Source organism: Planotetraspora mira (assembly GCF_016863275.1).
GTDB classification, from domain to species: domain Bacteria; phylum Actinomycetota; class Actinomycetes; order Streptosporangiales; family Streptosporangiaceae; genus Planotetraspora; species Planotetraspora mira.
Genome location: NZ_BOOO01000048.1, coordinates 1 through 55632, shown reverse-complemented (window position 1 = coordinate 55632; position 55632 = coordinate 1). Strand labels below are relative to the sequence as shown.

Genomic DNA, 55632 nt, shown 5'->3' with positions numbered 1-55632 from the left:
GCCTCACGCCAGGCAAGGACGCCGACATCATCCTGCTGCGCGCCGACGATCCCACCGTGTTCCCGGTCACCGACCCCGCCGGCACCGTCGTCGCCGCCGGCCATCCCGGCCTGGTCGACACGGTTCTGGTGGCCGGCCGCGTGGTCAAGCGCGACGGGCGGCTGGTGGGTGTGGACCTGCCGGCCTTGCAGAGCAGGTTGCTGGAATCGCGTAACCGGATCGCGGCCGCCGCCGGCATCCCACTCGACGGAACCTGGCGTCCCCGCGCGGAATCCGAGTAACCGCCCGTGCTGTGATTCGCGGCCGAAGACCCTCCTGGTTGCCGTGCCGGGCACCGGTGGTGGCGCGTCCTCGCCTCCCATGCCACACTCACTGTTATAGAACTCCTTATAGAGTTATAGAACGATGGGAGCATGGCATGCGAGACATGTCGCCGTGGCGTGAGCCGGTCCCGCCGGACGGGACGATGGGCGAGCCCCGAGCGCGGGGCCGATTCGGCGAGTACGGCGGACGGTACGCGCCGGAGTCCCTGGTGGAGGCATGCCGCGAGGTGGACGAGGCGTTCCGGGAGGCCTGGGCGGATCCGGGGTTCCGCGGCGCCCTGGCGCGGCTGCTCGCCGTGCACGCCGGGCGGCCGACCCCGCTCACACCGGCCCGCCGGCTGTCGGAGGCGCTGGGCGTGCAGCTGTACCTCAAGCGCGAGGATCTCACCCACACCGGATCCCACAAGATCAACAACGTGCTGGGCCAGGCCCTGCTGGCCACCCGGATGGGACGGCGCAGGCTGATCGCCGAGACGGGAGCGGGCCAGCACGGGGTGGCCACCGCGACCGCCGCCGCGCTGCTCGGGCTTGAGGCCACGGTGTTCATGGGCGAGCGCGACATCGAGCGGCAGGCGCTGAACGTCTTCCGGATGCGCATGCTGGGCGCCGAGGTGGTTCCGGTGACCACGGGCAGCCGTACCCTCAAGGACGCGACCAGCGAGGCGATGCGGCACTGGGTGGGCGCGACCGGCGACTCCCACTACTGCATCGGCTCGGTCGTCGGGCCGGATCCGTACCCATGGATGGTCAGGGAGTTCCAGCGGATCATCGGCGACGAGGCCCGCGCGCAGTGCGCCGCCGAGCTGCGGACCGGCGTCCCGGACTACGTGGTCGCGTGTGTCGGCGGCGGCTCCAACGCGGCCGGCACGTTCGCCGGATTCGCCGACACCCCGGCGCGCCTGGTCGGTGTCGAGGCGGAGGGCGGCGCCGGGGCGGCCCGCGGCCGGCTCGGCGTCCTGCACGGCTGCCGCTCGCTGTTCCTGCAGGACGACGACGGGCAGATCACCCAGGCCCACTCCATCGCCGCCGGGCTCGACTACCCGGGAGTCGGCCCGGAGCACGCCCACCTGCGCGACCTGGGCCGGGCCCGCTACGTCACGGTGACCGACGACGAGGCGGTCGGCGCGGCGGTACGGCTGGCGCGTACCGAAGGCATCGTCCCGGCGCTCGAATCGGCGCACGCCCTCGCCTGGGTGATCAGCGCGGCGGGCGGCGGCGACCTCCCCGCAGGATCGACGGTGCTGATGACGTTGTCCGGCAGGGGCGACAAGGACGTCTCAACCCTGAAGGAGCTGCTGTGACGAACCACACCCTGGCCGCGGGCACGGTCGAACGCCGTCTGCGTGCCCACCGGGACGCCGGCCGCGGCCTGCTCATGCCGTACATCACCGGGGGGATCACGTCCGGCTGGACGGACTACCTGCGGGCGTTCGCCGCCGCCGGGGCGGACGCGATCGAGGTCGGCCTGCCCTTCTCCGACCCCACGCTGGACGGCGTCACCATCCAGCAGGCCGGCGAAACGGCACTGGCCCGGGGGGCGAGCACCCGCCGGATCCTCACCGATCTGTCCGGCATGCCGGACCTGGGCGTGCCGCTGGTCATCAGCACCTACTACAACCTGGTGCTGCACGACGGCCCCGAGGAGTTCTGCGCCGCGCTGCGCCGGGCGGGCGTCGACGGCCTGATCGTGCCCGACCTGCCGGTGCACGAGGCGGACGAGCTGACGGACGTGGCAGCCGCCGCCGGGATCGAGCTGGTCCTGCTGGCGTCGCCGGCGACGCCGCAGCCGCGGCTGGCGGAGATCTCGTGCCGCAGCCGCGGATTCGTCTACGCGGTGTCGCTGATGGGCACCACCGGTGAGCGGGCCGCCCTCGCCGCTTCGGCGGCGGAGCTCACCGAGCGGATCAGGCGCGTCTCCGACCGGCCGGTCTTGCTAGGATTTGGCATTTCCACCCCGGAACAGGCACGCGAAGCCCGCCGGCACGCCGACGGCGTGGTGGTCGGCGCCGCGGTCATGCGGCGGGTGCTCGACGGGGATGGGCCGGACGACCTGCGGGCCTTCCTCGCGACCCTGCGGCAAGCCCTCGACCAGGAGTGTGACCGACCACGATGACCCCCGACGCCGGGCACGAGGCGAGATACCGCGCCATCGCCGCCGACCTCGCCGCGAAGATCCGGTCGGGACACTACGCCCCCGGTGAGGCCCTGCCGCCGCAACGGGAGCTGAGCGCCTCCTACGGGGTGACCCTCATGACGCTGCGCCAGGCGTTGCGGGAGCTCAGCGACGAGAAGCTGATCGTGCAGCAGCCCGGCAGGGGCACGTTCATCGCCCCGCCCCACCTGGCGTACCAGCTCGACTCGCTCCGCAGCCTGGTCGACGACCTGCTCAAGCAAGGCCACGACGTGCGCACCGCGGTGGCCGGGCGGGCGGTGCGCCGGGCCCCCGCCCGGATCGCCGCGGAGCTGCGACTGCGTCCCGGCGACACCGCCCTGCGGCTGGAGCGGGTCCGCGAGTTCGCGGGGCGTCCCGCCGTACACCAGGTGTCCTGGGTCCGCCGGCCGGTGGCCGACCAGATCCGCGACCGCGACTTCACCGCCGTCTCCCTCTACGCGGCGCTCGCCGACACGGGAGTGACGGTCGCCCGGGCGTCCGAGGTGGTCCGGCCCGGTCTGCTCGACCCCGCCGTCGCCCGCCACCTCCACGAGCCGCAAGGCAGCCCGGTGCTCGTCAGCACCCGGATCACCTACACGCTCGACGCCACGCCCGTGGTGTCCGACCATGCCACCATCCTCGGCAGCATGATGGAGATCCGCACCGAACGCGCCGCCACCGGCCTCTCTCTCACCTGGGGCGCCACCAGCTGAGAACCTGTGTGCGGTCCATCCCACCGCGACGACGAGCAGGTTCTCGCGGACCTTCGCCCCTCCGCTCGGTCAGCGCTGCGGTGAACACGGCCGTAACCACAGGAGAATCCGCGAGAGCGCCCGTGCCGGACTCGGTAAGCATGGCCCGAAACGTAGGCGTAATAATTTCCTTCGTCAAGTATTGATTCACGGGCGGACGAGTCCTACGCTCGGCGGCACTCACCGGCTTCCCTGCCAGACTTTGAGGACCCCGATGCCCCCCTGTCACCCTCCGTGCCGTTCCCTCCGGCCACCTCGCGCGATCACCAACTCCCCGGCCGGCGCGGCATCACGCATGAGCGCCGCGCTCTTCTCCCGGGTTTCCCGCCGGACGAAAGCGCCGGTGGCGGCGTGTTCCGCCTCCAGTTCCAACCGCGTGGCGACCAGGACGGTGCCCGCAGCCTGACCAGGCGAAATGATCAAAGTTGGCCGCATCGGGCCGGTGCAGGCATCCCCCTGCCCACCCTCGACCCGCAGCAGACGGTGCTCCTCGACATCACGAGGCTGCCGTCACTGATCGCTGCACCGGACGGCCCACCGCCGCTGGTCACGGGCGTCGTGCCCCCGGACCACACGAAGAGGAGATCGCATTGAAACGACACACGAGGGCGCGTCGAGCGCTCGCGGTGATGAGCGTGGCGGCGATGGCCGTCGGGCTCATGCTCGGCGAGGTCATGCCGGCGTCCGCGACACAATCCGACGCAGCCACCGCCGCCCTGACGGCGTCCACGACCCCCACTCCCTCGCCGACGCCGTCGTCCAACACGGTGCCGACACCGACGCCCAGGAAACCAGACGCATCCACCGCCGACCCGTGGGCCACGCGGCCGTACATGGGGTGGAGCAGCTACAGCATGCAGGTCTACTCCGGGAACTCGAAGTGGATCACCGGCGACCAACTCGTCAAACAGTCCGACGCGATGCACGCCAAGCTGCAGAAGTACGGCTACGACTACATCAACGTCGATGCGGGATGGAACGACGGGGTTGACGCCAACGGGCGGCCCAAGCCCAGCGCCACGCTCTATCCGCAAGGCCTGCAGAAGGTCATCGACCACGTCCACGCGAACGGCCAGAAGTTCGGGGTCTACATGATCCCGGGCATCTCCCCCGACATCTACAACGCGAGCCTGCCGATCGCCGGAGCCCCGGGGTGCACGACGCACGACGTCGTAGCGCAACCGCCCCGTCCCTCCGACTACTGGAAGATCGGTTACAGGATCGACTTCTCGAACCCGTGCTCGCAGAAGTACATCGACTCGATCGCCGACCTGCTTGCGCAGTGGGGTGTCGACTTCGTCAAGTTCGACAGCGTCACCCCCGGATCCGGGGTGAGCGACCTCTCGCTTGACGCCCGAGACGATGTCGCCGCTTGGTCGAAGGCGCTCAAGGCACACAAGATCTGGTTCGAGCTCTCGTGGGCGCTCGACCCGAACTACGCGGACTACTGGCGATCCATGGCCAACGGCTGGCGGATCCAGTGGGACGTCGAGTGCTACTGCCCCCATGACGCGCTCACGAACTGGGACAACATCGCCCGGCTTTTCCCGTCCGAGGCGACCTGGTGGCGCAACGGCGGAAACGGCGGTTGGAACGACCTCGACTCGATTGACATCGGCAACGGCAAGATGGACGGCCTGACCCGCGACGAACGACAGACGGCGATGACCCTGTGGGCGACCTCCGCCGCGCCGCTGTACACCGGCAACGACCTGACGGACCTCGACGCCTACGGGCTCAGCCTGCTCACCAACCCGGAGGTCATCGCCGTCGACCAGGAAGGAACGCCGGCGCGCCCGGTCTCGACCGCGACCCAGCAGCAGGTGTGGTACGCGCTCAACTCCGACGGCAGCTACACCGTCGCGCTGTTCAACCTCGGCCGGACCGACAAGGACATCACCGCGAACTGGACCGACATCGGTCTGACCGGCTCCGCCACCGTGCGCGACCTGTGGGCGCGCAAGAACCTGGGTCGTTTCCGCACCGGCTTCACCGCCTCGGACGTCCCCATCCACGGGGTACGGCTCCTCAAGGTGACGCCGCAGTCCGGCGCCGAAGTCAGCGTCAACGACGACGCGCTGCGCGTCGGCTATGCCGGTGAGTGGACCCGCAACGGCGGAAACGAGGTCGCCGCGACCTCACAACCACTCAACGTCAACGTCACCGACACCGGCACCGCGGCGCCGCCGTCGGCATCTGGCCCGACTCGGACCATCACGCTCAACGACACCGCCCCCGGCATCGTCTACACGGGGTCATGGTCGCAGAGCACTGGGCGGAGTCTGGGCGACTACGACGACGACGTCCACTACACCGAACACGACGGCGACTCGTTCCAATACTCCTTCGTGGGCACGGGCGTCTCCTACGTCACCGAAATGGACACCTCGCAGGGTGACGTCGATGTCTACATCGACGAGCAGTTCGTGAAGAGTGTGAACACCGGGCGTGATTCAGGACAGCCGCGCCTCGCGCAACAGAAGGTGTTCAGCGTGGACGACCTTCCCAACGGAAGCCACACGCTCAAAGTCGTCAAGAAGTCCGGATCCTTCATGCTGCTCGATCGCATCGACGTGATCCAGCCGAGTCTCATCGACCCGTCGGCTGTGTCGTTCGACAAGAAGGCTCCCGCGGACGTGCCGGTGAAGCTCCTGCGCGACGGCAGTGAGTTCGCCGGGGTTTCGCTCGACGGCACCGCACTCAAGGAAGGAACCGACTACACCCTGTCGGGATCGACGGTGACCCTGTCGGCCGGCTACCTCGCCACGCTGCAGGTCGGCCCGGCGAAACTGGACTTCGCGTTCCGCGGAGACTATCTCGACGACGTCCACGCCACGACCCACAACGGCGACTCGGTCTCGTACACGTTCGCGGGCACAGGAGTCGACTGGATCACCGCCACCACGCCTGATCAGGGTCTCGTCGACATCTACATCGACGGCAAACTCGTCAAGCGCGTCGACACGCACAGCGACGTACGTGCCACGCGGCAGAAGGTGTTCAGTGCCTCAGGGCTCACCAAGACAAATCACACCTTCATGGCGGTGAAGGCGTCGGGCGACGTGATGCGCACCGACGTCATCCGTTACACCACCCGATGACGCGGGGAGGGCCGGGGCGTCGGGGGCGCTCCGGCCTTCCTTCGCACAGCGACGGATACGAGGTGGGGCGGGCCGAACCCCGCGGAACTCGGCTGCCGCTCGCCATGATCTGGTGATGGCGACAGTCCGAGCGTCTCAGGCTTCGAGCTCGCGCCAGGCCTTCCGCCAGGTCTCGAACCAGTCGGCGAACCACGGCTCGCGCTGGGCGAGCGGAAGGATGAAGTCGACGGTCTCGCGGTGGTACCGGCGCTGGAAGTCCTCCGGCATGCGGTGCAACTCCTGCACGTTGCTGACCCGATCGGCCAACTTGACGAGCACGGCCTGGTCCGGTGCCGAGGCGAGAGAGCGGAGGTAGGCCCGCTTCACCTCGCGCTTGTCGCCTCCGGTCGGTGTCTGCGGCTTGGTCACCCAGCCGACCAGTTCGGCTACCCGCTCGCCGAACCGATCGGCGATCGAGGAGATCGGGCAGGGCGTGTCCTCCACGACGTCGTGCAGCGCGAGCGCGACCAGCACGTCGCGGTCCACGATCCCCGCCCCGGCCACCGCCGTCTCCAGTGCCTCCACCAGGTGGGCCACGTACGGATCGCCCGTCGGCCGAAGCTGATCGCCATGCTGCTCGGCGGCGAACGCCAGAGCCCCGCGGACCTCATGAAAGGTCTCCTGCGGCAGCAGATCGGCCAGGGCGGTTTCGGCGCCCTGCGCGGTCTTCCAACTGGTGAACGTCCTCATCCCGATCCCTCTCCCCATCGCCGCACGCGTCGATCAAACCATGTGATCTCACGGCATTCGACCGCGTTCCGTCCGCCGTATGCGTGTCTCGGGCTTCTTCGCGCTTTCGATGGCGAGCACGTGTTCCCGCCTGTGCCGCGGCTGGGTGAATCGCAGCATGTTGCCGGAGGGATCGCGGAAGGCGCAGTCGCGGACGCCGTCGGGCTGGTTGATCGGTTCTTGCATCACTTCAGCGCCCGCTGCCTCGATGTGCTGGAAGGTGGCGTCGCAGTCGTCGGTCTCGAAGACAAGATGGCCCAGCAGGCCGTCGGCCATCAACTCCTCCATCGCCTGCCGGTCGGCCGGCGAGGCACCCAGGTCTGCGCCGGGTGATTTGAGGATGATCCGCATGTTCGGCTGCGACGGCAGGCCGACGCTCATCCACCGCGTCTCCTCGCCCTCGACGTCATCGCGTACCTCGAAGCCGAGCACGTCACGGTAGAAGCCGAGCGCCTCGTCGAGGTCGTGGACGGCGAGAGTGCAAGACGAGACCTTGAGATTCATGCCGGTCACGCTGCGGGCCGGTCGGGGAGCATGGCTCATCACCGCTCCCCTTTGCCGGCGTGAAGAAAGACGATGTCAAGGTCGCGAAGCCGGTCGGCGTCGGTGTCGACGGCGATGTGGGTGATCTTCCCGGCACCGATGGTGAAGGTGAGGACGGCCTTCGGCTGGCCGCGGTGCGACCAGACGGCCGACGGAACGCCGTCGACCAGAGCCAGCCGGGCGGCCTGAGCTCGTCCGGCGAAGAAGGCCGCCACCGCGTGGGCGCCGCGGACCTCGACGGCCACGGCGTCCGGATCGAGCAGTTCGAGCAGGGCGGCGAAATCCCCGCTCCGGGAGGCGGCAAGGAACGCAGCGACGATTTCCCGCTTCGGGGATCGCGCGGCATCGGATGCCTCGGACGCTCCTTGCACCCGGCGCCGGGCCCGGCTGGCGAGTTGCCGTGCCGCCGCCGGGGAGCGGTCGATGACGGCGCCGATCTCGCCGAACGACACGGCGAAGACGTCGTGCAGGACGAACGCGAGCCGTTCGGCGGGAGTCAGGGTGTCCAGCACCACCATCAGCGCGACACCGACCGAATCCGCCAGCAGCGCCTCGCCCTCGGGGTCGGCCTGGCCGGTCGGGAGGGTGCTCGTGTGCGGTGCGGCCGGCTCGGGCGGCAGCGCCCCGGCCGACTCCTCACGCCGGTTGCGGCGTGCCTCCAGCATGTTCAGACAGACCCGGGCGACGACCGTGGTCAGCCACCCGGCCGGGTTCTCCACCTGGCCGGTGTCGGCGCGGCTGACCCGCAGCCACGCCTCCTGGACCGCGTCTTCGGCTTCGCCGGGTGAGCCGAGCATTCGGTAGGCCACCGCCTGCAAGCGGTCTTGGTGCTCTGCGAACCGCTCGTTCAGCCAGTCCTGCTCGATCATCGGTCACATTCCTCCGTCTCGGCCTGTCATACCAATTGACCGGCGAACCCACGCCGATGTGACCGCCGGGCCCGGCCCGGGTGTCACGCCTGCCGGTTCAGGCAGCGCATATACCGAAATCATCAGGAGACATGGCATGAAGGCGCACGTGAGCTCGATCCTCCTCGGCGTCCGGGACCTGGAGCGGTCCAAGCAGTTCTATACGGAGGGTCTCGGCTGGAAGGTCGACAGAGACTACGGCATCTCGGTGTTCTTCGAATCGGACGGCGCCTCGCCGGTCGGCTTCTACGGCCGCGAAGGCCTGGCCGGGCAGGTGGGCACGAGCCCGGAAGGCAGCGGCTTCACGGGTCTGGTCCTCACCTACGTCGTCCGCAGCGAGGCGCGAGTCGATGAGATCCTCGCGGAGGCCGAGAAGGCCGGCGCCACGGTCCTCAAGCCCGCCGGCGTCCTGCCGTGGGGCGGGTACGGCGGCTCCTTCGCGGACCTGGACGGCTACATCTGGAGTCTTGGCTACAGCGCACGGGGAACGGACCAGCCCTACGCGGAGTAGCGGTCGGGGAAAGCCCCTGTCGTGTGGGGGTGACGCGGCCACTGCCGGGCACACCGGCCGGATTCGTCTGGACGGACGGTCCGGCATGACCGGCGTGACCGGCACCGAGGCGTAGGTTCGGCGTCGACGCGGGATCCTGTCGACGCCGAACCACCGCGCGTCGTGAAACGCCGCGTGACACCGTCCGTGCTCTCTCAGCCGGTGTGAAGGATCCGAAAGCGACCGGGTTCCGCCGGATCTCGATCGACGACTTGGACCGGTGTCCAAGCCCATTGCCAAACGCTGATGCCCGGCGTGCGGGAGAACTGGATCTGCCCGCGGGTGCCTTCGACTGCGACGCGCGGCCAGGACTCGGCAGTGCGCGCCCGGTCCGCGCCGTGAGAACGCAGCACATCGGCGAGGACGGTGACCGTGTCGTAGCCCTCGAAGGATACGAAGGAGGGCGCTTCGGCCAGCCGCTCGCGGAGGGCCGTCTCGACTCGTGCACCGAGTGGGCTGAGACGCTCGGGCAGGTAACGCAAGAACGGGATCGCGGCGCTGTCGTCGCCCAGCAACGTCGCCCATTCGGCGAACTCCGGTTGCCCGGCCGGAGCACCAATCATGATCTCGGCGAGGCGCCGGTCGCGGCGGACAGACGTGACGATCGACACTGCCGGCTCCGGGTGGCCGACCAGAAGAAGGAGTGCTGTCGCGCGATTGTCGACGAGTTCGTCGCACACGGCCGCGGGTGCGAGCGCCCGCATGTCGAGTTCGATGACGGAGCCGCCGCGTGGAGCGAGGTAGTCCCGCAGAATGCGGGCCCCAGATGCCCAGTAGACACTCGGCTGGGCTGCTACGGCGATTCGGCTGTGGCCGGCGCTGAGGAGGAAGTCCGCGTAGATCCGCCAGCCGTGGGACTGCGCCGGGGCGAGGCGCGCGACCCATTCCGTCGGCTGTTCGGTGAGCGCGTCGAGAACCGCTGACGAGCAGAGGAACGGCAGGCCGAGGGCGTCGGCCCTGGCGGCGGCGGCGCGAGCGACGACGCTGTGATACTCCCCCGCCAAGGCGGCCACGCCCAGGTGAGCCAGTTCGTCTACGGCCGCCGCGGCCCTCTGCGGATCAGCCGCGGTGTCTCGGACCACCAGCTCGAGTGGTCTTCCGGCGATCCCGCCGGCCTCGTTGACTTCGCGAACGGCCAGTTCGAGTCCGGCGAGCAAGTGCCGGCCTGCCTCGACCCAGCCAGGCCGAGTCAGCGGAACGAGAGCGCCGATCTGGACGGATGATCCGTCAGTCCGCTCCGCTCCAGGTGTCGATGGGGGCGTATTCATGCGTTGGCGTCTCCTGTGTGACGATTCGGCTGCAGTATGCCCGGATCGCCGGGTGCCCCGCTCAAGCACCACCACCTCGACTTGCTCGGCCCCGCCGCCAGTGCCCCTGAGTGGCGACGTCTTGTACGACTTCTCCCGGCCCTGCGTGTGGATCGCAGGCCCCTCGGGGTGGACGGCCGGGCCTCGGCGACGACCGAAAGGATCTCGATCGCGGTGGGCCCGGCCGGATGGTCCTGGTTCTGCTCCTTCAGAGGCTGCGGGCGGTGATGTCGCCTTTGGAAGTGGTGGCGCGGATGTCGAGTCCGGCGGTGCCGTCGTTCTTGAGGGTGTTGCTGACGCGGCCGTAGGAGGTGCCGGCGTCCAGAGAGGCCGAGACGCCGCCGGCGGCGGCGACCGAAATGTCGCCGAACTGGGTGCGCAGCACGACCGCGCCGCCGGTGGCCTCGGTGATGCGGATGTCGCCTCGTGCGGTGCTGATGTTCGCGGGGCCGCCCAGCCGCCCGACCTCGACATCGCCGTCGATCGCCGTGAGGCGGACGGTCGCGGCCTCGTCGATCTTGATCTGGCGGTACGCGCCGTCGAAGGCGACGTCGCCGAGGCGGCCGACACCGCGGAGTTCGCAGCCGGCGGCCTTGGCCTCGATGCGGGAGCCGGCGGGCAGCTTGACCGTCACTTCGATGGATCCAGACGGGCCGAACAGCTGGTTGTTCGGCGTGGTCTCGATCCGCAGGACGCCGTCGGCGTAGGCGACGGTGGTCTGCTCGGCGGTCTTGGTGTCGCGGCTCTTGGCGGGGTTGGTGGGCAGGACCTCGACGGTGGTGTCGGTCCGGTCGGCGGCGATGAGCTGGACACGTCCGGCGGGGATGTTCAGGACGGTGGTGATCGGGGCGGGGGTGTCGAACTTCTGCATGATGTTCTCCTGTGCTCGTTCGTTGTTTCCGACATTGGAAACGCTACGTTGCTTTCAGGGAGACGGCAACAAAGTCGTTGCGCATACTCATCATCTATGCAGGTGAAAGCTAGAAAATCGTTGCGATGGCCTTGAAACGTAATGCAACACCGTCGGTTCTCGAGTTGCAATGAATTGAGAGTGAACGCTATGCCCGAGGCCTCCAGGAACGCGATGGAGATCGCGAAGCCGGGGGGCGGGCTCCCCCAGCACGAAAGCCGGCAGATCGTGCTGGGGCCGGCACACGCCTGTCAATCGAGGCTGACAACCTGCTTGAGGAAGACGACGCCGTCGATCATGTTGAGCTGGGCCGGGTCCAGCGGGAAATAGCGGAAGTCGTGCGAGACGCGCGGGGCGGGCTTCGTGATGGCCTCGACCAGGCGGCGGGCGTCGATGAGGGAGCGGTCCCACGGGAGCGTGGACAGGATGCCCTCGACGGTGTCCGTGGGCGGGGTGTCGTCGCCGACCGTGCCGAAGGCGGAGGCCAGGAAGGCGTACCGGTCGCCCAGGTGCGCTTCGGTGATCGCCCCTGCGCTCCACCACTCCACCGGCAGGTCGCCGAGCCGCATGAAGCTCTTGTCCCGCTGCAGGTGAAGGTTGTGGCAGAAGACCAGGGCGGGGCCTTGCCCGGCGATGGCGCGCAGGTTGGCGGCCATCATCGCGTCCCGCAGGGCCGACAGCCGCATTATCCGCGCCGGGGACGTGTCGGCCATCGAGGAGTGGTAGCGGAGCAGGCCGACGGCGGTGCGCCCGTACAGCGCCGCCCGCTCCCTGTCTTTCGCGCTCAGCCGCGGCATCTGAGTGTCGAGCAGTGTCACCAGGTCGTCGGCGAGCAGCCGCAGCCGCTGGGCGTCGGCGGACTGGCCGATCGACTGAGACGGGTCCATGACCGTGGCCTCGTTCGTCCACCGGTCGTCCGGGCCGAGCAGCGCGTCGAGGGTCTCCCTGGTGCAGGGCAACGGGCCGTCGAGGAGGGCGCAGAGAGCGGTGAGCGCCTCGCGCGGGCTCTCGGCCCAGTACTCCAGCGGGCCGTCGAAGCCGAAGAACCGGAGCTTTTCGTCATGCTCCTCGTTGTACGCGCGCATCCAGCGCACGAGTTCGCGGCTGGCCGGGGACGCGCCGAAGCCGTGGCTGAAGCCGCGCTCCATGACGTCGTCGAGCGTGCCCGCGCCCGTCGCGATGTAGTCGTCGACCACGAGACCCCTGAGGCAGTCGCTCTCGATGGCGAACGACCGGTAGCCCTCGTGCTCGACCAGGTGCCGGAAGATCTCGTTGCGCAACTCGCCCAGCTCTCCCACGAAGTGCCTGGCCTCGCCCAGGCCGAGCAGCAGGGGCTCAGCGGGAAGCGACCGGAGGAACGCCGAGACGCCCGCGCCGTCGAGCGGCCGGGCCGTGTCCTTGATGTCCATGCCTTCAACGGTATCGCTGAACATTCGATGTAAACTTTGCCGTGAGAATGCCCGCTTTCAGCACGAAAACCTTCAATCGGTGATGCATCCATGAGGCCAGTGGACCTGGCGCGCGAGCACGGCCTGTCCACCCAGGCGATCAGAAACTACGAGGACGCCGGCATCCTGCCCGCCGCCGAACGCACCGTCCACGGCTATCGCACCTATACACCGTTGCACGCGCAATCCCTGCGCGCTTTCCTCGCCCTCGCGCCCGGGCACGGGCACCAGACGGCCACGTCGATCATGCGGGCGGTCAACCGGGGCGCCACCGAGGACGCGCTGCGGCTCATCGACGAGAGTCACGGCCAACTGCTCGACGACCGCCGCACTCTCCAGGCCGTCGAAGCCGCGCTCCGCGATCTGGCGCCCATGCCGCAGGAGCGCGGCGACACGTTCATCGGCCCCCTGGCCAGGAGGCTCGGCATCCGCCCTGCCACCCTGCGCAAATGGGAGAACGCCGGGCTGGTCCGGCCGCGCCGCGATCCGCAGACGGGCTACCGGATCTACAGCGCGGCCGACGTACGGGACGTCCGGCTGGCCCACCAGCTCAGGCGGGGCGGCTACCTCCTGGAGCAGATCGCCCCGCTGATCGCTCAGGTCCGCTCCGCCGGAGGCGTCGCCCCGCTGGAGTCGACCCTGCGCGAGTGGCAGGCCCGCCTGTCCGCCCGGGGCCGAGCCATGCTCAAGGGCGCCGCCGACCTGGACGCATACCTCTGCGCCCGCGAACGCTGAGACCGCTGATCTGCGTCAGTCCAGGCAGAACTCGTTGCCCTCGGGGTCGGTCATCACGATGAAGCCGGCGCTCATCGGGGGCGCGGGCTCGTAGCGACGTACCCGCGTCGCTCCCAGCGCGACGAGCCGGTCGCATTCGACCTCCAAGGCCGCCATCCGCTCCTCTCCTTGCAGTCCGGGGGCCGCGCGGACGTCGAGGTGGACGCGGTTCTTGGCGATTTTGTCCTCCGGCACCTGCTGGAAGAACAGCCGTGGGCCGTGCCCGTCCGGGTCCTCGAGGGCCGACCTCGTGTTGCGCTGCTCCTCCGGTACGCCGACCCGCGCGAGGAAGTCGTCCCACGCGGCCAGCGGGTCGGCGTCCTCGGGCAGGTCGACTCCGGGCGGGCCGGGGTGGACGTAGCCCAGCACGTCGCGCCAGAAGGTCGACAGAGCCCGCGGGTCGTGGGCGTCGAAGGTGACCTGGATATGGCGGCTCATCGGGTTGCTCCGTTCGTAGCGGGCTTCGTGTGCAGGTCGAGGTCGCGCAGCGTCCGGTTCCAGTCGAGTACGTCTGCATCCATGGGGCCACCCTGACACTCCTAGCGGACAGAATCGGTCCGCTATCTCTGGCAGGGTGGGCGGCATGGACGGGGCGAGCAGTGACGAGCGGGGCACGACGGAGCGCGTGCTCACCCTGCTAGGGCTGCTGCAGCAGCGCCAGGTTTGGACCGGGCCCGAGCTCGCCGACCGGCTCGGGGTCACGCCGCGCACGGTACGGCGTGATGTCGAGCGGCTGCGCACGCTCGGCTATCGGGTGCATGCCGGCCAGGGTGTCGGCGGCGGCTACCGGCTCGGCCCGGGCCAGGACCTGCCGCCACTGCTTCTCGACGACGAGGAGGCGATCGCCACTGCGGTTTCGCTGCTCGCAGGCGCGGGCGGCGCGGTCGCCGGTACCGGCGACGCCGCGCTCCGCGCACTGTCCAAGCTCGACCAGGTGCTGCCCGCCCGGCTGCGACACGAGGTGCGCGCGCTCATCGGCTCGGTGGAGTCCTTCGGCGGAGGCCGCACGCCGGTCGACCCCAAGGTGCTCATGACGCTGGCCAGAGCCTGCCGCGACCAGGTCGAGGCCGCCTTCGGCTACCCCTCCGGGAGCGAGGTGCGACGGCGGCGGGTCGAACCCTACCGCCTGGTCGCCTCCGACCGGCGGTGGTACCTCCTCGCCTACGACCTCGACCGCGCCGACTGGCGCAGCTTCCGCGTCGACCGGATGACCGATGTGTCCGCACGGACCAGGCGCTTCCGCCCGCGCGCCGCGCCCGACGCGGCGACGTACGTGCAGGAGGGTGTGGCGAGCCGCGTCTACCCGCACCAGGCGCGCTTCCTCGTGCACGCGTCGGCCGACACGGTGCGCGCGCAGATTCCGGCGTCGGCGGCCGTCGTACGTCGGCGAGGGAACGAGCTCTGTGAGGTGGAAAGTGGCGCCGCCAGCCTCGACTTCGTGCTCATGCACGTGCTCCTGCTGGGGCACGACTTCGAGGTGCTCGACCCTCCGGAGCTCGGGAGGCGCTGTCGCGCGCTGGCGGAGAGACTGCTGTCGGCCGGGGCAGCGATCTCACCGGAGCCGGACCCGCAGACCGTCACCGACCACTCATGAAACGCCGGTCTGCGACTTCCTTCGCCGCTCGCGGACGCCGGCGGGGTGTGGCGGGGTGAGCGCGCGCAGGACGTGGGCGACGAGGGAGTCGAGGTGGCCGGGGTCGGGCATGCCGAGATGAAGGGCCATGCGGTGATAGAGCGGGCCGTACAGCAGGTCGAGCGCGACGTCGAGGTCGGCGTCGGCGGAGAGCTGGCCGGCGTCCTGGGCCCGGCGAAGCCGTTGCTTGAACGCGGCGATGCGCGGTTCGATGAGGTGTTCCCTAAGGTCGTGGGCGAGGTCGGGGTCCTGCAGCGCCTCGGCGATCAGCCCGGTGGCGGGCGAGGTGTGCACCGGTGTGAGGATGCCGATGACCTCGGTCAGCAGGGTGCGCAGGTCGGCGGCCAGATCGCCGGTGTCGGGGGGAGCGGAGGCGAGGGTCGCGGCCTGGTCGAGGAGTTCCAGGACGACCGCGCCCTTGGATGGCCACCACCGGTAGATGGTCGTCTTGCCCACTCCTGCGCGGGCGGCGATGGCCTCGATGGTCAGCCGTCCGTAGCCGTTCTCGCGGCAGAGGTCTTCGGTGGCGGCGAGGATCGCCTGCCGGCTGCTCTCGTTGCGGCGTGCCGCGTTCGGCCCCTTGGACATGCCCTCATCGTAGGCGAAACGAAACGTCGCGTATTGACTCTGGACACGCTCCCCGGCATGCTCTGACGAGACGATACGTATCGTCCCAATCTGTTGCCGGGACAGATTCCCAGAGTTGACGGGGGTTCGATCATGACCATGCCGCTGGGATACGTGGCGTCGACGGCGCTTTTGGCCTGGTGCACCTTCTTCGCCGTTGTCGCGCCGCGCCGGCCCCGACCACTGGCGAGCATGAGCTTCTGGTTCGGCCTGACCCTCAACGAGGTGCCGTTCCTGGGCATTTTGGCACTGCTGGCCTCCACGGCACTGGCTGAGGCCCAGGGCGATCTCGAGTCACCGGGCGCCAAGGCGACGGCCGCGGTGGCCCTCGCCACCATCCCCGGGATGGCCGTGTCCGCCTGGCGGGGCCTGCGGACGGACCAGGTGGTCGGGCGCGCCCTTGAGCAGGGGCTGGGGACCGCTTGGCGAGATCATGTGCACAAACCGCTGCGCCGCCACCGGCCCTGGGCCCGCATCCTGCTGCTGCCGGGCTTGATGCGGCAGCGCAACGTGGAGCGGATCCCCAACATCCGCTACGGGGACGCCGGCCGCCGGAATCTGCTCGACATCTACCGCCGCCGCGGCGCGCCGCAGAACGCGCCGGTCCTGGTCTACTTCCACGGCGGCGGATTCACCCGCGGAGCGAAGAACCGCGAGGCGCGGCCCTTGCTGTACCGCCTCGCCGGCCAGGGGTGGGTGTGCATCAGCGCCAACTACCGGCTGCGGCCCCAGACCTCTTTTCCCGGCCACCAGATCGACGCCAAGAAGGTCATCGCCTGGGTCCGCGAGCACGCCCCCGCCTACGGCGCCGATCCGTCGAGGCTGTTCGTCGCGGGCAGCTCCGCCGGCTCCAACCTGGCGGCCCTGTGCGCGCTCACGCCGAACGACCCGGTGTTCCAGCCCGGATTCGAGTCGGCCGACACCTCGGTCACCGGGGCGATCTGCCTCTATGGCTACTACGGCCACTTCTTCGGTGGGGAGCCCGACGAAACGCCGTCCCCGAACCAACCGTATGCGTACCTCAACCCCGGTGCGCCGCCGTTCCTCATCGCCCACGGCACCAAGGACGCGCTGGCGACCGTCGAGGGCGCCCGGAACTTCGTCGCCCAACTGCGCCGCGTCTCGGACAGCACCGTGGTCTACGCCGAACTGCCCGGCGGGCAGCACGCTTTCGACCTGTTCCACTCCGCGCGCTTCGAGGCGGTCGTGGACGGCGTCGAAGCCTTCGCCGCCTGGGTCCTGGCTGCTCCGCAGCGCACTCCCGACTCAGCCCGCTGAACGGGTGCACCATCCGCCGGGACGCGGGGACGGTGCACGGCCGCCCGCAGGTCCAGGCGCCGGCACCTGCTGCTGCAGCGGGTGCCGGCGTGCACGAGCGCGGCCACGTGACGTGGGTCGGTTGATCACGCGGTGGGAACGCTTTGCCCTCGCTTGGATGACGCGCCCAGCGTCGCCGTACGGCACTGCGTCTTAAAGGGGGTGAACCCGAATGGAGGCACTCCATGAAACCGCGTGTTCTCTCCGCCGTCGTCGCGCTGGTCCTGCTGGGCTCCGCGTGCGCCGGCCAGGCCACCTCGTCGAATTCCGCCGGGACCCCGGGTGACGCCCCCACGGTGGCCGCGCCCGCGGATGCCGTCGAGCGGGACGTGACCGACCAGCAGTTGTCCACATTCGCCCTCGACGTCGACACCGCGTCGTACGGCTACGCGCGCCGGGCCATCCAGGAGGGCCGGTGGCCCGAGCCCGATCAGGTGCGGACCGAGGAGTTCGTCAACGCGTTCCGCCAGGACTACGCGGAGCCCGACGACGACGGCTTCGCCGTACATGTCGACGGAGCCCGGTCGAACGGCGCCGCGATCGTGCGCGTCGGCCTGCAGACACGCCGAACGGAGTCCGCGGCACGCAAGCCGGCCAACCTGACCTTCGTGGTGGACGTGTCCGGCTCGATGGCGGAGGCCGGCCGCCTGGACCTGGTCCGCGGGGCCCTGCACACGCTCGTCGACCAGCTCATGCCGGGCGACCAGGTGTCGATCGTGTCCTTCAGCGGCTCGGCGCGGCTGCTCACGTCGATGACCCCGGTGTCGGAGCGCTCGCACCTCCACTCCGCGATCGAGGAACTCGTCCCCGACGGCTCGACCAACCTTGAAGAGGGACTGGTCACCGGCTACGTGGAGGCGTCGCGCGCGTTCCGGTCGATGGCGACCAACCGGGTGATCCTGCTGTCGGACGGGCTGGCCAACACCGGGGAGACCGAATGGCAGGGCATCTTGGGCCGGGTCCGCGACTACGCGGGGAAACAGGTCACCCTGCTGTGCGTGGGGGTCGGGCGCGAGTACGGCGACCACCTGATGGAGCAACTCGCTGACAACGGCGACGGGGCGGCGGTCTACGTCAGCTCCCTGGACGAGGCGCGCACGGTGTTCGTCGACCGGTTGCCCGCCACTCTCGACGTCCGGGCGCGCGACGCCAAGGCGCAGGTCGCGTTCAACCCGGGCGTCGTCGACTCGTACGCGCTGATCGGGTACGAGAACCGGGAGCTCTCGCCCGAGGAGTTCCGTGACGACTCCCGCGACGGCGGAGAGGTCGGCCCGGGCCACGCCGTCACGGCGCTCTACTGGGTGCGGCTGCGGCCGGGGGCCGTGGGGCAACTCGCCACGGCGACCGTCCGATGGCTCGACCCGGAAACCCGCCGTCCCTCGGAGCTGACCGGCTCGGTGGACACGGCAGGTCTGTCGCCGGACCTGTGGGGCACCACTGGGCCTCGGTTCCAGGTGGACGTGGTCGCCGCGGCCTTCGCCGAGCGGCTGCGCATGCGCTGGGGCGCCGGCGGCGAGCGTTTCGGACTCGGGCTGGAGGACCTGTCGGCCCACGCCGCGCGACTGGCCGAGGTCACCGAGGATCCGGACGTGATCGATCTCGCGGATCTCATCGCCCGCGCCCGATCTCTCGGCTGATCACATGCGCCCCCGTCCGTGAACTGGATCGGGCGCGGGCTCAGGGGCACCCGCCGGCGGACTACGACGTCGCGCGGTTCTACTTCCGGCGTCGTAGTCCGGCCAGTCGTTGATCCCGGTGCGGTAGCGGAAGATGACTCCGCTTGTGGGACGCCTCTGAACAGCGGCTGGACCACGATTGCGGTCATGAGAACGCCAGTAGGTGGACGATCAGCGGGCGGAAGCGTGGTCGTCGATTCGGGTGCCCGGCCGGGGCTCATTCTCGCCGCGGTGGCCGTCGTGCAGTTCATGGTGTCGCTGGATCTGTCGGTCGTGAACGTCGGACTCCCGCAGATCGCTGTCGGCCTCGGTTTCAGCGCGGTGGGTCTGACCTGGGTGATCCACGCTTACGCGCTCACCTTCGGCGGGCTGCTCCTCCTGGGTGGCAAGGCCGCCGACCGGTACGGTCGTAAGCGGATGCTGCTGCTCGGGCTCAGCCTGTTCGGCCTCGCCTCACTCGTCGGCGGGTTCGCCCAGGAACCCGGCCATCTTGTCGCCGCTCGTGCCGTACAGGGCATCGGGGCCGCCGCGCTGGCGCCGGCCGCGCTGGCGCTGCTGACCGCGACGTTTCCCACGGGCAAGGCTCGCATCCGGGCTTTCGGCGTATGGGCCGCGGTGAACGCCGCCGGGGGCGCCCTCGGCGTCCTGATCGGCGGCCTGCTCACCCAGTACGCCAGCTGGCGATGGGTGATGTTCGTCAGCGTCCCGATGGCCGCCGGCGCGCTGGCCCTGGTCTGGCGGGCCGTCGCCGCCGACCCGTCCTCGGTTCGCGACGGCCGCCCGGACGTGCTGGGTGCCGTCCTGGCCACGGCGGGCATGGCCCTGCTGGTGTTCGGCGTCGTCCGCACCGACCGGTATGCGTGGACCTCCCCGGTCACCCTGACGACTCTGGCGGTCGCCGCCGCGCTGCTGGCCGCCTTCATCTACGTCGAGCGGACCACCACGCGCGAACCGCTGATCCGGCTCGGCCTGTTCGCCAACCGCTCGGTCGCCGGCGCGAACGCCTACAACCTCCTCGTCGGTGCGGCGATGTCGTCGGCGTTCTATTTCATGTCGCTGTACCTGCAACGAGTGCTCGGGATCGGGCCGGCCCTGACCGGGATCGAGTTCCTGCCGTTCGCCCTCGGCGTGGTCGCCGGCTCGGTACTCGCCGTCAAACTCGGTTACCGTTTCGCGCCGCGGACCCTTCTGGTCAGCGGCGGACTGCTGACTGCCGCCGGATTCGCCTGGTTCGGCCTGATCAGCGCCGACGGCGCCTTCATCACCGACGTGCTGGGGCCGTCGATCGTCGCCAGCGTCGGATTCGGGCTCTGCCTCGGCCAGGTCGTCTCCATCGGCACGACGGGTGTCGCGCTCAACGAGACCGGCACCGCGTCGGGCCTGCTCAACAGTTCACGCCAGATCGGTGCCTCGCTCGGGCTGGCCGTCCTCGGCACCGTCGCGCACGACCGCACCGGCCAGGCCGTCACGCCGGAGGCCCTCAACGACGGGTACGCGCTCGGCCTGACGCTCGGCGCCGTGCTCCTGGTCGCCGCCGTCCTCGTCGCCCTCAGCGTCCTGCGCCGGACCAGCCTGCCATCACGGGCCGAGCAGATCGATGACCGCGAATCTCTCCTCGCCCGGGATTGACCGGCGATCCACCCGGGCCGCAACCCCACCGGATGAAAGATCACTGCAGGAAGGCCGTCTCGGCATGACTGTCACCCCGATCGATCTCTTCGCGTCCTCCATCCACTTCACCCAAGGCGGCGAGATCCGCGCCGAGAAAAGACCGAGGGTCTCCGACGAGGACGGCTGGCAGTTGATGGCCTTCCACGCGAAGACCTCGGCCGACGTCCACGCCGACCACTGGGAAGTCCATCCCGAGGCCGAGGAGATCGTGTCCTGCCTCATCGGAAAGATAAGCCTCTACCTCCGTCCGGAGCGGCCGGGACAACAGGAGGAAGAGATCAGGCTGTGGGCCGGAACCGCGGCCATCGTCCCGCGCGGGCGATGGCATCGCATCGTGCTGGACATCCCCAGCAACATCATGGCGGTCACTCTGCCGCGTGGCAGCCGGCTGGAGAAGCGAACCGACGCCTAGGACTGCTTCTCGAACCTGTTCTCATTCACTGGCCAGGGGCGATGACCGACGGCGGTTCGTCGGCGACAGGGTGCTTGTATTCGGCGCTATTTCTCTCGCCGTCCGCGGTGTAATGTAATCGCGAGTCTAGAACTTGTTCTATTTGGGTTTCCGCGGAATTCACATTCGCTACCCGGAGGGAGTTCGATGGACCGCCGACCGGCAGAGAAGAAGATGCGGCGCTCAGGCCGCGATCCCCAGGCTTTTTCCGCCCATCTCGCCCAGTGGCTGGCGACCGTCCTCCCCGCCGGCGCCGCGGACCCCGACGTCGTGGTGCACGAAGGAGTCGAGGCCAACGGCCTGTCGTCGGAGACGGTGTTCGTCGACGCCACCTGGACCGAGAACGGCCGGCAGCAGGCCGGCCGTTTCGTCGCGCGCGTCGCGCCGGCGGCGGAAGACGTTCCCGTGTTTCCCGAATACGCCCTTCAGGACCAGTACGACGCCATGCGGTTGGTCGCCGAACTGACCGATGTGCCGGTACCGCGGGTGCGGTGGATGGAGCCCACGGGTGAGGTGATCGGCAGCCCGTTCTTCCTGATGGACCGGGTCGAGGGCGTCGTCCCACCCGACGTGCTGCCCTACAACTTCGGCGGCAACTGGTTGTTCGACGCCTCGCCCGACGAGCAACGCCGCCTGCAGGACGTCACGGTCGAGACGATCGCCAAGCTGCACGCCATCCCCGACGCGTCCTCGACATTCGGGTTCCTCACCCCGCGCGAGGGAGCGGAGGGCGACAGCCTGCTCGCGCGGAATCTGGCGCGCACGCGGGCGTGGTACGACTTCGCGACGACCGACCTGGGCCGTTCTCCGCTCGTCGAACGCGGCCTGGCCTGGCTCACGGCGAACCTGCCGGAGACCCATGAGACGGTCCTCAGCTGGGGCGACTCCCGGATCGGCAACATCCTCTACCGCGACTTCGCGCCGGTCGCCGTGCTCGACTGGGAGATGGCCGCGATCGGCCCACGCGAGCTCGACATCTCCTGGATGATCTCCGCCCACCAGGTCTTCGAGTCGATCACCACGGTGATGGCCATGCCGGGCATGCCGCACTTCCTCCGTGAAGAAGACGCGAAGGCGACGTACGAGAAGGTCACCGGTATAGCCCTCGGCGATCTCCAGTGGTACCACGTATACAACGGCGTGCGATGGTGCATCGTGTTCATGCGTACCGGCGCGCGCCAGATTCACTTCGGTGAGGTCGAGCGGCCCGGCGACATCGAGACGTTGATGCATTCCCGGCCGCTGCTCGAAAGGCTTCTCGACGAGGTAGGTGCGTAGACGTGGTCGGTCCGCTCGACGAGTACCCCATCCATCAGGCGCCGCTGCCGGTCACCTGGGCGGCGACCAGTGACCGCAACTTCTATGACCGCTGCTACTTGAACGCCCATGACCGCACGGGCGACATCTTCGTGATCACCGGGATGGGCTGGTACCCGAACCTCGGCACCAAGGACGCCTTCGTCCTGGTCCGCCGGGGCGGCACGCAGACGGCCGTCCACCTCGGCGACGCGATCGACGACGACCGGCTGAACCAGAGGGTGGGCGGCTACCGCATCGAGGTCGTGGAGCCGCTCCAGAAGTTGCGCGTCGTCATGGACGAGACCGAGGGCATCGCACTCGACATGACGTGGGAGGGCTCGTTCCCCGTCGTTCAGGAGCAGCCGCACATCATGCGGGCCGGCAGCCGCGTCACCCTCGACGCGCAGCGTTTCGCCCAGGTCGGCACGTGGTCCGGTTCCATCGTCATCGACGGCGAGGAGATCGCGGTGACGCCCGACCGCTGGGTCGGCACCCGCGACCGCTCGTGGGGCATCCGCCCGGTCGGCGAACCCGTGCCGGCCGGTCGGCCGGCGGACCCGCCGTTCGAGGGCATGTGGTGGCTCTACATGCCGTTGCGGTTCGACGACTACGCCGTCGTGCTGATCCTCCAGGAGAACCCGGACGGCTTCCGCACCCTCAACGACTGCACCCGCGTGTGGCGCGACGGCCGGGTGGAGCAACTCGGCTGGCCCCAGGTGGCCATCTCCTACGCGTCCGGCACGCGGATCCCCACCGGCGCGGTGATCCGCTGCACCGGCTCGGAGGGCAAGCCCGTGGTGCTGGAGATCGAGTCGCTGCTGCCGGTGGCGCTGCACATCGGTGCCGGTTACAGCAGCGACCCCGACTGGTCCCATGGCGTGTGGAAGGGCCCAGGTTTCACCGAACGCGTCACGTACGACCTGGAGTCACCGGAGGTCGCGGGCCGGATGATGTTCGGCATCGTCGACCACGTCGCCCGCGTCACCTGTGAGGGCGCCTTGGGCTACGGCCTCTTCGAGCACGGCGCCATGGGCCGCCACGACCCGAGCGGCTTCACCGACTGGTTCACCCTCGCCCCCTGACTGGCCGGCCGCCCACGAACCTCGGTTGAGCCGGTGGGCGGCCTGGTCCTTCTTCTCCGGGATCGTGCTCGAGTGATCCACTGCTCGCAAGAGGCCCTAACGTTGGCCCCATGTCCGAAATGTCATCACGGGTCGAACTGCGCCCGCTCACCCTCTCCGACCAGGACGAGTTCTGCTCGCTCGTGCAGGCCAGCACCGAACTGCACCACCCATGGATGCAGCTGCCCGCGACCGCGGAGGAGTTCCAGGTCTGGATGCGCCGCATCGACGACGGCACCAACCTGGGCTTTCTGATCCGAGTTCGGGAGACCGGCGCGGCAGCCGGCATGGTCAACATCAACTCGATCATCCGGGGCCGCTACCAGGGTGCGTCCCTCGGCTATGCGGCCTTCGCCCCGTCCGCAGGGCAGGGTTACATGACCGACGGGCTCACCGTCACCCTGCAGCACGCCTTCACCGACCTGCGGCTCCACCGGCTGGAGGCCAACATTCAGCCGGCGAACAAGGCGTCCCTGGCCCTGGCCCAGCGCCTGGGCTTCCGCTACGAAGGGCTGTCGCCCGCCTACCTCTACATCGACGGGGCCTGGCGCGACCATGAACGCTGGTCCATCACCGCGCCGAACCCCTGGAAACCCGATCCCTCCCTTCCAGAGGTCTGAGCCACACGGCGCCGCTTATGGGAACACGTCCTAGTGCCAGTTGCTGATCTTGACGTCGTGTGGCGCGGGCTCGCCCGTGCCGGTTTCGACCAGCTTCTTGAGGCTCATCAGGAAGGTGGCCCACTTGGTGCTGCAGTGGTACATGAACTCCACCGGCTCCTTCCAGCCTTCGTGCCGGAACAACACGATCGTGAAGCCGTCCTCCTGCTTGAGCTCGAAGCGGACCCGTGTGCCCATCCACTCATCGGGACCGTCGACGACCTCCCAGAGAACGAGCTCGGCGGGCTGAGCGTCCAGGACCTTCATGTCGAAGCCGCCGGGCTCGAAGCGGAACCGGAGCACTCCCCCGGCGTTACCGTCGCCGTCCGTTTCCTCTGTCCACCAGCCCGCCAGCCCGTCGACAGTGGTCAAGGCCGTGTAGACGTCGCCGGGGGACGACGTGACTCCGATCCTGTGCAGGATGTCCACCATCTCGATACCTCTTTCTCTTGTGTGCGCCCGCATGCGGGCAGCGTTCATCGGCGCCGCCACGGACATGGCGACGTTCGTCCGTGAGGGGGGTCAGCTCTCCTGGTTGCGCTGGATCGCCTCGGCGATCCGCTTGATGCGACGCAGCCGGGCGTCCCAGGTGGCGCCGACCGACGACAGCTGCGCGATCGCGCGGGCGAGTTGCGCCTCGTCCACCGCGTAGAGGCGCTCGCGTCCGGACGGTGTGACGTGGACCAGCCCGACCCGGTCCAATACGGCGAGGTGTTTGGCGACCGCCTGCCGCGTGACCGGCAGTCGCGCGCTCAACGTGGTCGAAGTGCCGCCGCCGTCGGTCAGCAGCAGGTCGAGCATCCGCCGCCGGATGGGGTCCCCCACCGCCGACCAGAGCTCGTCGTCGATGGTGAAGCTCATGGCGTCGACACCAGCCGATCGACGTACGTGACGAGACGGGGCAGGTAGTGGTCCCAGCCGCTGGTGTGGTCGCGGTACTGCTCCTCGAGCACGGCCGCCTCCCAGCCCTTCTCCCGGAACCCCGTCTCGGTGAAGCGCAGCAGCGTGCCCGCACCAGACGGGACCAGGTCGAAGGTCACCAGAAGCGAGTTGGCCGGCGTCGCGGCCGCATCCTCGTCGTACACCCACCGGAAGGAGAACCGCCGGGGCGGGTCGGCCTCCACCACCGTGAGTGGTACGACGTGCGCCTCCGGCGTGGACGTGTCGCCGAACGAGATGACCCCGGTGGCGCCGGGCACCGGTTCGAACTCCGCCTCGTCCGGCCACCACTCCCGCAGGTGCTCGGGCGTGCTGATGACCTCGTAGACCACCTCAGGCGTGGCTTCGACGTGGATCTCCCGCTCGATGCTGCCGTACTCCATCCCGACCCTCAATCCTCTCGCAACGTTTTATTGCACATGACTGTAGAGGAGGTGCTCCATCATGCGCAACCATTGGTTGCTCCAATTGGCCTGACCACCCGCCGGAACCCGCTGACGAACAGTGCATGTCCTCGACGGCGCAGTCGTACTGTGGCCGAATCGGCGTGCCACGATGGGGTGGCATCGGTTGCGGGAAGGGGTCGAGTTGTCGGAGCGATCAGGAACCCTTGCTGAAGACCCGTTCGGTGGTCGGCGCCCGACCAGTCACGAACGGATGACGGGGCTGGCCTGGGACGCGTCGTACCATGACGGCCCCGCGCCTTGGGATATCGACCGGCCGCAGCCGGCGATTGTGCGTTTGGCATCCGAAGGCGGATTCGCCGGAGCGGTGCTCGATGTGGGCTGCGGGACCGGGGACAACGCTCTTCACGTCGCCTCGCTGGGATTTCCGGTTCTGGGCGTCGACGTGGCCGAGACGGCACTGGCGATCGCCCGGGAGAAGGCCGCCGACCGTGGGATCGCGGCTGAGTTCGCTGTGGCTGACGCGTTCCGGTTGGAGCGTCTGGGGCGCAGGTTCGAGACCGTGCTGGACTGCGGAATGTTCCACACCTGCGACGGCGACGAACGACCCCGGTACGTGGCGAGTCTCGCGTCGGTGACCGAGCACGGTGGAACCCTCTACGTGTTGTGCTTCAGCGACGAGGGACCCGATACCGGCCCGCACCCCGTCAGCCGGGAGGAGCTGAGAGCGGCGTTCGACCCGGGCAACGGATGGAACGTCGCCGCCGTCGAACCGGACCGGGTCCAGACGAGATACCACGGCGACGACGGCGCACCCGCCTGGTTCGCGACGATCAAACGGATCTAGACCAAGGGACACCACGGTTCGCCGCGAGGGCCCCTTCTCGTGTGGCCCGCCGGACTGTTGCGTGCCCGGCCTGTGGAAGATCCCGCTGCGCGTGCGCGGTAGGCCGCTGAGATACTTCCGCCATGGACACGAGTGCGAGGGTGGACGGGATACGCCCAGGTCAGGCGACGCCCGCGATCGAGCCGGGCCATCCCATGGACTGGGCTCTGCGTTCCGCGAGGCCCTCGGATGTCGAGGTGATCGCGGAGTTGCGGGCGACGGTGATGCGCCCGGACCTGGAGCGGTTGGGACGGTTCGATGAGCACCGGGTCCGGCAGCGGCTGCGGGATTCCTTCTCCCCTCAGCACACGTCGGTCATCGTGGCGGACGGCGCCTTCGCGGGCTGCGTCACTGTGCGCCCGGCGGAGGACGGGCGGTGGCTGGAGCACTTCTATCTCGTTCCGGGCCTCCAGGGCCGGGGGCTCGGATCGGCTGTGCTGCGAACACTGCTGAAACGGTCGGATGCCGACGGCATGCCGGTTCGCCTGAATGTCCTGCAGGGCAGCGCCGCCCGGCGACTCTACGAGCGCCACGGGTTCACCGTCGAGGTTCAGGACCCGATCGACGTCTACATGGTGCGACGGCCGGGCGGTGGCGCCGCCGGAACGTGAAGAGAAGTGAGGTGTGTCCGTATCGGCCCGCGCGTCCTCACAACCTCGTCAGTCACGGGGAAAGCCGTACCGTCCGTACAGCCGAACGAACCTGGCCGGCGTGAGGACCTGCCGGCGCTGCAGTCCGGTATCCGTACGCTGGAACACCACGACTTCCTCCTGCCCGCCCGGTCCGATGGGCTGCACCAGGCGCCCGCCGACCCGAAGCTGTTCGATCAGCGGCGGAGGCACCTCGGGAAACGCGGCGGACACGATGACGGCGTCGTACGGGGCGCGGTCCGGTACGCCGCAACTGCCGTCCCCGACGAGCAACTCGACGTTGTCGATGTCGTGCCCGGCGAGATTCGACCGCGCCCACTGCACGATGTCGGGCCACATGTCGATGCTCACGACGTCGGCGGCCAGGCGGGCCAGCAGCGCGGTCTGGAAACCGAGTCCGGTGCCCACCTCGAGCACGTGCTCGTCGCCCGCGAGGCCGAGGCCTTCGATCATCCTGGCTGACAGCGAAGGCTGGGTGGTGACCTGCCCGTGAGGGATCGGGATGGGTATGTCGTCGTCGGCGACCGCGGCATCGCCGGCCGGAACGAAGTCCGCTCGTGGCGTGACGCGGAGCGCCTCGAGCATCCGCTCGTCGCGGACGCCCGCCGCCCGGACGGCCCGGACGAGATCTGTGGGACAGGCGTCTCCGGTCATGTCCCCGCCTTTATGCCCTCCGGCCTCCCACCGACTCCTGCCCGTTCGGGCGAGATCGGCGTACGTGAAGTTTCTGTCAAGAAAGCGTTGACCATCCAGTCGGATGTAAGTAACTTCCAGGCAACGCGGTGACCTTGCATGACATTTACCCGCATGCGAGTGGTTGGAGGACCAGATGCGTTACCGACGGTTACTGACTCTGGCGACGGTGGCGGTTCTCGGAGTCGGGACGGCGCCCGCCGCGCATGCTCACGGCGGGAAGGACCGCTGGATCCTCGGCAAGATCGCGAGCATGAGTCTCGAGGAGAAGGTCGGGCAACTCTTCGTGGCGGACGTCTACGGGGAGAGCGGGGACGCGCCCAGTGCGGCCGACGTCGCCGCGAACCAGGCGATGTACGGCCCGGACGTCAAGAACGGCGACGACCTCATCGCCAAGTACAAGCTCGGCGCGCTCCTCTACTTCCGGTGGGCGAACAACCTGAACGACCCCGTCAAGACGGCGGGGCTCTCCAACGACCTGCAGCGGGCGGCGCTGGCGCAGCCGGCGAAGATCCCGCTGCTGATCGCCACCGACCAGGAGCACGGCGCCGTCTACCGGCTGGACGAGCCGTTCACCGCGTTCCCCGGCCAGATGGCGCTCGGGGCGACCCGCAGCACGGGTGACGCGCTCACCACGGGGAAGGTCACCGGTCAGGAGTTGGCCGCGCTCGGCATCAATCAGGACTACGCGCCAGTCGCCGACGTCAACATCAACCCGGGCAATCCGGTGATCGGCGTCCGCTCGTTCGGGGAGAGCGCCACACTCGTGTCGGACCTGACGCGGGCTTCCGTCCGCGGTCTGCAGCAGGGAGGCGTTTCGGCGAGCCTGAAGCACTTCCCCGGCCACGGCGACACGGTCACCGACAGCCACACCGGCGTGCCGTGGATCTTCCACACGAAGGAGCAGTGGGAGCAGATCGACGCTCCGCCGTTCCGGGCCGGCATCGCCGCGGGCGCCGACATGATCATGACGGCGCACGTCGTCATGCCCTACCTGCAGAGTAGTTGCGACGTGGTGACCCAGCAGGGCTGCGACCCCGCGACGCTCGCCCCGGAGATCATGACCGGACTGCTCCGCGACGAGCTCGGTTACGACGGCGTCGTGGTCACCGACTCGCTGTCCATGCAGGGCGTCCGCGACAAGTACGGCGACGACCGCGTCCCGGTGCTCGCCCTCAAGGCCGGGGTCGACATGCTCATGATCGTCGACGACCCGGCCAGCACGCTCTCCCTCGACGTCGCCTACAACGCCGTGCTGAACGCCGTCCGCTCGGGCGAGCTCACAGAAAAGCGCATCGACGAGTCTGTCTACCGGGTCCTGCGACTCAAGAAGCAGCGTGGATTCTTCCATGGCGACCAGCAGGTCAACGAGCGCAAGGTGCTCGACCGCGTCGGCACCCCGGCGCACCGGGCGCTCGCGCGCACGGTCGCCGGTCACAGTGTGACGCTCGTGCGGAACGACGCCGGCGTGCTGCCGTTGAAGGGAACCGGTCAGCGGGTGCTGGTGACCGGGTACCGCAACGTCACGCCGCCGTCCGTCAAGATCCCGCCGACCGAGCGGCTCGCCGAGGCGATCGGCGATCTCGGCGTCACCACCGAGTTGTTCGAGACGGGGACGGGCCCCACCCAGGCGACCGTCGACGCCGCGGTGGCCAAGGCCGGCGCCAGCGACCTCATCGTGGTCACCACGATGAACTCCCAGAGCTCGGCCTCCCAGCGCACCCTGGTCAACGCGCTGCTCGCCACCGGCAAGCCCGTCGTCATCGTCGCCACGCGAAACCCGTACGACATCGCGGACTTCCCCGGCGCTCCGACGTTCCTCGCGACGTACTCGTGGGAGAAGCCGGCGATGGAGGCCACCGCACGGGTGCTGTTCGGCCGGACCGACCCCACGGGCAAGTTGCCGGTGACGATCCCTGCCGCCGACGGCTCGGTCCTCTACCCCTACGGACACGGCCTGAGCTACTGACCCCTCCGCAGAACGGAGCACGACCTGATGGGCCAGCTCTTTTCCCGGCGGGCCCTGCTGTCCACCGCGGCCGTCGCCATGGCCGGGACAGGCATGGGCATCCCCCGACTCCACGACCATCCACTCCCCCGGGGCTTCCAGACCGGCGTCCAGGTCCTGATGGCGGGCGACTACGCGCTCGTGCGGGGCCAGAAGGTCGGCATCGTGACCAACCCGACCGGCATCCTGCCGGACCTCGGCCACGAGGTCGACGTGATGGCCGCCGGCGACGAGATCGACCTCGTCGCGGTGTTCGGCCCCGAGCACGGGTTCCGCGGCACCGCCCAGGCCGGCGGCTCCGAGGGCTTCTACGTCGACGAGCAGACCGGACTGCCGGTCTACGACACCTACCTGAAGAGCGGCCAGGCGCTGGCCGACGTCTTCACCAGGTCGGGCGTGGACACGATCATGTTCGACATCCAGGACGCGGGCGCCCGCTTCTACACCTACATCTGGACGATGTTCGACTCCATGCAGGCCGCGGCTTCGGCCGGCAAGCGGTTCGTCGTCCTCGACCGGCCCAACCCGATCACCGGCCGCCGGGCCTACGGGCCTGTCATGACGCCACAGTTCTCCACGTTCATCGGCCGGGAGGCGATCCCCCAGGCCCACGGCATGACCGTCGGCGAGCTGGCGAAGCTGTTCAACGCCGAGTTCCTGGAACAGCCGGTGGATCTCACGGTCGTCAGGATGCGCGGCTGGAGTCGGGACCTGACATACGAGGACACCGGCCTGCCGTGGGTTCTGCCGTCTCCGAACATGCCGACGGTGGACACCGCGTTCGTCTACTCGGGCACCGGCATGTTCGAAGGCACCAACCTGTCGGAGGGGCGCGGCACGACCCGGCCCTTCGAGCTCATCGGCGCCCCGTACGCCGACCACCGGTGGGCGGAGACGCTCGACGCGCTGGGCCTGCCCGGCGCCGGGTTCCGGCCGGCCTACTTCACGCCCACGTTCTCCAAGCACGCGAACGCGCTGTGCGGCGGGGTGCAGTTGTACGTCACGGACCGGAAGGCGTTCGACCCGCTCAAGACGGGCGTCGCGATGATCGTCACGGCGAAGCGGCTCTACCCGAACGACTTCGCGTGGCGATACGACACCTCCGATCCGGCCCGGCCGTACTGGATCGACAAGATGACCGGCTCGACCCAGGTCCGGACCGGCGTCGACGCGGGGAAGGGCCCTGACGAGGTCGAGGCCGGCTGGGCCGACGAGCTCAGGGCGTTCGCCGAGATGCGCAAGAAGTACCTGATCTACCAGGGAGGGCACTAGGTCGTGTCTGACCCTCCCTGGTGCGGTGAGCGGGCGGCTCCGATCCACGTGGTGACGCCCGGGCAGAGCGAAGTCCATGTCCACCACGTTCTTCATAAGGCGGAAGGTTCCGTGACGGATAGTGAGCTTGAGGCGATCAAGGTGGCGGCCCCCACCGAACGTGCCAACCCGCGGACGTTCGACATCGACCTCCGTTCGACCCTTGACATGCTGAAGCTCATCAACGACGAGGACCGTCTGATCGCCCCGGCGGTCCGCGCCGTCCTTCCTGAGCTGGCCAAGGCCGTCGACCTCGGGGTGGGCGCGCTGCTGGCGGGCCGGTCGATCCACTACTTCGGCGCGGGCAGCTCCGGCCGCATCGCGGTTCTCGACGCGGCCGAGCTCGTGCCGACGTACACGATCGACCCGCAGCAGGTCGTCGCGCACCACGCGGGCGGCGTCGCCGCCTTCGAGCAGGCGATGGAGAACGTGGAGGACGACGAGGCGACGGGCGCAGCCGAGGCGCTCGGCCTGGGCGAGGGCGACCTGGCGATCGGGCTGTCGGCCAGCGGCCGCACACCGTACGTCGCGGGGGCGCTGCGCGCGGCGAACGCGGGAGGGGCCGCGACCGTCCTGGTGTCGTCGAACCCGCTGGCCCCGCTCGGCGAGCGGGTCGACGTCCACGTCGCGGTCGACACCGGCCCCGAAGCCATCGCGGGATCGACGCGGATGAAGGCCGGAACCGCGCAGAAGATCGTGCTGAACACGTTCTCCACCGCGGTCATGATCCGGCTCGGCCGGACGTACTCCAACCTCATGATCGACATGACCGCCACCAACGCCAAACTCCGCGGCCGCCTGCTCACGATCCTCGAGGAGGCCACCGGCCGCACACAGGCGCAGTGCGCGGAAACACTCACCGCGGCGGAGGGTGACCTGAAGGTCGCCCTGGTCTGCCTCCTCGCCGATGCCTCCGCGGGACAGGCGCGAATCGCACTGCAGTCCGCCGGCGGCAGGGTCCGCGCAGCGCTCGCCGAACTGTCTACGAGCAGAAAGGAAGCCTCATGAACAGAAGGTGGATCGCGGGGGCGATCGGGGTGCTCGCGGTGGCGCTGGCGGCGTGCGCGCCCGGCGGCGGCGCGTCCGACCAGGGCGAGGAGGCGGGCACCGACAAGGTCACGCTGAGCCTGTGGTCGTGGCGGGTGGAGGACGTCAAGGCGTACGAGAAGATCCTCGCCAAGTTCGAGGAGTCGCACCCGAAGATCCACGTCGAGTTCAAGCCGTTCCAGGCCACCGAATACAACAACATCCTGGCCACCGGCCTGTCCGGAACCGCCGGCCCCGACGTCGCACAACTGCGGGCGTACGGCGGGCTCCAGCCGCTGATCGAGGCGGGCCAACTCGTCCCACTGGACGGCAAGGTGGAGGCGCTGTCCGGCTTCGACGCCAAACTGCTCGAAGGCGCCAAGGGCCACACGGACGGCAAGATCTACGGCGTGCCGTTCGCGTACCAGACGCTCCAGGTGCTCTACAACAAGAAGCTGTTCGGCGACAACGGCATCCAGCCCCCCGCCACCTGGGACGACATGATCGCGGCGGCCGCGAAGCTGAAGGCGGCCGGGATCACGCCGTTCGCCGTCGCGGCCGGGCCCGACGCCACCTGGACGCTGCCGATCGTCCATGAGATCTTCGGCAACGCCCGCTACGGCAGCACCGCGTTCCGGGACGCGCTGGCCGGCGGGCAGAAGAAGTTCACCGACCCCGACTTCACGGCGTCGATCAAGCTGATCAAGGACCTGGAGCCGTACTTCCCCAAGGACGTGGTGGCCGTCAAGATCCCCGACGTCCAGGCGCTGTTCGCGACGGGCAAGGCCGCGATGTACCCGACCGGCGCCTTCGATCTCGCCCCCGTGCTCAAGGCCAACCCGAGCCTGGAGGTCGGCGTCTTCCAGGTGCCGCCGCCGCCGGGCTCGCCGGTTACCACGCCCGTCACGCCGGGCTGGGCCGACGGCTCGTTCGGCGTCAACGCCAGGTCGGCCCATCAGGCGGAGGCGCTCGAACTGGTCAAGTGGATGGCGACTCCCGAGTTCGGGCAGCTCTACTCGACCGAGTTGAAGCAGTTGTCCGCGGTCCCCGGGGTCACGCCGTCGGACCCGCTGCTGGCCGAGATGGCCAAGAACTACGCGACCAACGGCGCGCCGTACATGTTGCTCGTCGACTTCCGGTACGGCCAGCCGAACGGTGACGCGGTCTTCCGGGACGAGGTGCAGAAGATGCTCGCGGGCCAGACCGACCCCGAGGCGGTCTCCGAGAGCGTGCAGAAGGGCGTCGAGCAGTGGTTCAAGCCAGGAAACTGAGCGCTCCCCGGCGTCGCGCGGGACGTACCGGCGCCGGCCGCCGGTACGTCCCGCGGTGGCGGGTGCTCGCCGTCTTCCTGCTGCCCGCGCTCCTGCTCTACTCGGTCTTCATCGTCTATCCGCTGGTCAGTGCGCTCGACTACAGCTTCTTCGAGTGGCGCGGGATCCGGCAGACGGGGTTCGCCGGGCTCGGCAACTACCGGGACCTGCTCAGCATCTACCCGTACGACCAGCAGGTGTGGCGGGCGTTCGCGCACAACGCGCTGTTCTTCGGCGGGACCATGCTGATCCAGAACACGGTCGGGCTGCTGTTCGCCCTCCTGCTGTTCCGGTACGGCCGCGGCAAGCGGTTCCTGCAGGCCGCGTTCACCACCCCGTACCTCGTGGACCCGCTGGTCATCGGCTACCTGTGGAGCCTGCTGCTCAACCCGACGTTCGGCCCGGTCAACGCGCTGCTCGAGGGGCTCGGGTTGGACTCGTGGGCGTTGCCCTGGCTGGGCGACACGCGTACCGCGCTGCCGGTCGTCATCCTGGTCAACGCGTGGCAGTGGGTGGGCTTCCCCATGCTGCTGTTCTCCGCCGCGCTCGCCGGAATCCCGGCCGAGTACCACGAGGCGGCCCGGGTCGACGGGGCCACGGCCTGGCAGGCCTTCCGGCGGGTGACGCTGCCGCTGCTCACCCCGGCGATCGGCGTGGTGAGCGTGCTGACGTTCATCGGCAACTTCAATGCCTTCGGGTTGGTCTACGCGATGGCCGGGTCGACGGGGTCCCCGGCGGGGTCGACCGACGTGCTCGGTCTGCTGTTCTACCGGGTCGCGTTCCTGGAGGGCGGCGTGGAGGCGATCGGGCGGTCATCGGCGCTCGCCGTGCTGATGTTCGTGTTCATCTTCGGGGTGTCGCTGCTGGCGACCTCGTACTTCCGCCGCCGCGAAAGGAAGCTGGTGTGACGGCCGGACGCCGGGCGCCGGGGCGGGCCGCCGTCCACCTGCTGCTGTGGGGATACGCGGTCGTCGCGTTGCTGCCTCTGGTCATCATGCTGTTCAACTCGCTGCGGCCGACGAGCGAGATCTTCACCGCGCCGCTCAGCCTGCCGACGTCCCCCACGCTGCGCAGTTACGGCCAGGTGTGGACGGAGGCGTCGTTCAGCACGTACCTGCTGAACTCGCTGACCGTCACCTGCGGCGCGGTGCTGCTCGGCACGGCGGTCTCCGCACTGGCGGCCTACCCGCTGGCCCGCCACGACTTCTTCGGCAACCGGGTGCTCGGGGCGTACTTCCTTGCCGGGCTGATGTTGCCGATCCGGCTGGGCCTGGTGCCGATCTTCTACCTCATGGACTCCATGGGGTTGATCGACTCGCTGCTCGGGCTCACGCTGCTGTACGCCGCGTCGGGGGTGCCGTTCTGCGTCTTCGTTCTGTCGGCGTTCTACCGCTCCCTGCCCGGCGAGTTGGACGAGGCGGCCCGGCTCGACGGGGCCGGCGAGTTCCGGATCTTCGGGCAGATCATGCTGCCGCTGGTGCGGCCCGCGCTGGCGTCGGTGATGCTGTTCCAGTTCGTGCCGGTGTGGCATGAGTTCCTCTACCCGCTCGTGTTGCTGCGCTCCGACGAGAAGTTCACGATCCCGCGCGGGTTGGCGCAGTTCTTCGGCGAGTACACGACCGACTGGTCGGCGCTGTTCGCCGGGCTGGTCCTCGCCACGGCGCCGCTCTTCGTGTTGTTCGTCCTGGCGACCAAGCAGATCATCGCCGGGCTGACCGCCGGTATGAGCAAGTAGGCACGGACCTGCACGATTTACCCTGTACATGGCAGAGACTTGCACGGAGGCGGCGTGAACCCCGGCGGCGACTACTCGAGCGGCATCCTGGTGCGGCTGCGCGGCACGATCCCGTCCCTGCGGCCCGCGGAGCAACGGGTCGCGCACGCGGTGCTGGCCGACCCCCAGGGGGTCGCCGACCGGCCGATCGGCGTGCTGGCCCGCGAGTGCGGCACCTCGGAGACCACGGTGCTGCGGTTCTGCCGGGCCATCGGGTTGCGCGGCTACCCCGAACTGCGGCTCGCGCTCGCCCGCGAGGCGACGCGGGAGGCTTCGCTCGGCAGCGGCGCCCGCCCGCTCGACGGCGACATCAGCGCCGACGACCCCCTGGAGGAGATCGTCGCCAAGATCGGCTACAGCGACTCGCGCGCGGTGGCCGAGACCGCCGAGCACCTCGACGTCGCCGCCCTGGAGCGCGCGGTCGACGCGATCGTCGAGGCTCGCCGGGTGGATCTCTACGGCGCCGGGGCGAGCGGCTTCGTCGCGGCCGACCTGCACCAGAAGCTGCACCGGATCGGCCTGATGGCCTTCGCCTGGCAGGACTTCCACAGCGCGCTCACCTCGGCTGCGCTGCTGCGCAAGGGCGACGTCGCGATCGGCGTCTCGCACACCGGCACCACCGTCGACGTCCTGGAGGCGCTGCGGCTAGCCGCCGACCACGGAGCGACCACGATCGCGATCACGAACTTCCACCCCTCGCCGATCACCGAGTTGGCCGACATCGTGCTGACGACCGCCGCCCGCGAGACGCCGTTCCGATCCGGCGCGATGGGCAGCAGGATCGCCCAGCTCACCGTCATCGACTGTCTCTTCGTCGGGGTGGCCGCCCGGCGCACGTACGACGAGACCCTCACCGCCCTGGAGGACACCTACCGCGCGATCAGCAGTCGCCGGCGCAAGTGAGCACGCGGATCGGCACAACGCATCCAGCCACGCTCAAACGGCACCGACTGACCAATTGTCAGAAGTTGCTGTGATTTAGGCGGTTTGGTCGCTAACGTTGCGGCGAACCGAAAAGGGCCCTGCCTCAGAGGGTCCTCTCACAAGGAGGTGGTTGGTCATGCGGCACTTTTTCGGCTTCCTCGCCGGCGTGGTCGTCGCGGCGGGTCTACTGGCCGGAGGTGGCTGGGCCGCCCAGGAGATGGGCCGGGGCGTCTCCGAGAACCTCGACCCGGTCTCAGACCCGCGGATGCTGATCGCTCTTGGTGTGACGGTCCTGCTGGGCGTGCTCGTCGGCCTCCCGCTGGCCATGCGGACATCCCCGCTGGCGACGTTCGTCCCGGCCGTGGCGCTGCTGGCCTGGACCGTGGTCTACGTCCTCGACGTCTCGACCGCCACCGGCATCGTTCCCACCGGCGCCGCCGTACATCCGGAACTCGCCCTGGCAGGCAAGGGCATGATCACGCTGCTGTCCACCGGCGTCTACGGCCTGCTCGGCACGGCCATGTTCATCCCCGTGCTCATGCCGTCACGCTGGGCGGCTTCTCCACGAGACGAGGAAGACGAGCAGGAGGAGGAGAACAAGAAGGAGGAAGAGACGTTCGGCTTCTGGGACAAGCCCGAGACCCCGTTGGCGACCGCCCGGAAATGACGCGGGCTCTCGGGGTCCGCACCGGTGAGCGGATCACCTCGGGCGGTCGGGGCCCAGCGCCCCCGCTCACCGGGCGGAGGTCTCATCGCTCCTGATCGGGTGCGAAGTGTGCCGATACTCCAATCGCACATGCCTGGTCAGGGGCGGGCGGCCCACGGCTTTTGGTCGTTTCCCACAATTGGAGCCGCATAGCCTGCACTGTCTGCGACATGGCGCTGCCAGCCGGTACTCAGCAAGGTGGAACACTGCCGGGGACCGCCGTGTCGCGGCGCGTACATTTGTTGGTCTGCAGGAGGGCTCGGTCGGGTGTTCAGTCGTGTCGCCATCGTCAACCGTGGTGAGGCCGCTATGCGGCTCATCCATGCCGTACGGGAACTCGCCGCGGAGACCGGGACACGGATCGAGACCGTCGCCCTGCACACCGACGTCGACCGTACGGCCACCTTCGTCCGCGAAGCGGACCTGTCCTACGATCTCGGTCCCGCGTCCGCGCGCCCGTACCTTGATCTGAAGGCGCTGGAGCGCGCGCTGGTGGAGACCGGGGCCGACGCCGCGTGGGTCGGCTGGGGCTTCGTCGCGGAGGACCCGGCGTTCGCAGAGCTGTGCGAAAAGGTCGGAGTCACCTTCGTCGGACCGAGCGCGGATGCCATGCGCAGGCTCGGCGACAAGATCGGCGCGAAGCTGCTCGCCGAGGAGGTCGGCGTACCGGTCGCGCCGTGGAGCCGCGGCGCGGTCGAGACCCTGGACGCCGCGCTGGCGGCGGCCTCCGAGATCGGCTACCCGCTGATGCTGAAGGCGACCGCCGGCGGCGGCGGACGCGGCATCCGCGTGATCACGAACGAGGCCGAACTCGCCGACGCCTACGAGCGCACCAGCCAGGAGGCCGCGCGGGCGTTCGGCAGCGGCATCGTGTTCCTGGAGCGCCTGGTCACCGGTGCCCGGCACGTCGAGGTCCAGGTGATCGCCGACGGCGAGGGCACCGCGTGGGCGCTCGGCGTCCGCGACTGCTCGGTGCAGCGGCGCAACCAGAAGGTCATCGAGGAGTCGGCGTCGCCGGCGCTCAGCCCGGTGCAGACAGCCGAGCTCAAGGCGTCGGCCGAACGGCTGGCCGTCGCGGTCGGTTACCGCGGCGCGGCGACCGTCGAGTTCCTCTACCACCCCGGCGACAAGCTGTTCGCGTTCCTCGAGGTCAACACCCGCCTGCAGGTCGAGCACCCGATCACCGAGTCCACCACCGGGTTCGACCTGGTCAAGGCACAACTGCGGGTGGCATCCGGCGGCCGGCTCGAAGGAGAGCCGCCGGTGGAGCGCGGGCACGCCATCGAGGCCCGGCTGAACGCCGAAGACCCCGACCGGGACTTCGCGCCCTCCCCGGGCCGCATCGTACGGCTGGACCTGCCCGCCGGGCCGGGCATCCGCGTGGACACCGGCGTCAGCGAGGGCGACACCATCCCCGCCGACTTCGACTCGATGATCGCGAAGGTCATCGCCTACGGCCGCGACCGCGACGAGGCGCTTGGCAGGCTGCGCCGGGCCATGGCGCAGACCACGGTCATCATCGAGGGCGGCGCGACGAACAAGAGCTTCGTGCTCGACCTGCTCGACCAGCCCGAGGTGATCGACGCCAGCGCGGACACCGGCTGGATCGACCGCGTCCGCGGCGAGGGAAGGCTCGTCTCACACCGGCATTCAGCCGTCGCGCTGGCGGCCGCCGCCATCGAGGCGTACGAGGAGGAGGAACGCGTCGAGCGGCAGAGGCTGCTGTCGACGGCGTTCGGCGGACGCCCGCAGGTGCAGCACGAGAGCGGCCGGCCGCTCGACCTCAAGCTGCGCGGCGTCGGCTACCGCGTGCGCGTCGCACGGGTCGGCCCGCATCGGTTCCGCGTCGGCATCGAAGCGGGTCACGACATCCGCACCGCCGACGTCGAACTCGACCGCTACGACACGCACACCGGGCAGATCGTCGTCAACGGCACCCGATACCGCCTGCTCACCGGCACGCACGGGCCGATCCACCTGGTCGAGGTGGACGGCGTGACGCACCGGGTCAGCCGCGACGAGGGCGGCGTCGTCCGCTCCCCCGCACCCGCCCTGGTCGTCGCCACCCCGCTCGAGGTCGGCGCCGAGGTCGAGGCGGGCGCACCGGTCCTGGTGCTGGAGAGCATGAAGATGGAGACAGTGCTGCGGGCGCCGTTCAAGGCGCGGCTGAAGGAACGCGTCGTATCCGTGGGCAGCCAGGTGGAGACCGGCGCACCGCTCCTGCGGCTGGAACCGCTCGCCGACGACGCCGAAGCCGAGGACACCTCGGCCGCCGAGTCCGTCGAGCTGGACCTGCCCGCCGCGCCCGGGCAGATCCCGGTTCGGGAGCGCACCACGCGCGGCCAGGAGGACCTGCGCAGCCTGCTGCTGGGCTTCGACATCGACCCGCACGACGAGCACCGGGTGCTCGACGACTACCTCGCCGCGCGCCGGGCCGCCACCGAGGAAGACCACCGGCCGCTGGCCGAGGAGCTCGAACTCGTCGGCGTGTTCGCCGACCTCGCCGAGCTGAGCCGCAACCGGCCGGCGGGCGAGGACGCCGGCGACGACCTCCGCGTGCACAGCGCCCGCGAGTACTTCCACACCTACCTGCAGAGCCTCGACGTCGAGCGGGCCGGGCTCCCGGAATCGTTCCAGGCCAAGCTCGCCAAGGCGCTCGGGCACTACGGTGTCACCGAACTGGAGCACTCCCCCGCGCTCGAAGCCGCGGTGTTCCGGATCTTCCTCGCCCAGCAGCGCGCGTCCGCCGACGCCACGGTCGTCACGACGTTACTGTCCGCATGGCTGCGGGAGTCGCCGCCGGACGAGACGCTGCGCGAGCCCGCCGGTCTCGCGCTCGAGCGGCTGCTGGCCGCGACGCAGGTCCGCTTCCCCGCGGTCTCCGACCTCGCGCGCGGCGTGGTCTACGCCTGGTTCGGCCGGCCGCTGCTGCGCCGCAACCGCGCCCGTGTCTACGCGGACGTCCGCAAGCACCTGCGCCACCTGGACGCGCACCCGGACGCGCCGGACCGCGCCGAGCGCATCGCCGAGATGGTGCGCAGCACCGAGCCGCTGGTACGGCTGCTCGGCCAGCGGCTCGTCCGCGAGGACCTGGACAACTCGATCATGCTGGAAGTGCTGACCCGGCGGTACTACGGCAACAAGGGCCTCACCGGTGTCCGCACCAGCGAGGTCGCGGGCTGCACGTTCGTCGTCGCCGAGCGCGCCGGCTCGTCCCTGGTCTCCTCCGCGGTGAGCTTCGAAGCGCTGGGCGGCGCGCTGCGCGGCCTCGCGGAGCTGGCGAGCGGCGAGGAGGCCGTCGACGCCGACATCTATCTCGCCTGGGAGAAGCAGCCGGAGGACTCCGACGCGATGGCGGCCGCGCTGCACGAGGTCGTCAGCGCGCACCCGCTGCCGGACCAGGTCCGCAGACTCACCACCACCGTCGCGGGCAGCGGCGGCGCGGTGATGCACCACCACTTCACGTTCCGCCCGTCGGCCACCGGGATGGCCGAGGAGCGGCTGATCCGCGGCCTGCACCCGTACATCGCCCAGCGGATGCAGCTGGAGCGGCTGAGCAAGTTCGACCTCACCCGGCTGCCGTCCTCGGACGAGGAGGTCTACCTCTTCCAGTGCGTCGCGCGGGAGAACCCGTCGGACGACCGCCTCGTCGCGTTCGCACAGGTGCGCGACCTGACCGAGCTGCGCGAACACGACGGCAGGCTGGTCGCGCTGCCGACGGCCGAGGACACCATCGCCACCTGCCTCGACTCGATCCGCCGCGCCCAGTCGCGGAGGCCGTCGAACAAGCGCTTCAACACCAACCGGATCGTGGTCTACGTCTGGCCGCCGAGCGACATCACCCGCACGGAGCTGGAGATGATCGCCGGCCGCGTGCTGCCGACGACCGCGGGCGCCGGGCTGGAGGAGATCCTGTTCATCGCGCGGCAGCGCGACCGGAAGACCGGCGAGCTGACCAAGATCGCCGTGCGCATCTCCTTAGACGCCACCGGCGGCACCCAACTGACCGTCGGCGAGCCGTCGAACGAGCCGGTCGAGCCGCTCGACGAATACCGGCAGAAGGTGCTGCGCGCGAGCAGCCGCAACACGGTGTACCCCTACGAGCTGACCGGCCTGCTCGGCGACTTCGTCGAGCACGACCTCGACGGCGACCACGCGCTGGTGCCGGTCGACCGGCCGAAGGGGTACAACACCGCGGCGATCGTCGCGGGCGTGGTCACCACGCCGACCCGGAGGCACCCGCAAGGCCTCACCAGGGTCGTCCTGCTCGGCGACCCGACGAAGTCGCTCGGCGCGCTGTCGGAGCCGGAGTGCCGCCGCGTGATCGCCGCACTGGACCTGGCCGAGCGCATGCGGGTGCCGCTGGAGTGGTACGCGCTGTCCGCCGGCGCCCGGATCTCCATGAAGTCGGGCACGGAGAACATGGACTGGGTGGCCGCGGCGCTCAAGCGCATCGTCGAGTTCACCCAGGACGGCGGCGAGATCAACATCGTGGTCGCGGGCATCAACGTCGGCGCGCAGCCGTACTGGAACGCCGAGGCGACGATGCTCATGCATACCAAGGGCATCCTGGTGATGACGCCGGACTCGGCGATGGTGCTGACCGGCAAGCAGTCACTCGACTTCTCCGGAGGCGTGTCGGCCGAGGACAACTACGGCATCGGCGGCTACGACCGGGTGATGGGCCCGAACGGGCAGGCGCAGTACTGGGCGCCGAACCTCGCCGCCGCGCGGGGCGTGCTGATGTCGTACTACGACCACACGTACGTCGCACCCGGCGAGGAGGCGCCGCGGCGGGCGGGGACGACCGACCCCGTCGACCGTGACATCTCCGACTTCCCGCATGTCGTGGCGGGCAGCGACTTCACCACCGTCGGCGAGATCTTCTCCGCCGAGGCCAACCCGGACCGCAAGAAGCCGTTCGACATCCGGACCGTGATGCGGGCGCTCTCCGACCAGGACCACCCCGTGCTGGAACGCTGGGCGGGCATGGCCGACGCGGAGACCGCGGTGGTGCAGGACACGCACCTCGGCGGCATGCCGGTGTGCCTGCTCGGCATCGAGTCACGGTCGGTGCCGCGGCGCGGCTTCCCGCCCACCGACGGCCCGGACACCTACACCGCGGGCACTTTGTTCCCGCGGTCGTCGAAGAAGGCCGCGCGGGCGATCAACGCGGCCAGCGGCAACCGGCCGCTGGTGGTGCTGGCGAACCTGTCGGGCTTCGACGGATCGCCGGAGTCGATGCGGAAGCTGCAACTGGAGTACGGCGCCGAGATCGGCCGCGCGATCGTGAACTTCCGCGGGCCCATCGTGTTCTGCGTGATCTCGCGATACCACGGCGGCGCGTTCGTGGTGTTCTCGAAGGCGCTGAACCCGAACATGACCGTGCTCGCGCTGGAAGGCTCGTTCGCCTCGGTGCTCGGCGGCGCCCCCGCCGCCGCGGTGGTGTTCTCCGGCGACGTCAACGCCCGCACCGCGGCCGACCCCCGCGTGCGGGACCTGGAGGCCCGCGTCGCGGCCGCCTCCGGCGCCGACCGCGCCACGTTGACCGCGGAGCTCGACGAGCTCCGCTCGTCGGTCCGCGCGGAGAAGCTCGGCGAGGTGGCCACGGAGTTCGACCGCGTGCACAACATCCGGCGCGCGGTCGAGGTCGGCTCCGTCGACGCCGTCATCCGCGCCGCGGAACTGCGCCCACGGATCATCGAGGCCATCGAGTCCCGCCTGCGCTGACCCGCCCCGAGGTGTGCCCGGCCGCGTTGCGGCCGGGCGGTCCTGCACCCCCAGAGGCCCGTTTGGAGCCGTGATCACGTGGCTGGGAAAAGGATTGGACGGGGTGATGCCCGGGCTTGTAGCTTGCAGTCGACCGTGACACCGCCCAAGGAGGTGAGACCCATGAACGCTGTATCGATGTGGGTGCTCCCCCTTCCTGCCACGGTCGGGCGATTGACATAGGTGTCGCCGGGAGCGCCTCGCCAACAAGGCACTCCCGAAAGGCAACACCTATGCACTCTCAGCAGTTCACCGCCGAGCCGCCGTCGAACGACAGGGCCGAGCGCGACCTCACCGCGGGCGACGTCCCCGGACTCTGGTCGCCGGCCTCCGGCGCCGATCGCGCGCCCCTCATGTTCGACGTGATCATTGCCGGGTGCGGGCCGACCGGTGCGATGCTGGCCGCCGAACTGCGGCTGCACGATGTGCGGGTACTCGTTCTGGAGAAGGAAACCGAGCCCGCGTCGTTCGTCCGCATAGTCGGTCTGCACATTCGCAGTCTCGAGCTGATGGCGATGCGCGGACTGCTGGATCGCATCGTCCAGCAGGGAAGACGGCGCCCGGCAGGCGCTTACTTCGCCGCCATCCCCAAACCCGCGCCCAAGGGCCTGGATTCCGCGTACGCCTATCTGCTGGGCATCCCGCAGCCGGTCATCGTTCGCCTGCTCGAAGAGCATGCGAACGAACTGGGTGCGCAGGTCCGGCGCGGTTGCGCGGTCGCCGGTTTCGAGCAGGACGACGAGGGCGTGACCGTCGAGCTGGCCGACGGGGAACAGCTGCGTTCGCGCTACCTCGTCGGCTGTGACGGCGCGCGCAGTACGGTGCGCAAACTGCTCGGCGTCGGCTTCCCCGGCGAGCCCTCACGGACCGACACGCTGATGGGCGAGATGAAAGTCGGTGTGCCGCAGGAGGAGATCGCCGCCAAGGTGACAGAAATCAGCGAGCCCCCTCAGCGATTCTGGCTCCGGCCCTTCGGCGAAGGGGTCTACAGCGTCGTAGTCCCCGCCGCGGGAGTCGGCGACCGCGCGGAACCGCCCACCCTCGAAGATTTCAAACAACAGTTGCGCACCATCGCCGGAACCGATTTCGGCGTGCACTCCCCGCGCTGGTTGTCCCGCTTCGGGGATGCCACCCGGCTGGCCGACCGTTATCGCGTCGGGCGGGTGCTGCTGGCCGGCGATGCGGCGCACATCCATCCACCCATCGGCGGACAGGGCCTCAACCTCGGCGTTCAGGACGCATTCAACCTCGGCTGGAAACTGGCCGCACAGATCCGCGGCTGGGCCCCGGAAACACTGCTGGACACCTACCAGGCCGAACGTCATCCGGTCGCCGAAGACGTGCTGGACAACACCCGCGCCCAGATGGAACTGACGTCCGCCGAACCAGGCCCGCAGGCCGTACGCAGGCTGCTCACCGAACTGATGGACTTCGACGAGGTGAACCGCCATCTGATCGAGAAGATCACCGCGATCGGCATCCGCTACGACTTCGGCGAAGGCCCCGACCTGCTCGGCCGCCGCCTGTGCGACATCGACGTGAAACAGGGCCACCTCTACGGTCTGCTGCATCGCGGCCGCGGCCTGCTGCTGGACCGCACCGAACGCCTGACCGTCGGCGCCTGGTCAGACCGGGTCGATCACCTCGCGGATCCCACTGCGGAACTGGATGTTCCGTGCGTTCTGCTACGCCCCGACGGCCACGTCGCCTGGATCGGCGACGATCAGCAGGACCTGGACGACCACCTCTCCCGCTGGTTCGGCAAGCCCGCCGGCTGATTTCGCCTGAGCAACCGAAAAGAAATCGACCGGCCTTCGGCTCATCCCTGCTTGCGGGCGGCCGCCTTGATCAGCGCCAGGACGTCGTCCAGGTCGGCCTTGAACTCGGCGTCGAGATCGACCGGCAGGTTCAGCCAGGGCGCGAGTCTGCTGTGGCCGGGCAGATCCCCGTCGGGGAGCCGGCCACGGCGGCTGCGCGGGTCGCCGGTGCCGGGGTTGAAACGCCCAGCGGCTTCGGAGGCCGCGAACCCGAGGACGAAGGTGCTGACCAGGCGTTCCAGCCGAGGTACTTCACGCTCAGGGATTCCGGCTTCGATGAGCGCGCAGTAGATGACGTCTACGGCGCGCACGGCGTCCGGCGTGACCGCCGGCCGGGAGAAGAGCAGGTGCGCCGCCCAGGGGTGACGTTGGGTGATCGCCCGGCAGGCGTGTGCGAGGGCGTTGAGGCGCTCGTCCCAGGCTCGGCCGCGGTCGCCGTCCGACGGCAGCAGTGCCGCCAGTAGCCGTCCGACGATGCCGTCCAGCAACGCGGCCTTGTCGCTGACATGCCGGTACAGCGCCATGGGTGTCACTCCGACGCGCTCGGCCACCGCTCGCATCGAGACCGCGTCGAGGCCGTGTTCGTCGGCGATGGCCAATGCCGCGTCCAGGATCTCTTCTCGTCTGCCTCCCATGGGTCTACAGTGTAGACGTATACGCTGTAGACATCTATGGAGGCGGGATGCTCATCGCAGAGGGCCTGGTGAAGCACTACGGCCACCGCGCGGCGCTCGACGGCTTCGACCTCGAGGTCGCCGCCGGCGAGATCGTCGGCCTGATCGGCCACAACGGCGCGGGCAAGACCACGTTCGTTGAAGTCGTCACCGGTCTGGTGCGTCCCGACGCCGGACACGCACGTATCGGCGGGCTCGACGCGCTGCGCGCGGGTCGTGCCGCGCGGCAGTTGCTCGGCGTGGCTCCGCAGGAACTCGCCTTGTACAACCGCGCCACCGTGCGGGAGAACCTGCGGCTGTTCGCCGCGCTCACCGGGCTGCGCGGGCGGCGGCGCGAGCAGGAGATCGCCCGGGTCCTGGACGAGCTCCACCTGGCCGCCCTCGTGAACCTGCCTGTAGGCGTCCTGTCCGGGGGCCAGCGCCGCCGCGTCCAGGCGGCCACCGCGATGGTCGCTTCGCCGCCGTTGCTGCTGCTCGACGAGCCGACCGCCGGCGCCGACCCGGAAACCCGCTCGGCCCTGCTGACCGCCGTCAAGGCCCGCGCCGAAGCCGGCGCCGCCGTTCTCTACACCACCCACTACCTGCCGGAACTCGTCGATCTCGACGCCACATTGGCGCTCGCCCGCGCCGGGCGCGTCATCGCGCGCGGCACCCAGCAGGAGCTCACCCGCCACCTGCCCAGTGAACTCCAGGTCACCTTCGCCGACCCGGGCGAACCCGATCTGCGTCTGTCGACGACGGACCCCGGTGCCGACCTGGCCACGCTGCTCGCCTCCGGCCGCACCCCCGCCTCTGTCGACGTACGCAGCCCCAGTCTGGACGACCTCTACCGATCGCTGGAAGCCACGGTCGACGAGCGTGATGCGGAGGCCCGTCATGTCGCCGCGTGAATCCGCCATCCGCACGGGCGCCCTGGTGCGCCACAACCTGCTGCTGATGCTGCGCGAACCGGGCCCGCTGCTGAGCCGGATGATCCTTCCACTCGTCTTCATCGCTTTGCTCCGCCCGCTGTACCTGGCCGCACAAGGCCGCACAGCGGGCACCGAACAGGCGGTCGTCGGCACACTGGTCACCTTCTCCCTGCTCGCGCTCAGCATCTCGGGCAGCGCGATCCTCACCGAACGGCTCGGGCGCACCTGGGACCGCCTACGCGGCGCGCCCGTCCACCCCGCGGAGATGCTCATCGGCAAGGCCGTCCCCGTCTTCGCCGCCCTGCTCGCCCAGCAACTTCTCATCGTCGGCTTCGGTGTGTGCGCCCTCGGCCTGAGCGTTCCGCACCCCCTCCTGTTGCTGGGCGTCCTGCTCAGCTGGACCTGCGCACTGCTCGGCCTCGGCGCGCTCCTCGGCGTCCTGGCCCGCAGCATGGGCGAGCTCTCGGCCGCCTACGACATCGGCGGCATGCTGCTCAGCAGTCTCGGCGGGGCTCTGGTCCCGCTCGCTCTCCTGCCGCACTGGGTCGCAAACGCGGCCCCGCTCTCCCCGGGCTACTGGGCCGTCCACGGCCTGCACGCCGCTCTCGCGGGTGACACGCAGACCGTGGCCGGAGCCTGCGGGGTGCTCCTCGGCGTGGCACTGGTCTGCGACACCCTCGCCTCGATCCGCCTACGAGGTCGCAGTGGACGGCTGGTGTCCCTCTAGGCGGGCGCCGCCCTCCGGGCGTAACGCTCGGTCAGTTCCAGGCCGATCCTGGCGAGTTCGTCGCGTACCGACTCCGGCTCCACCACCTCGACCATCGCACCCCAACCGGCCAGTTGCTCGGCGATCGACCGTGCCATGTGCGCCGCCACCCGCGCCCGGACCCGCCCGTCGTCCTCGGCGATGACCTCGCAATGCCGTCCGAAATGCGAGCGGAGCACCGGGAGGAACCGGGCGTCGATCAGCACGACGGCCGAGACGAGTGAGCGCCGCTGCTCCATCTCCGCCACCACACGAGCCCATTCCGCCGGGAGGTCGAAGTCGTCAGGTCGCCGTGCGGGGAGATCCGTCATCTCCGCGGACGTGACGCGGTCGACGCGAAACGTCCGCTGACCGGCTTCCGTGCCCGCGATGAGATACCAGATCCCGTCCTTGTCGACCAGGCCCAGGGGATCGACCATGCGCTCCGTCGACTGCCCACCCCTGCCGTCGTACGCCAGCCGTACCTTGAGCCTGCGCACGACGGCGTTCTGCAGGGACTGCATTAGGGCGGGCGGCTCACGGTCCTGCTCGCCCCAACCCGCGGAGTCGGACACGACGGCCCGGGCCGCGGCCTCGGCATCGGAGCGGAACGTGGCGGGCAGGGCGCGGATGAGCTTGCGCAGGGCGGAGGACAGCTCGGGATCACCCGATCCGGCCGGGCCGAGGAGCAGGAAGAGGGCCTGGGACTCGGCCGCGTTCAGCCCGCTGAGATCCGTGCGCGCGCCACCGACGAGCGACCAGCCGCCGCCGCGCCCCGGCTGCGGATAGACCGGGATTCCGGCGGCGGACAGGGCCTCCAGGTCGCGGCGGGCAGTGGCCACGGAGATCTCCAACTCCTCGGCCAACTCCAAGGCGGTCACCCGGCCACGTGCTTGGAGCAGCAGGAGAGCAGCCACGAGACGATCGGCGCGCATGTCTCCATCCTCGCATTTAAAGTGCTCAATTGGTGAGCACTTTAAATGCGAGGATGGCCACACGACCCGCGAGAGAGGACACCGGGAATGTTGCGAGGACTCACCACCGTCACCTTCTACTCTCCCGACTTCGAGGCGACCAGGCGCTGGTACACCGAGCTGTTCGGAATCGCGCCCTACCTGGACACCCCGGCGTACATGGAGTGGCGCATCGGCGACTACCAGCACGAGTTCGGCGTCGTCCACAGCACCTACGCCGGGAGCGACCTGGCCCGGACCGCCGATCCCGACACGATCGGAAGGCCGGCGGGCGCCGTGGTCTTCTGGCACGTCGACGACGTTCCCGCGACCCTGGAAAGGCTCGTCGCGATGGGAGCGAAGGAGCACGACTCGCCGCGCGACCGGGGCACCGGCTTCATCACCGCCTCCGCGATCGACCCCTGGGGCAACGTCCTGGGCCTGATGTACAACCCGCACTACCTGGAGATCCTGGACTCGCTGAAGGCGGAGTCGTGAAGATCTTCACCGACACCGCCGCGTGGCGGTGCTGGCTGGCCGACCACCACGCCTCGGCGACGGAGGTGTGGGTGGTGCCGGCCAAGAAGGGCACGACGAACATCACCCGGGTGGCGCGACTGCGACAGGCGGGCCGGATGCGGCCGGCCGGGCTGGCCGAGGTCGAGCGCGCCAAGGCGGAGGGCCGCTGGGACGCCTGATCACCGGCGCCGGGTGGCGCGCACGACGACATCGTGGAGGGGGACCGCTGGGCCCCCGTGGCCGGTGAGCGTGCGGAGATGCTCCTCGGCGGTCACGATCTCCCACTCCCTGTCGTCCAGGCGCGCGGTGATGGCCGCGGAGGTGACCGACGCTTCAGCAGGAGGGTGGTGCCCGTGGCCGGTAGAGCCCGGAGTGTGCAGGTGCCCCACGATGAGCAGCGTGCCGCCGGGAGCCACCCATCCGGCGATGCGGTCGTAGAACTCCAACTGGGGCATCGCCGGATGGGCGTAGTGGGTCATGACCAGGTCGAACCGCAAACCCGGGCTCCAGACGCTCAGATCCGCCTCAACCCACTGCAAGTGCTCGGGAGCCCCGCTCGCCGCCGCGCGCTCGGCGGCGCGAGCAAGGGCCTCGGACGAGATGTCGGCCGCGGTGACGTGCCAGCCGTCGAAGGCGAGCCGGATCGCCTCGGCACCGCCGCCGCACCCCGCGTCCAGCGCCGTGCCCGGTGTCAGGCCGCTGGTCTCACGAGCGAGGTACGGGTTCGGCGGGTTGCCGCCCATTGACCCGGGGCCTTCGGCTGACCCCTGTCGCCAGTGCCGCTCCCAGAAGTCCTTGTCGAATCCATGCGTCACAGGTCGTCCTCCTCGTTCACGATGACTCTCCGCCGTAGCAGGTGACCTCGACGCGGCCACGTGCCTACAGCTCCACCGGGCTCGCCCGCGCCGACAGATCGAGGGCGTTCGTCGGTTCGTTCTTCATGGTGCTGACAGAGAAGGCAGATGTGCAAACCTTGTTGCCGAATGGCAAAATAGAGACGTGGATGAAGCCGTAGACCGCACTCTCGACGCTGTCGGACCGAGGTTGAAACGGCTTCGACTGCATCGCGACGTCACGCTCGCCGACCTCGCGGAGGAGACCGGCATCTCCACCAGCACCTTGTCCCGGCTCGAGGCGGGCCTGCGACGTCCCACGCTCGAGCAACTGCTTCCGCTTGCCCGCGCCTACGGGGTCACGCTCGACGAACTCGTCGATGCGCCGCCGACCGGCGACCCCCGCATCAATCTGCGTCCCATCCCCTGCGGCGACGGCTCGGTCATCCTGCCGTTGACCCGTAGGCCCGGAGGAATCCAGGCCTACAAGTTCGTCCTCCCGACCGGAACCGACGACGCCGAACCCGACATGCGCACCCACGAGGGCTACGACTGGGTCTATGTCCTCAACGGAACGCTCCGCCTTGTGCTCGGGGAACACGACCTCATCCTCAAACCCGGGGAGGCCGCGGAGTTCGACACACGCACCCCGCACTGGTTCGGTTCCACCGGCGCCGGCCCCGTCGAGTACCTGAGTCTCATCGGGAAACAAGGCGAACGCGCGCACGTCCGTGCAGCACCGAGACAGGGCCCGGCCGAGTAAGAAAGCTCAGTCGGAAGTCAGCCCGCGTATACGGTGCCGCGCTCGACGAAGCACAGCGGGTTGCCCCAGGGATCATCGGCGTAGAACGACCGCTCGCCCCACGGACGGACGACGATGGCCCCGGCGCTCTGGTCGTGTACGAGTTCCGTGGACAGGCAGCCGAGGACCTCGGCGCGGGCGAAGACGGCTTCGAGGTCCTCGACGGTGAAGTACAGGGCCTTCGCCGCGGTGTGCGGCGTTCCATTGGCCGAGACGTCCATGACTGACAGGGTGACGGGCCCGCAGTCGAAGTAGGAGCGGGCTCCGGCCTGCCGGTGGCCTTCGATGCCGAACAGCTCGCTGTAGAAGGCGATGGCCCGGTCGAGGTCGCCGACCTCGACGCTGAGGCGGAAGAGCTGAGGAGTGTCGGGCCGGTTGACCGGTGTGGTGGCGGCTGCCATGTCAGGGGGTCTCCTTCGCGGGGTCGGGCGTGATGGAGAAGTGCGCAAGCCAGTCGCGTACGAGGTCCAGGCGCTTGCGTTCGAGGTGGTAGATCCGCATGCGGCCGTCGCGTGCGCTGCTGAGCAGGCCGGCGGCCTCGAGGATCTGCAGGTGGCGGGTGGTCGTCTGCCAGGCGTGTGAGAACACCGCGGCGATCTCGCCGGCGGCCATCGATCCGCCGTTGAAGTAGATGGTGAGCAGCACCCGTCGGCGCGCCGGGTGTGCCAGCGCACTGAAAACCGCCTCATACGCATCCTCGTGGCGCCCGGACTCGTCGACCATCTCCCACCCATCTCGCTGAATGTTCAGGTTGTCAATATTCAGCGTACATGCTGAATATTTTGGGTCGTCGAAGGCGGGAGGAGAGCACAGCGAGCGCCTCCCGCATCCGATAGGCCCAACTCACCGACCGGGCGGCGCTCAGGCAGACTGACGCTCCTCCCGCTGCTGGATCAGTTCCTCGACCGCGCTCGGCAGAGTCGTCTCGAAGTCGATCAGCTTCGCCCAGGTCGGGGTCACGACGATCCGGACCATGCCGTCGCGGTAGAGGGAACGCACCTCCGCCTCCCACTCGACTCGTTGCTCGGACGTCATCTCGTAGGTGCTGGTCGCCTGGAGATATTCGTTCGGGATGCCATCGACGAAGTCCAACTCGGCCCGGCCGCGGATGAGCAAGATCTTGGGCGGGTGCACCTCGGTGTCGATCGTCAGGGCGACCGTCGGGTTGTTGCGCAGGGCCGGGAGCTTCGGCGCGTTCTTCGTAGTGCACATGACGATCTCCGAGCCGTTCCAGGTGAACGCGATCGGGACATTGCGGGGTGTGCCGTCCTTGGCGACGTAGGCCAAGCGGGTCAGGTCGCGGGCCAGAAGTTCCTGGCTGATCGGCCGGTTCAGAACCTCGGTGATTTCGTTCGGTTGCACGGTCATCCCTTTCATGTCGTCTTCTTGGTCCGTCCAGCGGATCGTTCTGGTTGGTCGCAGGTCGGCCGCGACGGGCTGTCAGCTGAGCTGCTCGGCCAGCGCGACGATGATCCCCTCGGGGCCGCGGACGTAGCAGAGCCGGTAGCTGTCCTCGTACTGGGCCAGCTCACCGACGAGTTCGGCGCCGTGAGTGCGCAGGCGGGCAACGACGTCCTCGATGTCGTCGACGGCGAACATGACGCGATGCATGCCCAGCGTGTTGTGCGGCGGGTTTTGCGGTCTCGCGTCGATCGCCGCGGGGGCGTGGTACTTCGCCAGTTCCAGCCGGCCGTGGCCGTCTGGGGTCCGCATCATCGCGATGTCGCAGCGGACGCCGTCGAGTCCGACGGTGCGGTCCGCCCAGAGGCCCTCGATCTGCGCTTTGCCCTCCAGTTCCATGCCGAGTTCTACGAAGAACGCAACGGCAGCCTCGAGGTCGTCGACGACGATGCCGACGTTGTCCATCCGCTGGAGCGTCATGGTGGTTCTCCTTCTTCGTCGCGCGGCCCGTTGTGGCCACTGGTGTACCTGGGACGGAGCCGGCAGCACGTTCTCGACACTGGGAAGCGTGCTGAGTTGCCCTGATCGCCTGCATCGCCTTCATGCCGGTGACGTGCAGGCTCAGGATCTGGGTCCCCGCCTCGGTGTGTAGTGGTTGTTCCGCTTGAGAAAAGGGCGATATTGCCCTACGGACGCCCTTTACAATGTAGATCAATTAAGAGTGTCGATTCGCAGAAGACCGCGGACGCAGGGCTCACGGTCTGGGACGCACCGGAAAGTCTCCCCAGAGTCGCCCGCGCCCTTCCCCGGCGAGAACACGATCCGGGGCGGCCCTCCTCTCCCCCACGACGCCCCGCTCGGCGGCCTGCCGCCACCGAGCGTTCATGTTCCTGTCCGCGTCCGCACCTTCGCTTCCGCCCCGGCGTTCGTTTCGCCGCGTTGGACTTTCGACTTGGTCATTTTCGGCCGGAACGGATCACCCCATCTGGCCGTCCACCGAGTCTGAAGGATGTCTTATGCACAACAGCCCAGGCAGCGGTCGCAACCCTCGTGCCCGGCTCGCACTCGGCGTGGCCACGCTCGCGCTGGTCGCGCCGCTGACGGTCTCAGGAGTGGCCGCCGCAGACACGTCGGCGAGCACCGGGACCGTGGCGCAGTGGACGACGCGGACCGTCGCGCCGGGCGTGGAGGTGCGAACCGGGACAATCAAGAACCCCGCCGCCGCGCCCGGCTGGACCGTCACCGTGCAGGCCGAGACGAAGGCACGGTTCACCGGCGCCCAGGCTTGGGCCGCGGTGGGGACGGAGTCGTGGGCATCACAGACCGCCGACCGGCTGCGCACCGCGGGCTTCGAGCCGGTGGCGACCAGGATCCCGTGGCCGGGCTACTCCGACACACCGCGCGGTCTCATGGGCGTACGGGTGCGGATCGGCTCCTACCCGACCCAGGACGCGGCGCGGAGCGTGGCGTCGCAGGTCACCGCGGCGGGCTTCCGCAACGTCGTGGAGTGGGCCGGCTATGACGCCGACCAGCCGGCCGACGTGGAGAACATCAACGTCACGGTCATCGACCCGCACCGGTTCCGCGGGACCGTCGAGGCCACCCACGACGGCAACGTCGCTCAGCGGGAGACGACCTCGTCGGTGGCGGCCAAGCTGGGTTCCCTGGTGGGCGTCAACGGCGGCTTCTTCCTCACCTCCGACGCCGACGGCGTACAGGGCACGATGGCGGGCATCGGCGCCTACGACGGCGAGCTGACCTCGATGGCGGTGGGATCGCGGGCGGCCCTGATCCTTGAGGACGGCGGCCGGCGCACCCGGATCGCCGATCTCACCACCACCGTGACCGCGCGCGCCGGCCATGCCGAACACGCCGTCGAGGGCGTGAACCGCACGCCCGGACTGCTGCGGAACTGCGGCCGGCCGGGGGCGATCCCCACGGCGGAACCACGCCATGACACCACCTGCACCACGACCGACGAACTGGTGAAGTTCACCGACGACTACGTCCACGCCCTCCCGACCGGTCCCGGCGTACAGGTGGTGCTGAACTCCAAGGACCGGGTCGTGTCGGTCGGCGACCGGACCGGCACCGTCGCGCCCGGCCAGACCGTGCTCCAGGGCATCGGCCCGGCGGCCTCCTGGCTCACCGCGCACGCGAAGGTGGGGGCGAAGATCTCCGTGACGGAGGACATCCGCGACGACCACGGGCGCAAAGTCAGGCTGGGCAAGGACGACAGCATCGTCAGCGCCGCGCCGACGCTGGTCGAGGACGGGCGGATCCGCATCGACGCCGCCACGGAGGGCGTCGTCGACCCGCTGGACCTGTCCTTCGGCTTCGCATGGGCGAACAACCGCCAGCCCCGCACGATGGCCGGCATCGACCGGCAGGGCCGGCTGCTTCTGGTGACCGTGGACGGCCGTCTGAGCGGTGGCAGCGAGGGCTTCACCCTCGCCGAGGGCGCGGCCTTCATGCGGTCCCTCGGCGCGGTCGACGCGCTCAACCTGGACGGGGGCGGCTCCTCCACCACGGTCGTGAACGGCACCCTCGTCAACCGCCCGTCGGACGCCACCGGTGAGCGCCCCGTCGGCGACACGATCCAGGTGCTGCCGCGCACCCGCTGAGGTCCGATCACGCACCGGCACGGCGCGAGGCGAGAGTCCTGCGCCGTGCCGGTGAGCACATCTCCCCGATCCACTCCCCTGGCGAAGGGCCTCGCTAGCGGTAGTAGTCGGCGAGTGCGGTGAAGGCGGCTTTGGGCTCCCAGGGCATGTCGGGGTAGGTGTCGCCGAGGCCGTGTTCCAGGATTTTGACCACGCCCCAGCTCGCCATGTCGAGGTCTTCCCGGGGATCGGGGCGGTAGGGCAGGCCGTAACAGACGAAGGTGCACGCGAAGGCGGCGTCCACGCCCTCCGCGGTGAACACGTCCAGCAGTTCGCGGAGGTAGGTGGCCTGCTCCTGCTCGTCGCGGACGTAGTCGCCGTTGAGCCGCACCGGGGTGACGCCGTCGTATTCGACGATCTCTCCGCCACGGGCGCCGTGGTCGGCCGCGCCGCGGTAGGTGGTGCAGCCGAACTCGGTGATGGCGACCGGCTTGCCCTGCTCGACCAATGCGCGAACGCCCTGCTGGTAGATGTGCGCGACTTCCTTCGAGCGGTGGGCGTCGACCGACACGATGTCGAACGGTGTCCAGTCGACGCCCTCGAACGGAATCGAGGCGTAGGTGACCCTGCCGCCGAACCTCTCGCGGACCACGGTGACGGCCTTGGCGAGGAAGGCGTTGATGCGGCCGGGCACCTCGGCCGGCAGGCCGCGCGTCTCCGGCCGTGGTGTGAGCAGGGCGCCGACACGCTCCTCAAGGCTGTCTCCGGGCAGGAACCCGCGGTTGAACAGGCTCAGCTCGGCGCCGGTGACGAACACGACGTCGGCGCCCCGGAGGCGGATCCGCTCGGCGCGCTCGGCACCATCGGCGAGCAGGTCGAGCATCTGCTCCGGCCCGAGCTGGTAGGTGAACGGCGAGAACCAGACCTCCAGGCCCAGGTCGGCCGCGTGGTCGCCGGCGAACTCGAGCCGGTCCAGGTCGTCGCCGAACAGGCGCACCGCGGTGCAGTGCAGGTCATCGCGGATGATCTGCAACTCTCGTCGTACGACAGCGTGGTCGAACGGCCTGCGGGTGACGCCGTCGAAACTGAACCCGGTGTCGTAACCGATGCCCTTGGCTCGCATGTCGGTCACCGATCCTTCCGACCCTGAGGTGGCACGGCCGGAACGACGCAGGACAGGGCGCTGCGCAGGATGGCGGCGAAGGACTCGCTGTCACCGGCCTCGAGCCAGTGACGCCCCGCCACGCGGACGGCCCCGGCGACCGCGGCGGCCGTGACCGCGGGGAACAGGTCCCGTCCCAGGTCGATGCCGGTGCGTGCCGCGATCGCCACGGCGAGCGGGCCCTCCGCCATGCTGAACGCCTTCAGCGCCTCACCCTCCAGCTCGGGCGTCTCCATGATCATGCGCAGGCCGGCCCTGTCGGGCTCGGGGTCGGTGTAGAGCTCGACCATGGCCTCGATGACGGCCTGGTCCAGCGGTTCGTCCACGGGCCGGGAGCTCAGCGCGTCCCCCGCGCGCTTGGACTGGTCGGCCTGGAAGGCGCAGATCGCCTCGGCCCTGCTGGAGAAGTAGTTGTTGTACGTGCGGGATGAGACACCCGCGGCCGTGGCGATGTCTTGGACCCGCACGAGGACCAGCCCGTTGGGGCCCTGCTCGATGGCCAGACGCAGCGCGGCATGGCTGATGGCCTCCCGGGTGGTCTGCCTGATGCGCGCCCGGAGGTCCATGGCGTCGTCGTTCATGGATCGACCCTATCTCACATTGCGTGCCGCGCACTATGTGCGTGACACGCAAATTCTGGATAGAGTGCGAGCAGACGCCTGGCACTCACACATGGAGAGTGCCAATCGCAAGGCGTGCGCCGGGACGGCGGGGTCCGCCGGCAAACCGTCCGTCTGCCGGCGGATCCATCCGTCGCGGGCGCCGTCCCGGCGATCCCCATCAAGATCAGGAGCAGTGATGGCTTCGAAGATGATTGCGTTC

55 protein-coding genes (1 of these 55 only partly in view) are annotated in these 55632 nt (G+C 69.4%); 33 read left to right on the top strand and 22 right to left on the bottom strand.

The genetic code is table 11. The features are described 5' to 3' along the window. The 4 genes from Pmi06nite_RS37915 to Pmi06nite_RS37900 all read left to right on the top strand — a co-directional run. Positions 1-281: the final stretch of an amidohydrolase family protein gene (locus Pmi06nite_RS37915; protein WP_203958056.1), read on the top strand. It extends 1018 nt beyond the left edge of the window; 281 of the gene's 1299 nt are visible here — the last part of the coding sequence; its start codon lies off the left edge, out of view; it ends in the stop codon at positions 279-281. Positions 282-418: 137 nt separating this feature from the next. Further along, complete coding sequence (trpB, locus tag Pmi06nite_RS37910) at positions 419-1624, top strand: tryptophan synthase subunit beta (RefSeq protein ID WP_203958055.1); 1206 nt, start codon at positions 419-421, stop codon at positions 1622-1624. Continuing rightward, the gene (gene trpA / locus Pmi06nite_RS37905; RefSeq protein WP_203958054.1) at positions 1621-2436 is read left to right on the top strand and encodes a tryptophan synthase subunit alpha; all 816 of its coding nucleotides are present in this window, start codon (positions 1621-1623) and stop codon (positions 2434-2436) included. The genes trpB and trpA overlap by 4 nt, the downstream gene beginning before the upstream one ends. Beyond that, complete coding sequence (locus Pmi06nite_RS37900; RefSeq protein ID WP_203958053.1) at positions 2433-3188, top strand: GntR family transcriptional regulator; 756 nt, start codon at positions 2433-2435, stop codon at positions 3186-3188. The genes trpA and Pmi06nite_RS37900 overlap by 4 nt, the downstream gene beginning before the upstream one ends. Positions 3189-3452: 264 nt before the next feature. Here the strand turns inward: Pmi06nite_RS37900 and Pmi06nite_RS37895 are convergent, their stop codons facing one another. Next, positions 3453-3650, bottom strand: coding sequence for a hypothetical protein (locus Pmi06nite_RS37895; protein ID WP_203958052.1), 198 nt, complete (start codon positions 3648-3650; stop codon positions 3453-3455). Positions 3651-3817: 167 nt separating this feature from the next. Here Pmi06nite_RS37895 and Pmi06nite_RS37890 point away from each other — a divergent pair, with 167 nt between their 5' ends. Continuing rightward, the gene (locus Pmi06nite_RS37890; protein WP_203958051.1) at positions 3818-6328 is read left to right on the top strand and encodes a X2-like carbohydrate binding domain-containing protein; all 2511 of its coding nucleotides are present in this window, start codon (positions 3818-3820) and stop codon (positions 6326-6328) included. A 135-nt stretch (positions 6329-6463) separates the two neighbouring features. Here the strand turns inward: Pmi06nite_RS37890 and Pmi06nite_RS37885 are convergent, their stop codons facing one another. The 3 genes from Pmi06nite_RS37885 to Pmi06nite_RS37875 are packed head-to-tail and all read right to left on the bottom strand — an operon-like array spanning position 6464 to position 8508. Further along, on the bottom strand, positions 6464-7057 hold the full coding sequence (locus Pmi06nite_RS37885) for an HD domain-containing protein (RefSeq protein ID WP_203958050.1): 594 nt from the start codon (positions 7055-7057) through the stop codon (positions 6464-6466). A 48-nt stretch (positions 7058-7105) separates the two neighbouring features. Next, positions 7106-7600, bottom strand: a complete 495-nt coding sequence (locus tag Pmi06nite_RS37880; RefSeq protein WP_203958049.1) for a VOC family protein — start codon at positions 7598-7600, stop codon at positions 7106-7108. A gap of 38 nt (positions 7601-7638) precedes the next feature. Further along, positions 7639-8508, bottom strand: coding sequence for a sigma-70 family RNA polymerase sigma factor (locus Pmi06nite_RS37875; RefSeq protein WP_203958048.1), 870 nt, complete (start codon positions 8506-8508; stop codon positions 7639-7641). Between the two features lie 136 nt (positions 8509-8644). Between Pmi06nite_RS37875 and Pmi06nite_RS37870 the strand changes: the two genes are divergently transcribed. Continuing rightward, on the top strand, positions 8645-9058 hold the full coding sequence (locus Pmi06nite_RS37870; RefSeq protein ID WP_239114484.1) for a VOC family protein: 414 nt from the start codon (positions 8645-8647) through the stop codon (positions 9056-9058). Between the two features lie 194 nt (positions 9059-9252). On the opposite strand, the gene Pmi06nite_RS37865 is transcribed toward Pmi06nite_RS37870, so the two are convergent. The 3 genes from Pmi06nite_RS37865 to Pmi06nite_RS37855 form a co-directional block, all read right to left on the bottom strand. After that, positions 9253-10365 (bottom strand): ABC transporter substrate-binding protein, encoded by a 1113-nt coding sequence (locus tag Pmi06nite_RS37865; protein WP_203958047.1) that lies wholly within the window; start codon positions 10363-10365, stop codon positions 9253-9255. Positions 10366-10612: 247 nt separating this feature from the next. Next, the gene (locus tag Pmi06nite_RS37860) at positions 10613-11275 is read right to left on the bottom strand and encodes a DUF4097 family beta strand repeat-containing protein (RefSeq protein WP_203958046.1); all 663 of its coding nucleotides are present in this window, start codon (positions 11273-11275) and stop codon (positions 10613-10615) included. A 290-nt stretch (positions 11276-11565) separates the two neighbouring features. Continuing rightward, positions 11566-12723 (bottom strand): erythromycin esterase family protein, encoded by a 1158-nt coding sequence (locus Pmi06nite_RS37855; RefSeq protein WP_239114483.1) that lies wholly within the window; start codon positions 12721-12723, stop codon positions 11566-11568. A 90-nt stretch (positions 12724-12813) separates the two neighbouring features. Here Pmi06nite_RS37855 and Pmi06nite_RS37850 point away from each other — a divergent pair, with 90 nt between their 5' ends. Beyond that, entirely contained in the window at positions 12814-13497 is a 684-nt protein-coding gene (locus Pmi06nite_RS37850; RefSeq protein WP_203958044.1) for a TioE family transcriptional regulator, read from the top strand. A gap of 15 nt (positions 13498-13512) precedes the next feature. On the opposite strand, the gene Pmi06nite_RS37845 is transcribed toward Pmi06nite_RS37850, so the two are convergent. Continuing rightward, positions 13513-13974: a VOC family protein gene (locus Pmi06nite_RS37845; protein WP_203958043.1), complete on the bottom strand. Its 462-nt coding sequence runs from the start codon at positions 13972-13974 to the stop codon at positions 13513-13515. Between the two features lie 145 nt (positions 13975-14119). Between Pmi06nite_RS37845 and Pmi06nite_RS37840 the strand changes: the two genes are divergently transcribed. Further along, positions 14120-15130, top strand: a complete 1011-nt coding sequence (locus tag Pmi06nite_RS37840; protein ID WP_203958042.1) for a helix-turn-helix transcriptional regulator — start codon at positions 14120-14122, stop codon at positions 15128-15130. On the opposite strand, the gene Pmi06nite_RS37835 is transcribed toward Pmi06nite_RS37840, so the two are convergent. Continuing rightward, positions 15125-15757: a TetR/AcrR family transcriptional regulator gene (locus Pmi06nite_RS37835; RefSeq protein ID WP_203958041.1), complete on the bottom strand. Its 633-nt coding sequence runs from the start codon at positions 15755-15757 to the stop codon at positions 15125-15127. The genes Pmi06nite_RS37840 and Pmi06nite_RS37835 overlap by 6 nt on opposite strands. A 132-nt stretch (positions 15758-15889) precedes the next feature. Here Pmi06nite_RS37835 and Pmi06nite_RS37830 point away from each other — a divergent pair, with 132 nt between their 5' ends. From Pmi06nite_RS37830 to Pmi06nite_RS37800, 7 genes are all read left to right on the top strand, one after another. After that, positions 15890-17074 (top strand): alpha/beta hydrolase, encoded by a 1185-nt coding sequence (locus Pmi06nite_RS37830; protein WP_239114482.1) that lies wholly within the window; start codon positions 15890-15892, stop codon positions 17072-17074. Between the two features lie 224 nt (positions 17075-17298). Beyond that, entirely contained in the window at positions 17299-18750 is a 1452-nt protein-coding gene (locus Pmi06nite_RS37825) for a vWA domain-containing protein (RefSeq protein ID WP_203958040.1), read from the top strand. A gap of 186 nt (positions 18751-18936) precedes the next feature. Further along, complete coding sequence (locus Pmi06nite_RS37820; protein ID WP_203958039.1) at positions 18937-20418, top strand: MFS transporter; 1482 nt, start codon at positions 18937-18939, stop codon at positions 20416-20418. Between the two features lie 64 nt (positions 20419-20482). Further along, on the top strand, positions 20483-20872 hold the full coding sequence (locus Pmi06nite_RS37815) for a cupin (protein ID WP_203958038.1): 390 nt from the start codon (positions 20483-20485) through the stop codon (positions 20870-20872). Positions 20873-21058: 186 nt separating this feature from the next. Beyond that, complete coding sequence (locus tag Pmi06nite_RS37810; protein ID WP_203958037.1) at positions 21059-22189, top strand: phosphotransferase family protein; 1131 nt, start codon at positions 21059-21061, stop codon at positions 22187-22189. A 2-nt stretch (positions 22190-22191) separates the two neighbouring features. Next, positions 22192-23292, top strand: coding sequence for an Rv3169 family protein (locus tag Pmi06nite_RS37805; RefSeq protein WP_203958036.1), 1101 nt, complete (start codon positions 22192-22194; stop codon positions 23290-23292). Between the two features lie 110 nt (positions 23293-23402). After that, complete coding sequence (locus tag Pmi06nite_RS37800) at positions 23403-23951, top strand: GNAT family N-acetyltransferase (protein WP_239114481.1); 549 nt, start codon at positions 23403-23405, stop codon at positions 23949-23951. A gap of 30 nt (positions 23952-23981) precedes the next feature. On the opposite strand, the gene Pmi06nite_RS37795 is transcribed toward Pmi06nite_RS37800, so the two are convergent. The 3 genes from Pmi06nite_RS37795 to Pmi06nite_RS37785 form a co-directional block, all read right to left on the bottom strand. Beyond that, entirely contained in the window at positions 23982-24422 is a 441-nt protein-coding gene (locus tag Pmi06nite_RS37795; RefSeq protein ID WP_203958035.1) for an SRPBCC family protein, read from the bottom strand. 90 nt (positions 24423-24512) lie between these two features. Further along, on the bottom strand, positions 24513-24851 hold the full coding sequence (locus tag Pmi06nite_RS37790; RefSeq protein WP_203958034.1) for an ArsR/SmtB family transcription factor: 339 nt from the start codon (positions 24849-24851) through the stop codon (positions 24513-24515). After that, a complete protein-coding gene (locus tag Pmi06nite_RS37785) occupies positions 24848-25312 on the bottom strand; it encodes an SRPBCC family protein (protein WP_203958033.1) in 465 nt (154 codons plus the stop codon). Before Pmi06nite_RS37785 ends, Pmi06nite_RS37790 begins: the two co-directional genes overlap by 4 nt. A 172-nt stretch (positions 25313-25484) precedes the next feature. Between Pmi06nite_RS37785 and Pmi06nite_RS37780 the strand changes: the two genes are divergently transcribed. Both Pmi06nite_RS37780 and Pmi06nite_RS37775 read left to right on the top strand, forming a co-directional pair. Continuing rightward, positions 25485-26180 carry a class I SAM-dependent methyltransferase gene (locus Pmi06nite_RS37780; RefSeq protein ID WP_203958032.1) on the top strand — a complete coding sequence of 232 codons (696 nt, stop codon included), beginning with the start codon at positions 25485-25487 and terminating at the stop codon, positions 26178-26180. Between the two features lie 122 nt (positions 26181-26302). Next, entirely contained in the window at positions 26303-26830 is a 528-nt protein-coding gene (locus tag Pmi06nite_RS37775) for a GNAT family N-acetyltransferase (RefSeq protein ID WP_239114479.1), read from the top strand. 48 nt (positions 26831-26878) lie between these two features. On the opposite strand, the gene Pmi06nite_RS37770 is transcribed toward Pmi06nite_RS37775, so the two are convergent. Beyond that, positions 26879-27523, bottom strand: a complete 645-nt coding sequence (locus Pmi06nite_RS37770) for a protein-L-isoaspartate O-methyltransferase family protein (protein WP_203958031.1) — start codon at positions 27521-27523, stop codon at positions 26879-26881. Between the two features lie 175 nt (positions 27524-27698). Here Pmi06nite_RS37770 and Pmi06nite_RS37765 point away from each other — a divergent pair, with 175 nt between their 5' ends. From Pmi06nite_RS37765 to rox, 10 genes are all read left to right on the top strand, one after another. Then, the gene (locus Pmi06nite_RS37765; protein ID WP_203958030.1) at positions 27699-29531 is read left to right on the top strand and encodes a glycoside hydrolase family 3 protein; all 1833 of its coding nucleotides are present in this window, start codon (positions 27699-27701) and stop codon (positions 29529-29531) included. A gap of 27 nt (positions 29532-29558) precedes the next feature. Then, positions 29559-30842: an exo-beta-N-acetylmuramidase NamZ family protein gene (locus tag Pmi06nite_RS37760; RefSeq protein ID WP_203958029.1), complete on the top strand. Its 1284-nt coding sequence runs from the start codon at positions 29559-29561 to the stop codon at positions 30840-30842. Between the two features lie 111 nt (positions 30843-30953). Further along, positions 30954-31889: an N-acetylmuramic acid 6-phosphate etherase gene (locus tag Pmi06nite_RS37755; protein ID WP_239114478.1), complete on the top strand. Its 936-nt coding sequence runs from the start codon at positions 30954-30956 to the stop codon at positions 31887-31889. After that, on the top strand, positions 31886-33178 hold the full coding sequence (locus Pmi06nite_RS37750; protein ID WP_203958028.1) for an extracellular solute-binding protein: 1293 nt from the start codon (positions 31886-31888) through the stop codon (positions 33176-33178). Before Pmi06nite_RS37755 ends, Pmi06nite_RS37750 begins: the two co-directional genes overlap by 4 nt. Further along, complete coding sequence (locus Pmi06nite_RS37745) at positions 33157-34125, top strand: carbohydrate ABC transporter permease (RefSeq protein WP_239114477.1); 969 nt, start codon at positions 33157-33159, stop codon at positions 34123-34125. Before Pmi06nite_RS37750 ends, Pmi06nite_RS37745 begins: the two co-directional genes overlap by 22 nt. Continuing rightward, complete coding sequence (locus Pmi06nite_RS37740) at positions 34122-34952, top strand: carbohydrate ABC transporter permease (RefSeq protein WP_239114476.1); 831 nt, start codon at positions 34122-34124, stop codon at positions 34950-34952. The genes Pmi06nite_RS37745 and Pmi06nite_RS37740 overlap by 4 nt, the downstream gene beginning before the upstream one ends. A 54-nt stretch (positions 34953-35006) precedes the next feature. After that, entirely contained in the window at positions 35007-35894 is an 888-nt protein-coding gene (locus tag Pmi06nite_RS37735; RefSeq protein WP_239114475.1) for a MurR/RpiR family transcriptional regulator, read from the top strand. A gap of 157 nt (positions 35895-36051) precedes the next feature. Beyond that, positions 36052-36582: a hypothetical protein gene (locus Pmi06nite_RS37730; RefSeq protein WP_203958027.1), complete on the top strand. Its 531-nt coding sequence runs from the start codon at positions 36052-36054 to the stop codon at positions 36580-36582. A 306-nt stretch (positions 36583-36888) separates the two neighbouring features. Further along, on the top strand, positions 36889-42351 hold the full coding sequence (locus Pmi06nite_RS37725) for an ATP-binding protein (protein ID WP_203958026.1): 5463 nt from the start codon (positions 36889-36891) through the stop codon (positions 42349-42351). Positions 42352-42743: 392 nt separating this feature from the next. After that, entirely contained in the window at positions 42744-44168 is a 1425-nt protein-coding gene (rox, locus tag Pmi06nite_RS37720) for a rifampin monooxygenase (protein ID WP_203958025.1), read from the top strand. A 41-nt stretch (positions 44169-44209) separates the two neighbouring features. On the opposite strand, the gene Pmi06nite_RS37715 is transcribed toward rox, so the two are convergent. Further along, the gene (locus Pmi06nite_RS37715) at positions 44210-44842 is read right to left on the bottom strand and encodes a TetR/AcrR family transcriptional regulator (protein ID WP_203958024.1); all 633 of its coding nucleotides are present in this window, start codon (positions 44840-44842) and stop codon (positions 44210-44212) included. A 47-nt stretch (positions 44843-44889) separates the two neighbouring features. On the opposite strand from Pmi06nite_RS37715, the gene Pmi06nite_RS37710 reads away from it, so the two are divergent. Then, positions 44890-45771: an ABC transporter ATP-binding protein gene (locus tag Pmi06nite_RS37710; protein WP_203958023.1), complete on the top strand. Its 882-nt coding sequence runs from the start codon at positions 44890-44892 to the stop codon at positions 45769-45771. Next, on the top strand, positions 45758-46519 hold the full coding sequence (locus Pmi06nite_RS37705; protein WP_203958022.1) for an ABC transporter permease: 762 nt from the start codon (positions 45758-45760) through the stop codon (positions 46517-46519). The genes Pmi06nite_RS37710 and Pmi06nite_RS37705 overlap by 14 nt, the downstream gene beginning before the upstream one ends. On the opposite strand, the gene Pmi06nite_RS37700 is transcribed toward Pmi06nite_RS37705, so the two are convergent. Next, complete coding sequence (locus tag Pmi06nite_RS37700) at positions 46516-47472, bottom strand: helix-turn-helix transcriptional regulator (protein ID WP_203958021.1); 957 nt, start codon at positions 47470-47472, stop codon at positions 46516-46518. The two genes, Pmi06nite_RS37705 and Pmi06nite_RS37700, sit on opposite strands and share 4 nt — an antisense overlap. Positions 47473-47559: 87 nt before the next feature. On the opposite strand from Pmi06nite_RS37700, the gene Pmi06nite_RS37695 reads away from it, so the two are divergent. After that, a complete protein-coding gene (locus Pmi06nite_RS37695) occupies positions 47560-47988 on the top strand; it encodes a VOC family protein (RefSeq protein WP_203958020.1) in 429 nt (142 codons plus the stop codon). Continuing rightward, the gene (locus Pmi06nite_RS37690; protein ID WP_203958019.1) at positions 47985-48188 is read left to right on the top strand and encodes a YdeI/OmpD-associated family protein; all 204 of its coding nucleotides are present in this window, start codon (positions 47985-47987) and stop codon (positions 48186-48188) included. Before Pmi06nite_RS37695 ends, Pmi06nite_RS37690 begins: the two co-directional genes overlap by 4 nt. On the opposite strand, the gene Pmi06nite_RS37685 is transcribed toward Pmi06nite_RS37690, so the two are convergent. Next, positions 48189-48824 (bottom strand): class I SAM-dependent methyltransferase, encoded by a 636-nt coding sequence (locus Pmi06nite_RS37685; protein ID WP_203958018.1) that lies wholly within the window; start codon positions 48822-48824, stop codon positions 48189-48191. It abuts the gene before it with no gap. A gap of 184 nt (positions 48825-49008) precedes the next feature. On the opposite strand from Pmi06nite_RS37685, the gene Pmi06nite_RS37680 reads away from it, so the two are divergent. After that, positions 49009-49605, top strand: a complete 597-nt coding sequence (locus Pmi06nite_RS37680) for a helix-turn-helix domain-containing protein (protein WP_203958017.1) — start codon at positions 49009-49011, stop codon at positions 49603-49605. Positions 49606-49622: 17 nt separating this feature from the next. Here the strand turns inward: Pmi06nite_RS37680 and Pmi06nite_RS37675 are convergent, their stop codons facing one another. The 4 genes from Pmi06nite_RS37675 to Pmi06nite_RS37660 all read right to left on the bottom strand — a co-directional run bounded on the left by Pmi06nite_RS37675 (position 49623) and on the right by Pmi06nite_RS37660 (position 51510). After that, on the bottom strand, positions 49623-50045 hold the full coding sequence (locus tag Pmi06nite_RS37675) for a VOC family protein (RefSeq protein ID WP_203958016.1): 423 nt from the start codon (positions 50043-50045) through the stop codon (positions 49623-49625). A 1-nt stretch (position 50046) separates the two neighbouring features. Beyond that, positions 50047-50367 carry an ArsR/SmtB family transcription factor gene (locus tag Pmi06nite_RS37670; RefSeq protein ID WP_203958015.1) on the bottom strand — a complete coding sequence of 107 codons (321 nt, stop codon included), beginning with the start codon at positions 50365-50367 and terminating at the stop codon, positions 50047-50049. Positions 50368-50505: 138 nt separating this feature from the next. Further along, on the bottom strand, positions 50506-51012 hold the full coding sequence (locus Pmi06nite_RS37665; protein ID WP_239114488.1) for a pyridoxamine 5'-phosphate oxidase family protein: 507 nt from the start codon (positions 51010-51012) through the stop codon (positions 50506-50508). A gap of 72 nt (positions 51013-51084) precedes the next feature. After that, a complete protein-coding gene (locus Pmi06nite_RS37660; RefSeq protein WP_203958095.1) occupies positions 51085-51510 on the bottom strand; it encodes a VOC family protein in 426 nt (141 codons plus the stop codon). A 551-nt stretch (positions 51511-52061) separates the two neighbouring features. Here Pmi06nite_RS37660 and Pmi06nite_RS37655 point away from each other — a divergent pair. Then, positions 52062-53669 (top strand): phosphodiester glycosidase family protein, encoded by a 1608-nt coding sequence (locus tag Pmi06nite_RS37655; protein WP_203958013.1) that lies wholly within the window; start codon positions 52062-52064, stop codon positions 53667-53669. A gap of 94 nt (positions 53670-53763) precedes the next feature. Here the strand turns inward: Pmi06nite_RS37655 and Pmi06nite_RS37650 are convergent, their stop codons facing one another. Both Pmi06nite_RS37650 and Pmi06nite_RS37645 read right to left on the bottom strand, forming a co-directional pair. Continuing rightward, positions 53764-54771 (bottom strand): glycoside hydrolase family 113 protein, encoded by a 1008-nt coding sequence (locus tag Pmi06nite_RS37650; protein WP_239114487.1) that lies wholly within the window; start codon positions 54769-54771, stop codon positions 53764-53766. 5 nt (positions 54772-54776) lie between these two features. Beyond that, positions 54777-55391: a TetR/AcrR family transcriptional regulator gene (locus Pmi06nite_RS37645; protein WP_203958012.1), complete on the bottom strand. Its 615-nt coding sequence runs from the start codon at positions 55389-55391 to the stop codon at positions 54777-54779. Positions 55392-55632: the final 241 nt, after the last annotated feature.

Excerpts from the sequence above, each read along its gene's own strand:
- Pmi06nite_RS37835 (WP_203958041.1), bottom strand. The coding sequence starts at position 15,757 with ATGTCCAAGGGGCCGAACGCGGCACGCCGCAACGAGAGCAGCCGGCAG.
- Pmi06nite_RS37785 (WP_203958033.1), bottom strand. The coding sequence starts at position 25,312 with ATGGAGTACGGCAGCATCGAGCGGGAGATCCACGTCGAAGCCACGCCT.
- trpB (WP_203958055.1), top strand. The coding sequence starts at position 419 with ATGCGAGACATGTCGCCGTGGCGTGAGCCGGTCCCGCCGGACGGGACG.
- Pmi06nite_RS37850 (WP_203958044.1), top strand. The coding sequence starts at position 12,814 with ATGAGGCCAGTGGACCTGGCGCGCGAGCACGGCCTGTCCACCCAGGCG.
- Pmi06nite_RS37705 (WP_203958022.1), top strand. The coding sequence starts at position 45,758 with ATGTCGCCGCGTGAATCCGCCATCCGCACGGGCGCCCTGGTGCGCCAC.
- Pmi06nite_RS37695 (WP_203958020.1), top strand. The coding sequence starts at position 47,560 with ATGTTGCGAGGACTCACCACCGTCACCTTCTACTCTCCCGACTTCGAG.
- Pmi06nite_RS37670 (WP_203958015.1), bottom strand. The coding sequence starts at position 50,367 with ATGGTCGACGAGTCCGGGCGCCACGAGGATGCGTATGAGGCGGTTTTC.
- Pmi06nite_RS37840 (WP_203958042.1), top strand. The coding sequence starts at position 14,120 with ATGGACGGGGCGAGCAGTGACGAGCGGGGCACGACGGAGCGCGTGCTC.
- Pmi06nite_RS37790 (WP_203958034.1), bottom strand. The coding sequence starts at position 24,851 with ATGAGCTTCACCATCGACGACGAGCTCTGGTCGGCGGTGGGGGACCCC.
- Pmi06nite_RS37750 (WP_203958028.1), top strand. The coding sequence starts at position 31,886 with ATGAACAGAAGGTGGATCGCGGGGGCGATCGGGGTGCTCGCGGTGGCG.
- Pmi06nite_RS37880 (WP_203958049.1), bottom strand. The coding sequence starts at position 7,600 with ATGAATCTCAAGGTCTCGTCTTGCACTCTCGCCGTCCACGACCTCGAC.
- Pmi06nite_RS37815 (WP_203958038.1), top strand. The coding sequence starts at position 20,483 with ATGACTGTCACCCCGATCGATCTCTTCGCGTCCTCCATCCACTTCACC.
- Pmi06nite_RS37875 (WP_203958048.1), bottom strand. The coding sequence starts at position 8,508 with ATGATCGAGCAGGACTGGCTGAACGAGCGGTTCGCAGAGCACCAAGAC.
- Pmi06nite_RS37795 (WP_203958035.1), bottom strand. The coding sequence starts at position 24,422 with ATGGTGGACATCCTGCACAGGATCGGAGTCACGTCGTCCCCCGGCGAC.
- Pmi06nite_RS37760 (WP_203958029.1), top strand. The coding sequence starts at position 29,559 with ATGGGCCAGCTCTTTTCCCGGCGGGCCCTGCTGTCCACCGCGGCCGTC.
- Pmi06nite_RS37665 (WP_239114488.1), bottom strand. The coding sequence starts at position 51,012 with ATGACCGTGCAACCGAACGAAATCACCGAGGTTCTGAACCGGCCGATC.
- Pmi06nite_RS37675 (WP_203958016.1), bottom strand. The coding sequence starts at position 50,045 with ATGGCAGCCGCCACCACACCGGTCAACCGGCCCGACACTCCTCAGCTC.
- Pmi06nite_RS37870 (WP_239114484.1), top strand. The coding sequence starts at position 8,645 with ATGAAGGCGCACGTGAGCTCGATCCTCCTCGGCGTCCGGGACCTGGAG.
- Pmi06nite_RS37775 (WP_239114479.1), top strand. The coding sequence starts at position 26,303 with ATGGACACGAGTGCGAGGGTGGACGGGATACGCCCAGGTCAGGCGACG.
- Pmi06nite_RS37765 (WP_203958030.1), top strand. The coding sequence starts at position 27,699 with ATGCGTTACCGACGGTTACTGACTCTGGCGACGGTGGCGGTTCTCGGA.
- Pmi06nite_RS37780 (WP_203958032.1), top strand. The coding sequence starts at position 25,485 with ATGGGGTGGCATCGGTTGCGGGAAGGGGTCGAGTTGTCGGAGCGATCA.
- Pmi06nite_RS37820 (WP_203958039.1), top strand. The coding sequence starts at position 18,937 with ATGAGAACGCCAGTAGGTGGACGATCAGCGGGCGGAAGCGTGGTCGTC.
- Pmi06nite_RS37810 (WP_203958037.1), top strand. The coding sequence starts at position 21,059 with ATGGACCGCCGACCGGCAGAGAAGAAGATGCGGCGCTCAGGCCGCGAT.
- Pmi06nite_RS37800 (WP_239114481.1), top strand. The coding sequence starts at position 23,403 with ATGTCCGAAATGTCATCACGGGTCGAACTGCGCCCGCTCACCCTCTCC.
- Pmi06nite_RS37650 (WP_239114487.1), bottom strand. The coding sequence starts at position 54,771 with ATGCGAGCCAAGGGCATCGGTTACGACACCGGGTTCAGTTTCGACGGC.
- Pmi06nite_RS37860 (WP_203958046.1), bottom strand. The coding sequence starts at position 11,275 with ATGCAGAAGTTCGACACCCCCGCCCCGATCACCACCGTCCTGAACATC.
- Pmi06nite_RS37655 (WP_203958013.1), top strand. The coding sequence starts at position 52,062 with ATGCACAACAGCCCAGGCAGCGGTCGCAACCCTCGTGCCCGGCTCGCA.
- Pmi06nite_RS37855 (WP_239114483.1), bottom strand. The coding sequence starts at position 12,723 with ATGGACATCAAGGACACGGCCCGGCCGCTCGACGGCGCGGGCGTCTCG.
- Pmi06nite_RS37885 (WP_203958050.1), bottom strand. The coding sequence starts at position 7,057 with ATGAGGACGTTCACCAGTTGGAAGACCGCGCAGGGCGCCGAAACCGCC.
- Pmi06nite_RS37830 (WP_239114482.1), top strand. The coding sequence starts at position 15,890 with ATGACCATGCCGCTGGGATACGTGGCGTCGACGGCGCTTTTGGCCTGG.
- Pmi06nite_RS37865 (WP_203958047.1), bottom strand. The coding sequence starts at position 10,365 with ATGAATACGCCCCCATCGACACCTGGAGCGGAGCGGACTGACGGATCA.
- rox (WP_203958025.1), top strand. The coding sequence starts at position 42,744 with ATGTTCGACGTGATCATTGCCGGGTGCGGGCCGACCGGTGCGATGCTG.
- Pmi06nite_RS37700 (WP_203958021.1), bottom strand. The coding sequence starts at position 47,472 with ATGCGCGCCGATCGTCTCGTGGCTGCTCTCCTGCTGCTCCAAGCACGT.
- Pmi06nite_RS37710 (WP_203958023.1), top strand. The coding sequence starts at position 44,890 with ATGCTCATCGCAGAGGGCCTGGTGAAGCACTACGGCCACCGCGCGGCG.
- Pmi06nite_RS37825 (WP_203958040.1), top strand. The coding sequence starts at position 17,299 with ATGAAACCGCGTGTTCTCTCCGCCGTCGTCGCGCTGGTCCTGCTGGGC.
- Pmi06nite_RS37645 (WP_203958012.1), bottom strand. The coding sequence starts at position 55,391 with ATGAACGACGACGCCATGGACCTCCGGGCGCGCATCAGGCAGACCACC.
- Pmi06nite_RS37845 (WP_203958043.1), bottom strand. The coding sequence starts at position 13,974 with ATGAGCCGCCATATCCAGGTCACCTTCGACGCCCACGACCCGCGGGCT.
- Pmi06nite_RS37770 (WP_203958031.1), bottom strand. The coding sequence starts at position 27,523 with ATGACCGGAGACGCCTGTCCCACAGATCTCGTCCGGGCCGTCCGGGCG.
- Pmi06nite_RS37900 (WP_203958053.1), top strand. The coding sequence starts at position 2,433 with ATGACCCCCGACGCCGGGCACGAGGCGAGATACCGCGCCATCGCCGCC.
- Pmi06nite_RS37715 (WP_203958024.1), bottom strand. The coding sequence starts at position 44,842 with ATGGGAGGCAGACGAGAAGAGATCCTGGACGCGGCATTGGCCATCGCC.
- Pmi06nite_RS37660 (WP_203958095.1), bottom strand. The coding sequence starts at position 51,510 with ATGGACAACGTCGGCATCGTCGTCGACGACCTCGAGGCTGCCGTTGCG.
- Pmi06nite_RS37730 (WP_203958027.1), top strand. The coding sequence starts at position 36,052 with ATGCGGCACTTTTTCGGCTTCCTCGCCGGCGTGGTCGTCGCGGCGGGT.